The organism is Cupriavidus sp. YAF13 (assembly GCF_052113425.1).
Lineage (GTDB): Bacteria > Pseudomonadota > Gammaproteobacteria > Burkholderiales > Burkholderiaceae > Cupriavidus.
Map to the genome: position 1 here is coordinate 1 of NZ_JBFRDD010000036.1, position 57198 is coordinate 57198.

Genomic DNA, 57198 nt, shown 5'->3' on the forward strand with positions numbered 1-57198 from the left:
GAACAGGACCGTGAAACGACTCCACGCCGATGATAGTGCGGATACCCGTGTGAAAGTAGGTAATCGCCAGGCTCTCCCTTGAAACCCCCCAGTACGAAAGTACTGGGGGGTTTTGCTTTTGCGGCTGCGGTTTGCGGCTGCGAAAAGTGATGGCAGCAAGCATAATTGCTGCTCCGGCCACCTTGTCGCCCCCTCTTTAGCTCATTTCGAATGCCAGCCGACGGCGAAGCCCCGTGGTTTCTTTACCTGCTCGAATGTGAGGGCAATACGATCTACACCGGGATTACCACGGACGTGGAGCGGCGCTTCGCCCAGCATCTGGCAGGAACGGGCGCTAAATATACGCGATCGCGCAAGCCCATCAGGATCCTGGGCTGGCAGCGCTTCGACAACCGCTCGCAAGCCTCAAAGGCTGAGGCGGCGGCGAAGCGGTTGACTTCCGCGCAGAAGCGGAGTTTTTGCGCGCAATTGACGACAGAGACGCACGATGCTCCAGCCGTCGATCCTGCTTGAGCATTACCCTCGTACCTTGAATGCCCCCGCATCGGTGACACCCTTCTTGATCCCGGCAGTGCCTTCTACGCTTCCTTAAGCCTGGTTTAAGGATCGGCCTTTAGGATGGTCCTGTCGCGTCCAGATAGCCCGGACGCCCGAGGTAACCAAGAAAGGAAAACGCCATGATTCGCCAGACGCTTGCACGCTCCGCCATTGGCATTGCTGCCCTGGCCGCTCTTGCCGGGGGCTATGCCTATCTGCAGAAGGAAGTGATCACGCCGGGATATGCCGCTCAGGCGCCCGTGACCGCCTCGGCCCAGCCGCTGGCCGTGGCCGCGCCCACAGACTTTTCGAGCATCGTGGACCAATACGGTCCGGCGGTGGTCAATATCAGTGTTACGGCGCGCGCCCAGCACGCTTCGGCGCAGGTGCCGCAGGGCATGGACCCGGATGATCCCCTGTTCCAGTTCTTCAAGCGCTTCGGCCCGCAATTCCAGGGACCGCAGAACGGCCAGCAGCAACTAGTGCGTGGCCTTGGCTCGGGCTTTATCGTCAGCCCCGACGGCCTGATCCTGACCAATGCGCACGTGGTGGACGGCGCCCAGGAGGTGACGGTCAAACTGACCGACCGCCGCGAATTCAAGGCCAAGGTGCTGGGCGCGGATGCGCAAACAGACGTCGCGGTGATCAAGATCGACGCCAAGAATCTGCCGACCGTGCGCCTGGGCGACCCCTCGCGCGTACGCGTGGGTGAGCCGGTGCTGGCCATCGGCTCGCCTTACGGTTTCGAGAATACGGTCACCGGCGGCATCGTCAGCGCGAAATCGCGCTCCTTGCCCGATGACACCTATGTACCGTTCATCCAGACCGATGTCGCCGTCAATCCCGGCAACTCGGGCGGCCCGCTGTTCAACCTGCGGGGCGAAGTGATCGGCATCAATTCGCAGATCTACAGCCAGACCGGCGGTTACCAGGGGTTGTCGTTCTCGATTCCCATCGACGTCGCCACCAAGGTGCAGGCGCAACTGGTGGCGCATGGCAAGGTCACGCGCGGCCGCCTCGGCATCGGCGTGCAGGAGATCAACCAAGCCCTGGCGCAATCGTTCGGGCTGCCAAAGCCTAGCGGGGCGCTGGTCAACTCGGTGGAGCCGGACAGCCCGGCCGCCAAGGCTGGCCTCAAGCCGGGCGACGTGATCGTGCAGCTTGGCAACGACGTGATCGACCATTCGGGCGACTTGCCAGAGCATGTGGCCGACATCGCGCCGGGCACGCAGACTTCGCTGAAGGTGATCCGCAAGGGCGAGCCCCTGACCCTGACGGTGAAGGTCGGCACGGCCAAGGATGTGGCAGTCGCTGGCAAGTCCCCCGCCAACGACGCCGGCGGCAAGCTTGGCCTGGCGGTTCGCCCGCTGAGCCCGACCGAGAAGCGCGACAGCGGGATTGAGGGCGGGCTGGTGGTCGAAGATGTCGCAGGCCCGGCGGCCAAGGTTGGCATCCAGCCGGGTGACRTCATCTTGTCCATCAACGGCACGCCAATTAGCTCGGCGGAGCAGTTGCGGGCCCTGGTAGCGAAGTCCGGCAAGCAGGTTGCACTGCTGGTGCAACGCGACGATGCCCGTATCTTTATCCCTCTGGACCTGGGTTAACGGCAAAGTCAGCCACGGAGATAGCCAGGGAGTTAACCGCGAAGTTAACCCCCGAGTTAACCTCGGCATAAATGGCGGGCGGGCCGGTGCGAAGGTATGCGTGTCGGCCCGCCAAGCCTTAGTGGACGCCGAATTCCGGTGCAATAGGGCTGCCAGAACGCGCGGTAACAGGTATCATCTCGACTGCGAAGCAGGACACGCAGCAATGGCCTTGACCATCCCGGGCCATTAATGCGAAATTGTCCTGCAGACTCGATGACACAAGGAAGTCTATGCAGTTGGATTTCACCCGCGCGTCCGCGACCACGGGTACCGAGAGAGCGCGGCGCCTGCCGCAAGCCTCGCCCACCCCGCGCCGACGCAAGAAAGCCGAAGCCCCGCACTGGGAGCGTGGCTACCGTTCGCATTTCTACCGCAATGAGCGCGGCGAGAAACTGGGCGAAGTTCGCCTGTCCGATCGCGGCGACATGCCGGTGGTCTATCACTGGGCCGCAGGCAATTACTCCGGTGCGGAGGGCTCGCTCGCTCACGCCCGCATGCGCGTGGAAGAAACCATCGGCTTTGGCATGCGCCAGCTAGCACTGTTCTGACTAGAGCCGATTCATTAGCCGACCCGACGCTTTCTCGGAAAGCGACCGCCGCGCGCGCCCCGCGCCGCGACTCCCCGGAGCGATCCGCTCCGGCAAGCCAGCCAGATTCAGCCAGATTTAGCAGATCCAACGCGCTGCTCAGCCCCTCGGGCCGACACTGCGTAGCCTGTGCGGCAGACAGATCTGCCCGCGCCCGGCATCCAACTCCCAGTCTTGCAGCAAGCGCACGTCAATCGAGACGGCGTTGCGCCAGCATAAAGACAGCAGCCGTCAGGGCAAGCGCCGCGATCAGCCGATACAGATCCTCGCAGGCAATCAACCTGGCCTGCGTATCCAGCAGGCCGGCAAGCTGCGCCAGCGCGGCCTGATAGGCATGGCCAGGATCCAGCCCGCGCGCGCTCAAGGCTGCCTGAGCCGCCGCCATCCACTGCTGCGTCTGCGCCGTGTGCTGGCCAAGGGCGCCGGTCAGGCTCGTGTGCACCGCGAACTGCCGGTTCTGCAAAAGCACGGCGCCGAGCGCAGACGCGAAGGACGCGGCGATCTGGCGCAGCAGGTTCTTGCTGCGGTAGCCGTGGGCGAAATCGTCGCCGGCCAGCGAACGGAAGGTGAGGCCGGCAATCGGGATGATGACCATCACGCCAAACAGGCCCTTGCCCACCAGCCCCCACGCCAGCGCCGGCGGGCCGGCGTTGGGCGGCATCGACGAAAACCACCACGCGGCCCCGGCCATCAGCAGCAGGCCGCTTGCCATCAGCGGCTTCTTGTGCGGCAGATTTGGCGCCACGCGCAGGTAGACGAAGATCCCGGCCAGGCTGACCGTGGCGGCGAAGGTGTTGAGCCAGCCGGTGGTCGCCAGCGGCAGCCCGAGTGCTTGCTCGGCGTAGATCGGGAACACGTAGCCGCTCAGGTTGCTGATCAGGTAGTAAACAAAATACATGGCCAGCCCGGTCAGGTAGACCGGATTGCGCAGCGCGCGCAGATGGAGCACCGGCGTGCTGTGATGCCATTGCTGCCAGAGAAATCCCATCAGCAGTCCGACACCCGCCACACAGATCAGCGCCAGCCGCAGCGGGTGCGAGAAGATATCGAAGCGCGCCTCCGTCATGGCGGCCTGCAGGGTCACCACCGCCGCGCCGAACAGCAGCAGCGGGCCCAGCGCTGGGCCGGGATCGTCCTCGCGCGGTTCGGCATCCGGCAGTAGCAGCCACGCCCCCAGCGTTGCCAGCGCGGCGAAGGGCAGCACGCCGTAGAACAGGTCCTGCCACACGCCGCGCTCGATCAACTCAGCTGCCATGGCGGGCGCCAGCGCGGAGGCGGCAAAGATCCCCAGCATGAAGATGCGCGAAGCGCGCGGCCGGTCGGCCGGCGCGAACATCACATTGACCAGGATGCGGCAGCTGGTAAACAGCGCCCCGCCGCCCACGCCCTGCACAAAGCGCGCGCCCACCAGTTGCGGCAGCGAATGGCTGGTGGCCGCCGCCAGCGTGCCCGCCATGAAGATCAGCAGCGCGCCGGTGAGGTAGTAGCGATAGCCAAAGCGCTGCGCCAGCCATTGCTGCTTGAGGATCATCAACATGCTGCCCACCGCGTACGCGGCCTGGACCAGGGCGAAGCTGCGCGGATCGGCATCGACGCCGCCAACGATATGGCTCGATGCGAACACGAACATGATGTTCTCAAGGAACTCCACCGAGGTGGCCAGCGCGAGCAACAGCATCACCAGGGTCTGGCGCTGCCGGCGGCTGAGCAGGCGCAGCCACCGCAGCCCGAGCCGCAGTGGCCGTAAGGCAGACACGGTTTTCATGGTTCCAGCGTCAGCAGGTTCTGATGCATCCGGTTGAGCGCGCGCGTGGATGCGGCCAGGCCGCTTTCGCCTACCGGCCCCCAGGCCTCGGCGTAGGCCGCATGCACGGCCGGGGCGGTACGCTCCAGCATGCGGTGGCCGGCGGCGGTCAGTACCAGCTCGGTGCTGCGGCGGTCCTGCGCCGAGGCGTGCCGGCGCACCAGGCCGCGCGCTTCGAGGCCGTCCATCAGCCGGGTCATCTGCGTGCGCGTGGCGTCGAGCGTGATGCCGAGCTCGGACGGCAGGCTGGGCTGGTTGTCGTCGGTGGCGAGCAGGCTGATGGCGAGGTATTGCTGAAGGTCCAGCTCGAAAGGCGCTAGCGCGCGATCGATGTGGCTGCGCAGCAGGCGTGCGGTGCGCATGAGCAGCCGGGAAGCCAGGATCAGGTCGCGCGGCGCTTCCGGATGGCCCGCGCAGAAGCGGTCAATGCGGTCTTCGAAGGACATGGCGGGGAGTCAGGTGATGCCGGGGCAACTGGTCCGATCCGGCAATATAATTACAAACGTAATTATATCATCTGAAACAAACCAAGGCGCCGATGCCCTCCGGTGCCCGTTGCATTCAGCGCGCAAGGTGACGGCAAAGCCGCCGCAGCGCTTGGCGCAGCCCGGCAAGCTCGGCCGAGCGCTGCGCCGGCGCCAAGCGGCCGTAGCGCAGCCTGGTGTAGCGATCGCTGAAGTCCTGCACTGCCAGCGCGGCAGCCGGGAGGGCGCGGGCGGCCCGCGCTGCAAAATCTTGCGGCCCTTCGGACGGCGCGCGCACGCAACCGCGGTGTGCCAGCTGGCGGCAGAAGCGTGCGTAGGCGGCTTGCACCGGATCGATCCGGCGGCGCTTGAGCACGAGCGGCAGGAGCGCCAGCAGGCTCAGCGCCGCCAGTCCGCCCAGCAGGACTTGCGGCACGCTGTCACCGATGCCGAGCTGCCGCATCAGCCGCGCCTGCTGGCCGCGATCGTATTGCAATACCCAGCGCTGCCAGGTGTAGACCATGCCGTCCATGCCCCAGCGCAGGTTCCGCAGCCAGCCCGGGTCTCGCATCGCGCGCAGCGCTTCGATCTCGCTGGCCTCCAGCGCGGCGTCGATGCCGCGCTCGACCCGGCTTGGCGCCACCGCGCTGGTGGGATCGACGCGCACCCAGCCGCGTCCCTCGAGCCAGATTTCCGCCCATGCATGGGCGTCGGCCTGCCGCACGATGTAGTTGCCGCCAATGGGGTTGTACTCGCCGCCGAGATATCCTGTGACCACGCGCGCCGGCACGCCTGCCGCGCGCATCAGGAACACGAAGCTGCTGGCGTAATGCTCGCAAAAGCCGCGTCGCGCGTCGAACAGGAAACTGTCGACCTGCTCGTGGCCAAGCGGCGAAGGCGAGAGCGTGTAGCTGAACGGCGCAGCGGCAAACAGCCGCAGCGCGGCCTGCACCCGCTGGGCGGGATCCGGGTATTGCTCGGCCCACGCGGTGGCGAGCGCCCGCGTGCGCGGGTTGCCCGGTGGCAGCGCCAGCGCCAGCTCTCGCGTCGCCAGATCGAGCGGCTGCGCCGCGGCCGGAGCCGAACGCGCGCGGTAGCGCAAGCGCCGGTCCACCGGGTCGCGCGTAAAAAACTCACCGTCGGCATTGATCACCGCGCCGGCGCCGGGGGCAATCGCCTGGCCACGGTCGAGCAGGAACAGCCACGCGTGCTGGTTAGGCTCCAGCGTGACGCTGTAGTTGACGATCCCGTTGGCCGAGGCGTTGCCAGCCGCCTCGCCGGCCCCGGCATCCGCAGTCGTGTCGTCGGCCGCCGGCAAGCCCGGCGCCGGCTGCGCGCGCCGCTGCCGCAGGGGCGATGGCCGCCAGGTCTGTCCATCGAACTGCCACAGCACCAGCGCGCGCCAGTACAGGGCGCTGGCCGGCAACGGACCGCCTTGCACGTCGGCGCGCAGTGCGACTTCGGTCGACTGGGTGAGCCGGCTCACGCTGCCCGGGCTCATGGTGTCGCTGATGCCGGTAGTGGCCACGGCCTCGGCTTGCGGCAGCCGCCACAGTGGATGATCCAGGCGCGGGAACAAGACAAAGAGCAGCAGCGCCCAGGGCAGCCCGATCAGGGTCAGGCGGCCGAGCAACGGCCACACGGCAAGATAGCCGCGTGCCTCGGGATGCCCCAGGAAGAGCCAGTTGCGCAGCAGCCAGGCGGCAATGGCAAGGCTGTACAAGGCCAGCCAGAACGGCTGGTCGAACAGGTACAGGCTCAGCAGCAGGTAAAAACACAGCTGGGTAACCAGTGTGGCATCGGCCAGCACCCGGCACTCCAGCAATTTGAGCACGACGAAGGCGCCCAGCAGCGCCACCGACAGGTCGCGCCCCATGTTGCCGCCGGCCTGCCAGACCAGTGCGGCGGCCACCAGCATCACCAGCCCCGCGATGATCCCGAGCATCAGGCGCGAGGGCAGCGGCGCGCGCTGGTGCCACAACAGCCAGCGCCACGCCAGCAGCAAGACCAGCAAGACGCTGATGGTCACCGGCAGGCTGCGCGCCTGCGGCGCGAGCACCAGTGCCAGCTGGCCCAGCAGCAGGCCATGCTCTTCGTGCGCAAGGGGGCGCGGTGGCAGCTTCACGGTGTGCTTTCCGGCGGGGCTTGACCGGCGCGTCCCGGCCACAGGGCCAGGGCTTCGAGGCAGGCGCGGCGATGCGCGCCGCCGCGGCCGGGCGGGATCTCGACCCCGGGCAGCCGCAGGCCGGTTTCCATGCTGTCGCCCGCGGCCACCACCCAGGCGCACAGGCGCGATAGCCGCGCCTCGAGGCCGAGCTGTTGCGGCAGGGCCTGCCAGTCCAGCCAGCAGGTCGGCAGGCTGCCGGCCTCGCCGGTGCGGCTCAGCCAGCGGCCGGTACGCGCGCTATGTTTCCAGGCGATGCGGTGCAGCGGATCGCCGCTGCGGTAGCGCCGCAACTGATCCGTGCCATCGTCAGAAGGCAAGGACGCTGCGCCATCGTCGTCGGGCTGCGCGGCAAAAGGCAGCGGCGGCGCGCCAGGTTCCGGCCTTGGGTAGACCAGCGCGGCCAGCGGCAGGTCGGCATAGCTCCACACCCGGAACAGGCCCAGCGGAAAACGGCTCGAGAGCGTGACGCGCGGCAGCGCCAGCCAGCCGCGCTGGCTGGTGGGCATGTGCAAGGTCAGCTGGCCGGTGGCATCCCGTGCCAGGCTCAGGCGGGCAGGCAGCGCGCCGGCCTGGGCCGGCAGGCTCGCCTCCACGCCGATGCGTACTGGCGCGTTGCTGCCTGAAATGCGCAGGCTGAATGCGGCTGGCTCGCCGGCAAAGGCTGGCGCCGCGCTGACAGCGGCCACTGTCATGTCGAGCAGGTTGCGGTATGCCTGCCACATGCAGGCCATGCCGATGCCGCCGAGCAGGAAGGTGAGGGCGAAGCCCAGGCTGATGTTGTAGTTCAGTGCCGTCAGCAGCATGGCCATCAGCAAGACCGCGAAGCCTAGGCCGGCCCGGGTGGGCAGGATATACAGGTGGCGGCGGTCGAGCGTTACCACGCCTTGCCGGGGGGCGCGCCGGCGCTGCAGCCAGGGTGGCGACGCCCATGCCTGCCGCTTGGGGCCAGGCGCGGCCGGAGATGCCGTGCCCGACGAGGAAAACGGCCGGCTGCGCGCCATCGGGCGTCAGGGAATGGCCACATCGGCCAGCAGGCGGGCAAGCCCCTCCTGGCCACCGCCGGCTGGGCCGGATGGCAGCAGCCGGTGGCCCGCCACTGGCATGAAGACCGCTTGCACGTCTTCGGGCAGCACGCTGTCGCGCTGGTGCAGCAGCGCCCAGGCGCGCGCGCAGGCCAGCAGCGCCAGGCCTGCCCGCGGCGACAACCCGGCGGCAAAGGCGGAGTGCGCGCGCGTGGCCTGCACCAGGGCCAGGGCGTAGTCCACCAGCGCCGGGCCGGCATAGACCTGGGCCGCGGCCTGCTGCAGCGCGGCCACCTGCGCTGCATCCATCACCGGGGTGCCGGCCGCGGGGGCTGCCCCGCCGAGGTAGAGCACGCGCTCGAAGGCCGGATCGGGATAACCCAGCGACAGGCGCATGGTGAAGCGGTCGAGCTGGGATTCGGGCAAGGCGTGCGTGCCGATCTGGTCCAGCGGATTCTGCGTGGCGATGACGAAGAACGGGGACGGCAAGGCATGAGTGACGCCGTCGTGGGTGACCTGTCCCTCGGCCATCGCCTCCAGCAAGGCGCTCTGCGTCTTGGGGGTGGCGCGGTTGATCTCGTCGGCAAGCACCACCTGCGCGAACACGGGGCCGCGGTGGAAGCGGAATTCCGCGCTGTCGCGCACGAAGACGGAGACGCCGATCAGGTCGGCGGGCAACAGGTCGCTGGTGAACTGCACGCGCTGGAACTGCAACCCCAACGTGCGCGCCAGCGCGTGGGCGAGCGTGGTCTTGCCCACGCCCGGCAGGTCCTCCAGCAGCAGATGGCCACGTGCCAGCATGCAGGCCAGCGCCAGCCGGATCTGCCGGGGCTTGCCCAGGACGATGCGGCCAAGCTGGGCTTCCGCCTCGGAGAGCGATGCGACGATGCGTGGGCGAGCTGTCACGTGAAGCCTGCGGGTCGGGGGGAGAACCCGGCCATTGTAGCGGCGCGCGCAGGCGCGGGAACAGTCTGTTTGCGCACGCAACGGGCACCCGACACACGCGGGGCGCGCCGATTCGCCCGGCTTCTGGCATTATCGAAGCTGTCGGCCCAGCCAACCCCTCATCCGCTGCAATGAACTCCCCGCTTGCTGTCCCGCCGGGTGCCGCTTCCAAAGTGGCTTCCACGGCTTCCAAGGTTTCCACCGCTTCTGCCACCCCTGCGGCCATCGCCCCGACCGCCGCAGACTTGAACGAACTCAACCGCGCCTTTCACGCAGACGGCTATATCGTGCTGCGCGGCTTTGCCCCGCCCGCGGTCTGCGGCCAACTCGAGCAGGTCGCACGCGCGCAACTGGCCGCGGCCGCGGCGCCGGTCGAATATGAAGCCGAGCTAGGCTATCCCGGCGCGCCCGCAAGCCGCGATGCCGTCGGAGGGGCCACGGTGCGGCGCTTGCGCCAGGCCTATGGGCGCGACGATGCATTCCGTGCATGGGCCGCCGATCCCGCAGTGACGCAGGTGGTCGCGACCTTGCTGGGCGAGCCGGTGCGCCTGACTCTCGCTCACCACAACTGTGTGATGACCAAGCATCCGCACTATGGCAGCCAGACCGGCTGGCACCGTGATACCCGCTACTGGTCATTTGCCCGCCCGGAGCTGGTGACGGTGTGGCTGGCGCTGGGCAGGGAGGATGAGAGCAACGGCGTGCTGCGCGTGATTCCCGGCTCGCACACCGTCGCGCTCGAACCCGGCCAGCTCGATGCGGCCGAATTCCTGATCGAGTCGCATCCGGCCAGCCAGGCCATGCTGCAAGGCGTGCGGCCGCTGGCCCTGGAGCGCGGCGACGTGCTGCTGTTCGACAGCCGGCTGTTTCACAGCGCGGGCCAGAACGTTTCCGAGGCGGTCAAGCTGTCGGTCGCCTTCGCCTACCACGGTGCCAGCAACCATCCGCTGCCGGGCACCCGCTCGGCTGAGTTCGGCAGCGTCGAGCTGCCTGCGCCGGCAACGGCCACACGCTAACCGCGCTGGCGCATCAGCTCCGCAGGCTGATCAGGTTCGAGATTTTCTCGGAGGCGGCCAGCAGCGGCGGCAGGAAGCTGCTGGCCATGTCGTCGGCGCTGGTGCGGTTGGCCTGGCCGCTGATATTGATGGCGGCGATGACCTGGCCGGCACGGTTGCGGATCGGCGCGGCCAGCGAGACCAGCCCTTCTTCCAGTTCCTGGTCGTTTTGGGCCCAGCCGCGCGTGCGGATGCCAGCGATGATGGCCTTGAGCTCGGCGGGGTCGGTGACGGTGCGGCTGGTACGGGCGCGCAGTTCGCTGGCGCCCAGCACCCGGTCGAGCTCCTCAGGCGGCAGGCCGGCCAGCAGCACGCGGCCCATCGACGAGCAATAGGCCGGAAGCCGGCTGCCAATGGACAGGTTGATCGTCATGATCTTGCGCGCCGGCACCCGCAGCACATAGACAATCTCGGTGCCGTCCAGCACGGAGATCGAGCAGCTTTCATGCACCTCCTGCGACAACGCCTCCATGATCGGCTCGGCCAGATTCCAGAACGGCATCGAGGTCAGGTAGGCGAAGCCCAGGTCGAGGATCTTGGGCGTCAGGCGGAACAGGCGGCCATCGGCGCGCACATAGCCCAGGCCGACCAGGGTCAGCAGAATGCGCCGCGCGCCGGCGCGGGTCAGGCCGCTGGCCTGCGCGATCTCGCTCAGCGTCTGGGCGGGGTGCTGCGCGTCAAAGGCACGGATGACCGAGAGCCCGCGTGCAAAGGACTGCACATAGGTATCGCTCGGCTTCTCCGGGCCCGGCGCGGCGGCGGGCGCCACGGAAGCATCCGTGGCCGGGTGGTCGGAATTGTCGGGAGCGGCAGGGCTGGCCATCGGTTGGTTCGGCTGATTGCCGAATACACACGGAAAGGCCGAAAGGGTAGAGGAAATGCGGCGCGCGCGCCAGTGGCGCACCCGCTGCGCGCATAATGTCGCGCGTTTGGGAAACATAGCTTGTAAAGGAAACATCGCCTGGTGAACGAGACAATCCAGTGGAACGATTGGGAAGCCTTCTGCTGCGTGGTGGAGCAAGGCACTTTCACGGCTGCGGCGGAGCAGCTCGACTGCCCCAAGTCCCGGGTCTCGGCGGCGGTGGCGCGGCTCGAGTCGGCCATCGGCTCGAAGCTGCTCCAGCGCACGACCCGGCGCATGCGCCTGACCGATGCCGGCAGCGCGGTGTACCGCGACGTGGCGCCCTTGTTTGCGCGGCTGCGTGAGATCCGGCAGGAAACACTGGCGCGCGAGGAGCGGGTGCAAGGCGTGCTGCGCATCGCCGCGCCGTACGAGTTTGGTGCCCAGCAACTGGGCGGCGTGATCTGCCGCACGCTGGCGGCCCACCCGGCACTGGACGTGAAGGTGGAGATCTCGCAAGGCATGGTCGATCCCATTCGTGACGGATTCGACGTTGCCTTTGTCGCGGTCGATGCCGACCTGCCCGATTCCGGGACCGTGGCGCGGCGCATCTATCACGTGGAGCGCGGCCTGTTCGCGGCGCCGGCGCTGGCCGCCGGCCTGCCGCTGCAACTGCAGCCCGAAGACCTGGCCAACCTGCCGACCCTGACCACGCCTGGTGACGGCATGTGGGAATTTACCCGCGATGGCGAGCGCGTGGCGGTACCGATCCGGCCGCGCATGCAGACCGCCAACGCCGAGCTGCGGCTGCAGGGCGCCCTGGCCGGCCTTGGCATTGCCCGGCTGTCGCTGATCTATTGCGAAGCGGAAGTCGCCCAGGGACGGCTGGTGAAGGTGCTGCCGGATTACCCGCCGCCACCGCTGCGGGTCTTTGCCTTGCTGCCTGATCGCCGGCTGCAACCGCGCAAGGTACGCGTCTTCATGGAGGCGGTGGAAGCCATGATGGCCTCCGAACTGCAGGACCGAAACGACGCAGCCGCGCCCGGCCCGTGAGGGCTGGCGCGGCTGTGGGGGTCATTGCGGCTGGGGTGGGCGGCTGGCAGGCCTGCCCATGTCCGCGCTGACAATGTTGCTCACACCGTGAGCACTTGCTGACTATCTCTGACTATCTAACTCTAACTGTCTCTTCCACACCTGGCGAATGCCAGGTTGCGCTCAGGCGCCGTCGCTGAAGCTGCTGCGCGGCTCGTTCACGCCGCGAGCGCCGTCGGTGTACGGGTCACGCGGGCCGCTGCGGGCGCCATCGGTGAACGGGTCGCGCGGGCCGTTGCGGGCACCGTCGGTGAACGCGTCGACTGTGCGGCCGATGCTGCCATCGAGGCGGGCCAGGTCGGAAACCGGCGTGCTGGCGTGCGCGGAGGCGGCGGCCATCGACAGGCCGATGGCGCAGAGGAGGGAAACGGCGAGGGTGCGGGTTTGTGCGAGGGTCTTCATGATGCTTTTCTTCCTTCAGGCATATCGTGGTGTGTTCCACGTTGGCTGTAATGTATGCCTACATCTGCCCAGGAAAAAGCGTCAATCACCAAAACACTGTTCGTCACTATGGACAATGCCCCGGGCGTGGGCCCGGGGCATTCACAAGCATCCCTTGCCGGCGGGGCCTTCAAAGACCTTCAGATGTCTTCAGGTGCCTTTAGAGGTCTTCAGAGGCCAAATCGCGCGCCGAACAATCCCGCGCCAAGGCGGGCAATGATCATCAGCAGGATCTGCGCGATCACGAAAAGCGCCAGCGGCGAGATATCGAAGCCGCCCAGGCGCGGAATGACCCGGCGGATCGGGCGTAGCAGCGGCTCGGTCAGGTGGTTGATGGCGGGTGTGACGGGTGAGTGCGGGTTGACCCACGACAGAACCGCCATCAGCAGCGTGACCCACATCACCATGCTGATGCCCCACTTCAGCACATTGAGCACGGCGATCAGCAGGACCAGCGGCAGGTAGGTCAGCGGGTCGGCGCCGGAGACCAGCAGCACCAGCAGCAGGAACGCCAGGGCGGTCAGCCAGGCGCCGATCACGGTGGCCCAGTCGATGCCGCCAAGGCCGGGGATGAACCGGCGCAAGGGCCGCACCAGCCAGTCGGTGACCTGGAATACTCCTTGCGAGACGGGATTGCGCGTGGGCAGCCGTGTCCATTGCATCCACAGGCGCAACAGCAGCGCCATGCCGAACAAGCTGAAGACGGTATCGAGCAGGAAAAGGGCGATTTCCGAGAACATCGGTTTCGATTCCGGTGGAAGTGTGATGTCGGCAGTCAGGAGTGTCTGCGAACGCACAGATTCTGCCATACCCGCATCGGCGCAGGTCGAAACCCTGGCCTGGCCCCGGAACCTGGCACTGCCGCACGTCCGCGGAACCGCCTGGGGCAGCCCCTATAATGAGCGTCGAGCCAAGTTCCCCAGCGCCCAGACGCTGCCCCCTATGACCCGCCAGCCTGCCGCATCCAAATCCCCGCTTGCCAAGCAGGATTTCGAGGCATTATCCGATTTTCGCTACCAACTACGGCGTTTCCTGCGGTTTTCAGAAGATGCCGCCCAGGGCGAAGGGCTGACCGTGCAGCAATACCTGCTGATGCTGCATATCCGCGGCTGTGCCGGCAAGGACTGGGCATCGATCGGCGAGCTCGCCGAGCGCTTGCAGGCCAAACAGCACGGCGTGGTCGCGCTGGTCAATCGCTGCGAGGCGGCCGGGCTGGTCAAGCGCAAGGCCAACCCGGACGACCGCCGCATTGTCGAGGTCCACCTGATGGCCAAGGGCGAGCGCTTCCTTAACCGGCTGGCCATGCTGCACCGGAGCGAGCTGGAATCGCTGCGTGGCACCTTTCGCGTGGCACGCCTCACGGCCTTCAACGACGACGGCGCGGAGCGCGCCTGAGCACCCAAGAAGCAATCCTGAAGCGTTCCTGAAGCGTTCCTGAAGCGGGAAATCGGCTTTTTTCAACCCGGCAGGCATTCCCCGTTACAGGCAGTTACCAATCACAAGCCTCGGTGACACCCGAGGCGCTCCTGCGGCTCTAGACTCGCGCGCATTCCCACACGCGTTGCTACCGCAGGAGTTTTCCCGATGCCTTTCCCTTCTTTCCCCCTTCGTACCGCCGCGCTTGCCTTGCTTGCAGCGGGTGCCCTGGCCGGCTGTGTGAGCGCGCCATATGGCGGCGGGTATGGTGGCTACGGGGCCTACGGCAATTCGGGCACGTACGGCAGCAGCACGCAGGCGGGTGGCGCTTACCCCGTGGCCTATCCGCAGCAGGGCTACCAGCAACCCGCTTACCCGCAGGCCGACTACCCGCAATCGGGCTACCCGCAGGCGCCGGTACAGGAGAGCTATCCGCAACAGGGTTACCCGCAAGCTGGCTATCCCCAGCCGAGCCAGCCGCAAGCCGCCTACGGCAACGATGCCTACGGCGTGCGCTATGGCCAGGTTGAATCCATCGAGATGTTGCCGGGACAGCCGGCTAGCGGCGGCGTCGCCGGTACGTTGATCGGCGGCATGGTTGGCGGCCTGCTCGGCCACCAGGTCGGCGGCGGCCGGGGCAATACGGTTGCGACCATCGGCGGCGCGGTGGTCGGCGCGGTGGCCGGCAACGAGGTGGAGAAGCGCACCAACACGGCACCGCCCGCGTACCGCATCCGCGTGCGCACCACCGACAACGGCTACCTCACGGTGACCCAGTCGACGCCGTACAACCTGCGCAACGGCGACCGGGTCAAGGTGCAGAACGGCGTGGCAATGCCTTACTGACGATGGGGTTGCCCGGATCTTCAGCTTCTATTGTCTAAGGGTGTTAGGGCTCCCGGGCGGTGAGGCGGCCGCGCATAGCGCACCGCTTCCTCGCCGGGCGCCGTTCATCCCGCAGCAAGAAGCACAGCATGAAGATCCTGATGGTTCTGGCCTCGCATGACCAGTTGGGCGATATCGGCAAGAAAGCCGGCTTCTGGCTCGAAGCGTTTGCCTCACCCTACCATGTGTTCCGCGATGCCGGGGCAGGCATCACGCTGGCCTCGCGGCCTACAGGCCCGCCCCGAACAAGCCCGCGTAATCCTCGCGCAATTGCCGCTTGAGCAGTTTGCCGGCGGTGTTGCGCGGCAGGTCGGGCACGAACACGATGCGCTTGGGCACCTTGTACGGGGCCAGCGCGGCGCGGGCATGGGCAAGCAGCGCCTCCTCCTCAGCGCGCGTCTCGCGCTTGAGCACCACGCAAGCCGCCACGGCTTCCACCCACTTGGGGTGCGGCAGCGCGAAGACGGCGACTTCCGCCACGGCTTCATGCTGGTACAGGCACTCCTCGACTTCACGGCTGGATACCAGCACGCCGCCGGAATTGATCACGTCCTTGATGCGGTCCACCACATACAGATAGCCGCCCTCGTCCATATAGCCCAGGTCGCCCGAGTGGAACCAGCCGCCGCTGAAAGCCTCGGCGGTCTGCTCCGGTTTGTCCCAGTATTCGGTGAGCAACTGCGGCGAGCGGTGCACGATCTCGCCGAGCTCGCCGGGCCTGGCGTCCTGCATCTTCTCGTCGACGATGCGGGTTTCCACATTCAGCACGGGACGCCCGGCCGAAGCGGGCCGCTCGCGGTGCTCATCGGGGCCGAGCACCGTGGCCAGCGGGCCGATCTCGCTTTGTCCGTAGCAGTTGAAAAAGCCCAGCGCGGGCAGGCGCTCGCGCAATTCCAGCAGCACCGGCAGCGGCATGATCGAGGCGCCGTAATAGGCCTTGGTCAGCGAGACCAGCTGGCGCGGATCGAAGTCCGCGTGGCGCAGCAGCGCAATCCATACGGTGGGTGGTGCAAAGAAGCTGGTGATGCCGGCCTCGCGCACCGTGCGCAGGCAGAAGCCCGGCTCGGGGCTTTGCGCCAGCAGGATGCTGCCGCCCATCAGCAGCAGCGGCATCAGGAAGACATGCATCTGCGCGGAGTGGTAGAGCGGCAGCGCAGCCAGCGCGTCATCCTCCGGCTTGATGTCGCACGTGGCGATGGCGCTCATGTATTCGGCCAGCAAGGCGCGATGCGTCAGCACGGCCCCCTTGGGCGCGGACGTGGTGCCGGAGGTGTAGAGGATCTGCGCCGGCATGGCGTCGTCGAGGGTGGCAAGGATCTCCCCGGCGGGGCCCTTGGCCGCCGTCAGCACGTCGCGCTCGCCGCCGCCATGGAGGCTGCCCAGCAACGGGCAAGGCAGCCCTTCGACGTGCGCGGCCAGCGCCGGGTCGGCGAACAGCGCGCTGGCGCCGGACTGGGCGACGATGTATTCGACCTCCCCGCGCGTCATCGAGAAATTCACCGGCACATGGATCAGCCCGGCACGCAGGCAGCCCAGCCACAGCAGCACGTAGGCATCCGAATTCTTGCCGAACGCCGCCACGCGGTCGCCGGGGCGCAGGCCCCACCGTTGCAGCGCGGCACCCACGCTGGCCGCCGCGGCCTCGAGTTCGCGATAGGTCCAGCTGCGTTCGCCAAAGCGCAGCGCCACCTTGTCGGGGTTGCGCCGTACCGCGCGGGCGAGGGCATCGGGGATAGTGTTGCGCAGGACGCGCTGCTGCTCTGACTGCATGGTGGTCTCCGTTATGGTTTTAGGGTCCAGCAAGTCTTGAGAGCCGATGCCGCAGGGCTTGATCGCGCCATTGCATTCCTGGCGCAAGCACGATGCCGCGACGTTGGCGTTCGAGGGGCCAGCATACGGGCGGGCCGGCGCAGGCGCAAGCCGCCCTGGCGTGGGGAAGGCGGAGACGCCGGGCAGGACGTCCGGCGCAAGGGGAGGATAGAGCGAGGCAGCGCGCCACGGCGGCGCCGTGGCGCGTGTATGCAGCCCGATGGCGGCGGCTTTTGCTGCCGCTGCCGCTGGCTCAGGCGGACAGCGCGCCAGCCAGGAAGGTCAGGGCTCGGCCGTGGGCCAGCGCGGCGGACGGCTGATGATACGAGCCGCGCGCCCAGCAGTTGAAACCGTGATCGGCCTGCGCATAGACGTGGATTTCCGCCTGGCGGTTGCCGGCCACGGCAGCGCGCACTTTCTCGACGGCGTCGGCCGGGATATGCGCATCGAGCGCGCCGTAGTGGAACTGGACCGGCACCTTGATACTGGCGGCTTCCTGCAGGTTGTTCTGGATGCCGCCGCCATAGTAAGGAACCGCCGCATCGACCAGGCCGCGTGCGGCGCTCAGGTAGGCCATCAGGCCACCGAAGCAGTAGCCCACTGCCGCAATCTTCGCGCCCGCGCCGAGCTGGCCGCGCAGCGCCTTGGCGGTGGCGGCGATGTCTTTCACCGCCAGCTCCACATCCACCTTCTGGCGCAACTCCATCGCGCGCGCCATGTCCGCGCCCGCATAGCCCAGTTCCACGCGCGGCGCCAAGCGCCAGAACACGTCCGGCGCCAGCACCACGTAGCCGTCGAGGGCGTACTGGTCCGCTACCGCGCGGATATGTTCATTGACACCGAAGATTTCCTGCACCAGCACGATGCCAGGTGCATTGGCCGCCTTGCCCGTGGGCGGCAGGGCAAGGTAGGCATCGAAGGCGCCACCTTCGGTTTCAACGCGGATCCATTGGCTGTTGCTGTGGTTAGGCATGCTTGCTTGCTCCATTGACACTCAGTGCCGTTGATCGGCAGGACAGAAATCCGGAAAACTGCAAGTGTGCCACTGTCCGGGCAGACGTGCCGCGCGTGCCGCAGCACGCACCGTCACTCAGCCCGTCATGCAGCATGCGGGCGCCCGGTCCATCAGCTTGCCGGCTGAACGCCAGGCAGGAATTCGATGCCGGTGCGCTTGACCAGCTCGCCATAGGAGATCGGCTTGCCCGGCCGGGCGGCGTCGGAGTTCTCGATCCAGTGCGCCCAGGCGCGGTTGGTCGACGGATCGTAGACGAGCTTGTAGAGGTATGTGGGGACCCAGACCTTGCCGCTGCCAATGGTGCGAACGTTGCCATCGAAGACCGGGCCCGTGATGACATAGACATCGCCGGCCGCGCGCATGGCGTACTTGCGTGTGGCCTTTTCGATGGAGGCCCATGCCTTGCGGTTGTTCTGGCTGTATTGCGGCACCACATTGGCGAGCGTGAACGATTGCGACATGGCTTGCGCGGTCGGCTGGTCGGCGGCAGGCGACATATGGCCACGGTCGATGCCTTCATTGCCCTTGTAGTCGTCCAGTTCCGCCCGCTCGGCGCGGGGCAGGCGCGCATCGGAGAAGAAGCGATTTGTTCGCGCCTCGTCCCTGGCATCGATCAGCTGCACGCGCGACAGGCGCTCGGCCACGTACAGCGGGGTCTTGCTGCGGCCCGAGTGCATGACAGCAAAGGCGTCATAGCAAAGCGGGCGCAGCTTGAGCTCGGCCGAGCTCGGTGCCTTGGGGGCCGCGCTTTGCGCGAAGAATTGAGGACATTGGGAAAAGCCGCCGGAAGCGCTGGCCACGCCAGATGCCAGGCACAGCGCCACCGAGAAAAAAAACTTCTTCATGCGAGAAAGGAATCCTTACAGCTTGCAGGTTTGAAGAGACGGCAAAAGCCGGCAAAGGCCCGAATAGGCCCGAATAGGCCCGAATAGGCCCGAATAGGCCCGAATAGGCCCGAAAAAACCGGCGAGAGCCGTCAGAGGACATTGCACCGTTGCGCAGGATGGCGGAGGCCGCGCGCGGGAGCCGGGCATTCTGCCAGACAGAAGCGCGATGCGGAACGGGCGATGCGCAACCTACATAGACCAGGGCGGCAATGAGACAGTTCTCATTCAATGCCGCGGCGGCTCCTATAATCGCGCTTTTGCACAATCACCTACGCACCTGCGTTTTTTCACGGCGCACACCACCATGCTCAACCGGCTGGAAATGCTGAGGATCTTCTGCGCGGCAGCGGAGTCGGCTTCGTTCAAGGCAGCCGCGACGCGGCTGGGCACGTCGCCGCAAACCGTCACCCGCGCGGTCAAGGACCTCGAGGAAGCCGTGGGCGAGCCGCTGTTCCACCGCAACACCCGCCAGATCCGCATCACCGCCGCCGGCGAGCGCCTGGCCGAGCGCGCCCGCGCGGCGCTTGTCGATGTCGACAGCCTGTTTGCGCATCCGGCCAGCCGCTCGGACACGGAGCTCAAGGGCGTCGTGCGCATTACCGCGCCGAGCACGCTTGGGCGGCAGCATCTGCTGGTGGCGCTGCGGGAGGTAGCGCTGGCGCATCCGGGTATCACGCTCGACATCCGGCTTTCGGACCAGGTCGCCGATGTGGTCGACGACGAGATCGACATCGGCCTGCGCCTGGGCATGTTCCGCGACCAGCGGCTGGTGGCGCGCATGACGACGCGGGTGGGCTTTCATATCGTGGGCACGCCGGAGCTGGTGGCGCGCGTGGGCAAGCCGGCCGACCTGGCCCAGCTCGCCGCGCTGCCCACCACAGGCCTGATCGACCGCAGCAGCGGCCGCGCCTGGCCGTGGTATTTCGCCCAGGGCGAGCAGTTCAATCCGCGCGCGCCAGCTTTTCTCACCGACGACCCGGAGACCGAAATGGAAGCGATCCTCTCCGGGCTCGCCTACGGTCAGTTGCCTGACTATCTCGCGCAGCCCCATCTGCGTTCCGGCCGCCTCGTCAGCGTGCTGGAACGCTTCGCGCCCGCGCCGTGGGGTTTGTACATCTACCGCTCGCGCCGTAGCCCGGTGCCGATGCGCATCCGGCTGGTGTTTGACGCGCTGGTGGCTTACTTCGGCGACAAAGACGCAGTGGCGGCGCGCTGAGCGCGCTTCCCGCTTTCCGTCGCCCGCTTCCCGCTGTCTTGACCGAGCGGACGGTAGCGTACCGCTGCCGGGCACGGTTATCCGTTAGCCAATCAATTCCAGAACATGGAATTCTGAAATCAAAACGTTTCCATTTTGATTGATCATCGCCGCCAAGATAATCACTTCCATCCGCAGGCAGCGCGCCTGCAGTTTTCCGGAGTGAACAATGAGCACGAACATCGCAAGCAAGGTTGTAGTCATCACCGGCGCCAGCAGCGGGCTGGGCGAAGCCACCGCGCGTCACCTGGGCGCGGCGGGCGCCTCGCTGGTACTGGCCGCCCGTCGCGGCGACCGCCTGGAAACCCTGGCGGCCGAGATCCGCGCCAAGGGCGGCAAGGCGGAAGTGGTGGTAGCCGACGTGAGCCGGCGCGCCGATGTCGAGGCCTTGGCGCAAAAGGCCGTGGCAAGCTTCGGCCGCATCGATGTCATGATCAACAACGCGGGCCTCATGGCCATCGCCCCCATGAGCGAGGCCAAGGTCGAGGAATGGGAGCGCATGATCGACRTCAACATCAAGGGCGTGCTGTATGGCATCGCTGCCGCGCTGCCCGTGTTCCAGAAGCAGGGCGCGGGGCACTTCATCAATATTGCCTCGGTCGCGGGCGTGAAGGTGTTCAGCCCGGGCGGCACGGTGTACAGCGGCACCAAGTTCGCAGTGCGCGCCATTTCCGAAGGCTTGCGGCATGAAACCGGCGGCGCGATCCGCACCACGGTGATTTCGCCGGGCGCGGTCGACTCGGAACTCAAGCTAGGCAGCTCCCACGCGGAAAGCGCCAAGGTGGTGGGCGAGTTCTATCAGCAAGCCATCCCGGCCGATTCGGTGGCTCGCGCCATCGCCTACGCGATCGAGCAGCCGGCCGACGTGGATATCAACGAGATTGTGCTGCGCCCGACCGTGCAGGAATTCTGAGCATTGCGGGCAACGCGGCCGCGTCCCTGTGGATCAGGCCGCGCGCGGCGTCTTTCGGCTGCGCATGGCCGAGGGGCGCACCTGCTGCAGGGTGCGCAGGCTCTGGATGGCATCTTCGATCGCCTCGATGCCTTGGGTGAGGCGGTCCCGGGCCTGGCCCAGCGCGGTCTGGGTCTCGGCGTCGAAGATCGCCAGGTGATCAAGCGAATCGACCTCGGCCTGCAACTGGCCGACGAGCCGTCGCAACTGCGCGGTGCTGTGTGATGCGGTGGAACGGATTGCCATTGCGGTCTCCGGAAAGGCAGGGCGCACACTCGTAAGGTAGAACGTATGCACCGGAAAGGACAAACTCTTTCTCGGCGTGTTCGATCGTTTTACGCGTTAGGCAACAGTCCGCCAACAGTCCGCCAACAGTTCGCCAACCGTCTGCCAATACTCGCCCAGGACAGCGCAAACAACGGCTAGGCGCGGACACCAAACGCGCCATTGCGATGGCATGATCCTTGCCAGTTTGCCTGGCGTTTTTCGAGGCGTTCTTTAGCGAGCGGGCAGCCTCGCATGGTGCCATGCGAGGCCGATGCCGCTGGATAGCGATCAATCGGCGTGGATGTTCGCTGCTTGGGCGATCTTGCGCAGGCGCGCGATCTCGCCGGTGACGCGCACGCGGTATTCGCCGGCGCTGCCGTACTCGGGCTCGAAGCCGTTGGCAGTCATGCTCTGCTGCAGCGCGGGATCCTTCATCATGCTGGCAATGGCGGTTTCCAGTGTCTGGCGCGCCGGCGCGGGAATGCCCTTGGGCGCGACGATGGCAAACCAGGTGCTGAGCGACACACCGGGATAGCCGCTTTCGATCGCCGTGGGCACCTGGGGCAGCAGCATCGAGCGCGCGGCGCTGGTGACGGCGATGGCCTTGACCTTGCCGCCCTTGATTTGCGGCGCGGCTGCCACCACGGTATCGACCGACAGCGGGATCTGGTTGCCGATCAGGTCGGCCATGGCGGGCGCGCTGCCTTTGTACGGTACGTGCAGCAAGCCCATGCCGGTCGCCGCGTTGATCATCTCGCCCGCGAAGTGCGCAGTGGTGCCCGCGCCATAGGAGCCGTAGGACATGCCGCCTGGCGTGGCCTTGGCCTCGGCCACCAGTTGCTTGAGCGTGTCCGCCTTGACTGCCGGATTGGCCAGCAGCACCAGCGCCGTGGAGCCGACCATGCCGAGCGGCTCGAAGCTCTTGAGCGAGTCGTAGGGCAGGCGTGAGTATGTGACCGGATTCACGGTGAACGTGGTGGCAGCACTGAGCAGCAAGGTATAGCCGTCAGGCGTGGCTTTCGCCACATAGTCGGCGCCGACGATCGTGCCCGCACCGGCCTTGTTCTCTACCACCACGGATTGCCGCAGCACTTCGCCCAGCTTGCGCGCCACCAGGCGGGCAAGCACATCCGTGGAGCCGCCCGGGGGAAACGGCACTACCAGCTTGATCGGCTTGTCCGGGTACGTCTGGGCCAGCGCCGGCCCGGCCACCGCCAGTGCCGCGCAGGCGGCGGCACCGCCAATGATGCATCGGGCCACGCCGCTGGTCATGTTCAGCGTCCATCTTGTCATGTGCGTTGCAAACATCTGTGTTTCCCCTTGTGTTGCGATCAATGTGGTCGATGTTGTCGAAATGGTCAATGTGGCCCGGTGCGCGGACCCTGGCCGGCGCCATGGTGGCGGCTTACAACGCCGGGCGGATGCGCCCGGCGGGATTGGCCTGCTCGAACAGTTGCGCAAACGCCAGCAGCGCGCGCTCGCCGCGATATTTGCCGACGATCTGCAAGCCCACCGGCAAGCCGTCGTCGGTAAAGCCGCAGGGCACCGAGATGGCGGGATGGCCCGTGATGGTGATGCGGTAGCACGAGCGCATCCAGCCAATATAGCTAGGCATCGGCACGCCTTCGATGCGCTGCGGATATTCGGTTTCAACGGCGAACGGCGTCACCTGCGACACCGGCGCGATCAGAAAATCGTAGCGCGCCAGCAGGGCCTGCATGCGCGCAAACATGCGGCTGTGGGCCCGCGCGGCTTCCGCCATCGCGGCGCCGTCCTGGGCCAGGCCCAGGTCGATGTTCCAGAGCACTGTTTCCTTCATCTGTTCGCCATGCTCGGCGCGCGCCGCGCCGTAGTTGGTGGCGAACGCCAGCGCGCGCAGCACCTCGAAGGCGTGGTCGGCCCCGCTGAAATCCGGCTCTGCCTCGTCCACCGTGCAGCCCAGCGCCTGGCACTGGCGAATTCCCTCCTGCAGCATGCGGCTCACCGCCGGCTCGAACGGCAGCCCACCGAGCGTCGGGCTGACCGCCACGCGCAGGCCCTTGCCATCGATCCGGGGCAGGGTGGCGAAATCGCTGGCGTCAGCGGCAATTGCCAGCGGGTCGGCCGGATCGTCGCCGGCCAGCACGCTGAACATCAGCGCCACATCCGCCACCGAGCGGCCCATCGGCCCGCCCACCGTGAGCGTGTTGAATGCATGGTTGGCCGGCGTCATCGGCACCCGTCCGATCGACGCTCGCAAGCCCACCACATTGCAGAAGCTGGCCGGGTTGCGCAGCGAACCGCCCATGTCCGAGCCATCGGCCAGCGCGACCATGCCCGCGGCCAGCGCCGCCGCGCTGCCACCACTGCTGCCACCGGCCGAGACGCCCAGGCGGTAAGGGTTGCGCGTGGCGCCGAACACAGCATTGAAGGTGTGCGAGCCCGCGCCGAACTCCGGCAGGTTGGTCTTGCCCAGCATGATGGCGCCCGCGGCCCGTTGGCGCGCCACCACCGCGCTGTCCTGCGCCGGCACAAAATCCCGGTACACCGCCGAGCCAAAGGTAGTGCGCACCCCCGCGCTCAGGAAGGAATCCTTGTGTGCCACCGGCAGGCCAAACAGCGGCCCGGGCACGGCGCCGCGCGCCAGCGCTGTGTCGGCCGCATCGGCCGCGGCCTGTGCCTCCTCGAAGGTGGTGGTGACGATCGCGTTGATGGCCGGGTTGACGCGCTGGATGCGCGCGATATGCGCGTCAATCACTTCGCGCACGCCGAGTTCGCGGGTGCGGATGGCGCGGGCCATTTCCACGGCGCCAAGGTAGCAGATGTCTTCCATGAGGTTACGGTCTCCTTGCTTCGCTTTGCATTCTGTCAGCGCCCCGCGGCCGCTCGCTGGCTTGCGTGCGTGCGCGGCTGGGGCATGGCGTAACGATAACGGCAGCCGGGCCAGTTCCGGCAAAACGCGTGTCGCAATGCCAACAGCATTTCCGCGCTCTGCCTGCCAGTTCACGCCCGCCAGTGGCGTGGCAGAGCGCACTAGCCGCACCGCGGCGGTGCCGTTTGCGCGAGAAGCTGCCGCTCAGGCCGCGCCGCATGGCATTTCGGCACCATTGGTGCTCCGGCCAGCCAGAAAGCTGCTTTCTAAAATCAGCAAGGCAGGTGCGGGCCAGGCTTATCATTGCGCAAAGGCCGGTGCGCAATGGCAGCACGCTGCCAGTCCCTCTCATGCAAAGACACGCTTGCCGGAAGCACAACCATGAAGTTCACATCGATCCACGCGGTACCGCTGGCCTATTTCCTTGAGGTGGCGGAGCGCGGCTCGCTCAGCGCGGCCTCTGCCTCGTTGCATGTCGCGGTATCGGCCATCAGCCGGCAGGTGGCCCGGCTCGAAGCGGAACTCGGTACGGCGCTCTTCGAGCGCGAGCCGCGCGGCATGCGCCTGACCGAGGCCGGACTGGTGGTGCAGCAGTACGGACGCCGCGCCTTCCTCGACGCGCAGACCCTGCAGGCCGATCTCCAGGGCTTGCTTAGCTTGGCGCACAGCAAAGTCAGGCTGGCCTGCACCGACGGCTTCGCGCGGGACTACATGCCTTACGCGATGGCGCTGTTCCAGCGCCGTTTTCCCGGCGTGAGCTTTTCGCTTGAAGTCTGCGCGCCTGCGATCGCCACACGCATGGTCCGCGAGGGCACGGTGGACCTGGCGCTGACGTTCGCCATCGCGGCCCAGGAAGGCATCGAAGTCGCCTATTCGGAAACCGCGCCGGTCTATGCCTATGTCGCGCGCAAGCATCCGCTGGCCGCGCTCAAGCGCGCCAGCCTGAAGGAGGTGGTGGCGTATCCGCTGGCGCTGCCCAGCGAGACCAACACCATCCGGCAACTGTTCGACCTGGCCTGCGGCGTGGAAGGGCTGCGCCCGCGCATATTGCTTAGCAGCAATTCGCTGAGCGCGCTGGTGGGCTACCAGACGTACGCGGACGCGGTGTACCTGACGGGTTCCCTGGCGGTGCGCAACAACCTGCGCGCGGAGCGGCGCGTGCTGGTGCCGATCGCCAGCCGCGCCATGCAGCAGCGCGCGCTGCAGGTGCAGACCATGGCGGGGCGCCACTTGCCGCCGGCAGTGCGCGCCTTCGTCGAATGGCTTGCCGAGGACATCGCCGGGCGGCGCCGCGCCGTGCAGGACCAGCCGGCACGCCGGCGCGCCGGCCAGGTTCAGGCATGAACCGCCGGCACGGGGCCAGTGCTTAACACGTCAGCAATCTTGTCGGCGAGTAACCGCACTTTGGATTTGCCGTGCCCGCTGCCTATGATGGAGAAACGTATCCGGAGCACCAAGCTGGCGGGTGCGTATCGTAGCCAGCGGCCATCGCGCCAAGGAGGGCGGACATGTCAAACCACACCTACAAACTGGTTGAGATCGTGGGCTCGTCGCCGGACGGCTGCGACGCGGCGATCCGTAGCGCCATCGACAAGGCGAGCGAGACCATCAAGCATATCGACTGGTTCGAAGTGGTTGAGACACGCGGGCACATCACGGACGGCAAGGTCGCGCACTTCCAGGTCACGCTGAAGATTGGGTTTCGCGTGAGCTGAGTTGCGCCGCATCGTCCGCGTGCCTATACAACTGGTTCAGCGCTGCGTCGGGCGCGTCGCGCAGGAAGGCGAGCATCTTCTCGATGAAGGGCGCATTGGCGGTGCGCGGCACTTGCCGCACCCAGCGGATGGCCTCGTGTTCCTGGCCGCATAGCGCCAGCGCGCGGGCGTAGTTGAACTGGCCGCGAAAATCGCCGCCTTCGGCCGCGCGGCGGTAGTAGTCCATTGCCACGGCCGCGTTGCGTTCCACTTCCCAGCCGTCCTCGTAGAAGCCGCCTACGATATTGAGCGACTTGGCGTGCCCCATATCGGCGGCCCGCAGATACCAGTCGAGCGCCTGCGGGCGGCTGGCGGCAATGCCGCGGCCCAGCACCAGCGCCGTTGCCAGGTTGTACATGCCCCAGTCGGAGCCGCGCTGCGCCGCGAGCGTGTACCACTGCGCTGCCGCGTGATCGTCCTGCAGCGTGCCCCAGGCGTTTTCGTAGCAGCGGCCAGTCATGTTTGAGGCCCCGGCATGACCGGCGTGTGCGGCGTACTTGAACCACACGAAGGCGCGGGCTGCGTCGCGCTCGACGCCGTGGCCTGCGAGAAACCACTGGCCGAGAATCATCTGCGCTTCGAGGTTGCCTTGCACGGCGGCGCCGCCCAGCCAGGGCAGCGCCAGGTGTGGCGGCTCGCGCAGCTTGTCGGCCAGGCCGTTGGCGCCAAGCTGGTCAAGCTCTCCGGGAGAGACGATGCGGAAGGGGAGTGTGGCCAGTGTGTCCAGTGTTTCCATACGGGGCGGAGAAAGTAAAAACGGCACACCGTGCCGCAAGGGTGGTGTGCCGTGTGCGGGCTGGCCGGTCTGCAAGACCGGCCGGCAGCGCAGGGTTTGCCGAGCGCTTGCCGCGGCTCAATAGCGCACGTTGAGGCTCAGGACGCCGGAGCGTCCGGGAGCGATCGATGCATAGTGGCTGGCGTAGGCCTGGTTGTAATAGACCTTGTCGGCCAGGTTGAACACATTGAGCTGCACCGCCACGTTCTTGTTGATGCGATACGAAGCCATCGCATCAAAGCGCCAGTACGAGGGCACCCATTTGTTGGTGGCTTCGCTGCCCCACACCTTGGAGACGTAGTACGCACCGCCGCCTACCGTGAGGTTGGGGATGATCTGATACGTGCTCCACACGCTGAAGCTGTCCGCCGGCGTGTTGGGGAAGGACTGGCCGTTGGTGGCGCCGAAGGCCGCACCCGAGCCGCCGTTGTTGCGCAGTTCGCTCTTCAGGTGCGTGTAGCCGCCGAACACGGCCCACTTGTCGGTGACGTTGCCCGAGAAGCCCAGTTCTACACCGTCCACGCGCTTGTTGCCGGCCATGGCGGCGGTGCCGTCCTGCTGCGTGATGCGCGCATTGGTGGTTTCCACGCGGAAGATCGCGGCCGTCAAAGCGAGGCGCTTGCGCAGCACGTCCCACTTGGTGCCGATTTCGAAGGCGCGGTTCTTTTCCGGGGCGAGCTGGTCGCCCCGGTTGCCGGCGCGGTCGGGCGCCAGTGCGTTGCCGTCACTGCCCTGGGCCAGGAAGGAGCCGGCAGGGGTCGACGAGGTGCCGTAGGAAACGTAGAAGCTCGCGTTGTCCACCGGCTTGTAGACCACGCCCAACTGGTAATTGAACAGGTTGTCGTCACGCGAGTACTCGGCGCGGGTGCCRTTGGCGGCGCGGGCGGCCTGGAACTCGGTGCTGTAGCGGTCAAAGCGCACGCCGGCATTGAGCAGCCACTGCTTGTTCAGCTCGATCGAGTCGAAGGCGTAGACCGAGCTGGTGTTGGTCTTCGAGTTGGTCGGGTTGTTCACGCGGCTGATGGCGCCCGCCCATGGGTCGTTGGGGTTCGGGTTGTACAGCGTGGTGCAGTTGTAGCCGCCGGCGGCGCCCGGGCCGCTCGGGCAGCGGTTGCTGCCGGTCGCCACGTTGTAGCTGTCGTTCTCGCTCTTCTCTTGCGCGAACTCCACGCCGAAGGCGTACTTGTGCTTGATCGTGCCGGTGGCGAACTCACCCGACAGGTCGGTCTGGTTGGCAATGGTATTGGCGGTGGCCACACGCGTATTGGTGCGGCGCCAGATCATGCCGTAGTACAGATTGCCCTGGCTGTCGTCCGGCTGGGTCCAGATGAAGTCCTGGCTGGTCTTGGCAATACGGGTCTGGTTGCGGAACTTGAGCGCTGGGCTGAAATCGTGCTCGAAGCGGATGGTGCCCATGTCGGCCTTATCCTTGCGGAAGTCGCGATCGGACAAGCCGTAATAGGTGTTGCGCGGCACGTTCACCGGCGAGCCGTCGCCGGCGACGCTCAGGCGCGGGCGGCCGTCGGTGCGGCGATTGAAGGTGGGGTTGTTGTACGGGATGCCGGTGTCGGGGATATCGTCCGACTGCATATGGTAGTAGGACAGCGTCAGGCGCGTGTCGGTACCCAGGCCGAAGGCCACGGAGGGTGCAAAGCCCCAGCGACTCTGGTGCGTGGTATCGCGCCCGGCGACGCCGGCATCGTGATACATGGCGTTCAGGCGGAAGGCCGYGTGGTCGGCGAACTTCCAGTTGCCGTCGACCGTGGCGCGCTTGTAGTCCGCATTGCCGACGCCAATGTTGCCTTCGGCGAAGCTGGTCAGCTTGGGCGCCTTGCTGACGATATTGATGCTGCCGCCGGCCGAGCCGCGGCCGTCGTAGGCGCCGGCCGGGCCCTTGGTGACCTCGACGGATTCGACGTTGAACAACTCGCGGCTTTGCGAGCCGATATCGCGGAAGCCATCCAGGAAGGTGCTGGCCTGCGCATCGTAGCCACGGATAAAGGGCCGGTCGCCAACCGGGTTGCCGCCTTCGCCGGCGCCGAAGGAGATGCCGGGTACCGTACGCAGCACATCGCTCAGGCTGGTCGAGCCGGTGCTCTGGATCACTTCCTGCGGAATAACGGTGATCGACTTGGGCGTATCGAGCAGGGCGGCGGGCGTCTTGATCGACGATGCGGTGTCCGCCTTGAAGCCGCTTTCGTTGGCGCCACTGACGGTTACCGCGGGCAATTCGACGGCAGCAACGGTCGTGCCGGCCGATTGGGCAGCTACCGGTGCAGCTGCGACCGCCATGCCAACGGCGCCCGAAAGGCGCGGTATGACGTTATGTTTCTTGTTCTTCCGGACGACAAAAGCGGTCTGCACGAATTTCCCCGATTGCTTGAATAATGTTGAGAATGAGAAGAATTATCATTTGTATTTCATATGTCAGTCAAGACATACATCCATCGTGTCTGTAGCGAAAACGTTACATTTTCGAATTCGCGGTACGGGAATAGATGCCGTGGCACGTGCGGCTCCCGCGTGCCACGACGAGGACCAACCTCGGCTCAGTACCGCAGGTTGACGTTGAAAACGGCGGCGCGCCCGGGCGCAATCGATGCGTAGTGCGCCGGGTAGGCCTGGTTGTAATAGACCTTGTCGGCGAGGTTCATCACGTTGAGCTGCAGCGTCACGTTTTTGTTGATCTGGTAGGCCGCCATGGCGTCAAAGCGCCAGTAGGACGGCACCCAGTTGTTGCGGGCCTCGCTGCCCCACACCTTGGAGACGTAGTAAGCGCCGCCGCCCACCGTGAGATTCGGGAGGAACCGGTAGGTGCTCCACAGGCTGAAGCTATCCGACGGCGTGTTGGGGAAGGAGTGGCCGTTGGATGCGCCGAAGGCCGCGCCGGATCCGCCGTTGTTGCGCAGTTCGCTCTTCAGGTGGGTGTAGCCGCCGAAGACAGCCCACTGGTCGGTCACGTTCCCGGAGAAGCCGAGCTCGATGCCGTCCACGCGCTTGTTGCCCGCCATGGCCGCGAGGCCGTCTTCCAGGATGATGCGCGCATTGGTGGTTTCCACGCGGAAGATGGCGGCCGTCAAGGCCAGGCGCTTGCGCAGCACGTCCCACTTGGTGCCGAGTTCGATGCTGCGGTTTTTTTCCGGAGACAACGCGGAGCCCGCGCTGGTCGGCGCGAGCCCGCTCGGCTCGCTGCCCTGGCCGACCACGGCGCCGGCTGGCGTGGACGAGGTGCCGTAGGACAAGTAGACACTGGCGTTTTCCACTGGCTTGTAGACCACGCCTACCTGATAGTTGAAGAGGTTGTCGTCACGCGTATGCGTGCTGCGCGGGCCGGCGCCGCCGTTGGCGCGGGCGGTCTGTACTTCGCCGCGGTAGCGGTCGAAGCGCAATCCCGCATTCAACATCCACTGCTTGCTGAGCTCGATCGAGTCGAAGACATAGACCGATGCGGTCGTGGCCGTGTGATTGGTCGGGTTGTAGTTGCGGGCGATCCGGCCGCTCCACGGGTCATGCGGGTCGGGGTTGTACAACGTGGTGCAGTTGTAGCCGCTGGCCGCGCCCGGGCCGCTTGGGCAGCGGCTGTTGCCCGTGGCGACCGTGTAGCCGTCGTTCTCGCTTTTCTCGCGAGAGAATTCCACGCCGAACGCGTACTTGTGCTTGATGGCCCCGGTGAGGAACTCGCCCGACAGGTCGGTCTGGTTGGCCTGCGTAGTGGAGATGCCGTGGCGCTGGTTGGTCCGGCGCCAGACCATGTCGTAGTAGATGTTGCCATTGAAGCTGCCGTCCGGGCGCGTCCACAGGTAGTCCTGCTTGGTGCGCCCGACGCGCGTCTGGTTGCGGAACTTGAGTGCCGGGCTGAAATCGTGTTCGAAGCGGACGGTGGCGACGTCGGCGCTGTCTTTGCGGAAATCGCGGTCGACCAGGCCGTAGTAGGTATTGCGCGGCAACTTGAGCGGTGAGCCGTCGCCGGGCAGCCGTGTACGCGGCCGGCCATCGGTGCGCGGGACGAAGTTCGGGTTGTTGTAGGGCATGCCGGTGTCGGGCAGCCCATTCGTCTCCATGTGGTAGTAGGACAGCGTCAGCCGGGTTGGGCCACCAAGGCCAAGGGCGACGGACGGGGCAAAGCCCCAGCGCTCTTGATGCGTGCTGTCGCGGCCGGGCACGCCCGCATCCTGGAACATGGCGTTGACACGCGCCGCGGCGTGGCCGCTGAACTGCCAGTTGGCGTCGGCGGTGCCGCGCTTGTAGCTGGCATTGCCCACGCCGAGATTGCCTTCGGCGAAGCTGCCCAGCTTGGGCGACTTGCTGACAATGTTGATGCTGCCGCCCGCCGAGCCCCGTCCGTCGTAGGCGCCGGCCGGCCCTTTGGTGACCTCGACCGACTCGATGTTGAACATCTCGCGCGATTGCGCGCCGATGTCGCGCATGCCATCCAGGAAGGTGCTGGCCTGCGCATCGTAGCCACGGATAAACGGACGGTCGCCAACCGGGTTGCCGCCTTCGCCCGCGCCAAATGCAATGCCGGGCACGGTGCGCAGCGCCTCGGTGAGGCTGGTGGAGGCGGTGCTCTGGATCAGTTCCTGCGGGATCACCATGATGGACCTGGGCGTATCCAGCAACGCGCCAGGCGTCTTGACCGAGGAGGTGCTGTCGGTCTTGAACTGGTTAGGGGCCGAGCCGCTGACAATGACCGCAGGCAGCTCCGCCGCCACCACCTTGGTGCTTCCTGCGGTCTGGGCAGCCGTTGGCGCGGCCGCGATGGCCATGCCAACCGCGCCTGTCAGGCGCGGGATGGCGTTGAGTTTCTTCTTGGTCCTGGTGACGAGGGCGCTTTGCATGATTCTCCGACTGCTGCGGTTGACAATGAATGCAAACAAGTATCATTTGCATCTACGCCGCAAGAATTCGGAAAAATCTGCAAGGCTAAGTGGAAAATTCCCAAAGACGCTTCGTCCTTGCTGTCCATTCGCTAGCTACTCGCCACCTACTCGCCACCACGCGTCACCTATTCAAACTGATAAGAGTATGTCGCGTTCAGGCGCGGCGACCGGCGCGAGGCATTGGTCGGCTTGTCGCCAACCGGCTGCGCCACCGAGACATCCAGCGTGTAGTAACGCCGGTCCGAGAAGCGCAGGCCGATGGCCACCGACTGCAGCGTGCGGTGTACCAGCGACAAGCTGTTCGAGTACACGCGCGCCATGTCGGTCAGCACGTAAGGCTGCACGGTCTTCAGGTAGGTCAGGCCAGGCGTGAAGAGGCGGTTGATCTCAGCCGACGCGCCCCAGCCCTTGTCGCCCGCCACCTCGCCCGCCGGATAGCCGAGCCCGAAGAAGCGGCCGCCAAAGCTGATCTGCTCGCTCGACGCCAGGCGCTGCCCGCTGTACTGGCCGGCGGCGGACACCGCCACGCCAAAGCCCCAGGGCAAGTCGGTGGCCTGCGACACCACCAGCCGGCTGCGCACGAAGTCCAGGTCGTTGACGTTGTTCTCACGGCTCGCGCCGAGCGCGTTCATGCCTTTGTAGACGCCCAGCGTGGCGCTGCGGGTCTGGCCCTCCTGCCGCTGCACGTAGGCGAGTTCCGCGCTCAGCACGCGCACATGCGTGGTCAGCGCGATCTGCCTGCCCGTGCCCGACTGCGTATAGCGCTCGAACTGGTCGTTGGCATAGAGGCCGCCGGTAGCCGTGAGCGAGTGCGCGTTGTTGAGGATCACCGGATAGCTGAGCGTGCCGCCGAGGCGCTTGGTGTCGTTCACGTAACGCGTATCGAAGCCGATTTGCGCCAGCGTGCCGTTTTGAGGCACGCCACGGTAATGCGAGGCGCTCAGGCGGGCCATCATGCCCTCGGTGCCGATCGGCTGGCCATAGCTGGCGACGTAGTATTCCTCGTGGTCCGGGCCCCGGGGCGCTAGCGCGGAGACCGATATCTGTTCTCCCAGCGGCGTCAGGCTGTTGGTGGTGGCGGTGAAGATGCCACGCACGCTCGGATCCTTGTAATCCAGGCCCATGCCAAACGTAAAGGGCTTGCGCTTGACCTCGAGCACCATCTCGCAGGCGCCGTCCGTGGTCTGCGGCGGCTGCACGGTAGCGGCCACCTGCATGCCGGGCTGCAGCGCCAGCACGTTGACGTAATGCTCGAAGGTCTCGCGGCGCAGCGGCTCGTCTTGCATCAATTGCTCTGCAATGGCGCGCAGGCGGCCTTCGGCCGGGCCCGCTTCGCCGCGGATCGTGATGGTGGCAACATGGCCTTCCACCACCGTGACCAGCACATTGCCATTTTCGAAGCTCTGCGTCGGGACAAAGGCGAAGGACAGCGGAAAGCCGCGTTGCTGGTACATCTGGGTGACTTCATTCGCCACCGCCAGCAGCTGGCCCACCGTGATTTCCTTGCCGGCCAGCGGTGCAAACCTGGCTGCGATCTCCGCGAATGGGATCGCCTTCACGCCTTCGATCTGGAATCGCTGCGGCGTGAGCTTGCTGGTAAGCAGGTTTTGCAGCGCGGAGTCCGGCCGCTCCACCTGCACGGTGACGTTGCTCTGTGGCGGGCGCGCAGGTGCGATGCTAGGCAAGGTTTGCGTGGGATCGCCAAGGATCGGGCTGCGTGGCTCCGCAAGGACACTGTTGCAGGCGCCGATGCCGAGCAGCAACGTGGCAACACGCAGGCGTGTGTGCGTCATGGTAATACCCCTGGATCCGTAAAAATCAGCATGCGGCTTTAACGCGCTGTGCCAATGACGCCAGGGGTGCCGCTACCCTTGGCGCTATTGCGTGGCCAATCGCGTTCTCTTTTAAAAGGGGCACGTCGAACGCGCCCCTTTTTTAATTCTTACATGCAGGCGCACGAAGCGCGAAGCATGCATTGCCTGCTTGATACTTAGCGTTTGCCGCCGAGGCCGCCCAGCAGGCCACTCACGAGGCCGGTAACCGGCGCCAGTGCGTTGTTGCCCGAGCCGCTGCCACTGCCACTGCCACTGCCGCTGCCGCTGCTTGCGGCATTGCCGCCGGTGATGCCCGCGACGATGCCGGTAACCGGTGCAAGCGCATTGCCTGCGCCGCCACCCGAGGCACCGCCGGCAGCGCCGGCGACCGTGCTCACCACGCCGCTGACCAAGTTGGTGACAGGCGCGAGCGGGCTGCTTGCGCTACCGCTACCCAGGCCGCCGGTGAGCCCACCGGTCAGGCCGCTGACCAGGCTGGTGACAGGCGCGAGCGGGCCGCTTGCGCTGCCGCCGCCCAGGCCGCCGGTGAGCCCACCGGTCAGGCCGCTGACCAGGCTGGCGACAGGCGCCAGCGGGCCGCTTGCGCTGCCACCAGTCAGTCCACCCGTGAGACCGCCCAGCAGGCTCGTGACCGGCGCCAGCGGGTTGCCGCTACCCGTGCCGCCCGGGTTGTAGGCCACGCCGCCAAGCGCGGCCACCGTGCTGCCCGCGCCGGCGACGATGCCGCCCACGCCCGACACCACCGGCGTGTTGGTCTGCCTGATTGTGTTGCCTGCCGTGGCCAGGCCGCCGCCCAGCGTCGCCAGCAGGTTGTTGACCGGAGCACCCAGGCCGGTTGCCGCGCCCAGCGTCTGCGTGCCGCCGGTGAGTTGCGAGGTGAGCGGCACGATAAGCTTGCTGACGCCGCCGGTGAGCTGCTCCACGGGGCCGGTCGAGAGGGCCGCGCCGAGCTGGGCGCCCGCGCCATTGACCGCGGTGCCGATTTGCGAAACCAGTGAGCCCACCGGCGTGGTGACGGCTGCCAGGGGCGACAGCGGACCGCTGCCCAGGCCGCTGACGAGCGAGCCGGCGTTGGTCACGGCATTGCCCACCTGGCTGACCACGCCGCCGGTGCTTGCCACCGTGGTGCCGAGCGGGTTGGTGGCATTTGGGATGTTGCCCAGGCCGTTTTGCACGCCGTTGCCCAGGGTGCTGACCGCGGCGCCGAGCGAGCCGACCACGCCGCCCAGGCCCTCCTTGGATTGGGTCGAGAGAATCGGCAGGTTGGTGTTCTTGATCTGCGTGCCGAGGTCGCTCACCACGTTGCCGGCCGAGGTTACGACGCCACCCGCTTGATCGACGATCTTGCTGGTCGGCGTCAGCGCGGCTGTGTTGCCACCGTTATTGCCGCCATTGTTGCCGCCGTTATTGCCGCCATTGTTTCCGCCGGAATTGCCACCGTTGCTGCCACCGCCCGTGCCTGCGTTGGTGCCGCTGCCGCTGCCGGTGGTGCCGGTGGTGCCTGCGCTGGTACCGCCGCCATTGCTGCTGCCCGCACCGCTGCCGGTATCCATGGACGTCGTGCCGCCACCGCTTGCGCAACCGCCGAGTGCCAACAGCGAGCCGAGCAGTGCCGTGATGAGGATCTGTTGAGTACGCATGACCTTTTCCCTTTTTTCTTCTCGTCGTGAAATCACGGTGCGCGTGGCGCCTGCCGTGGTGTCACTGCATAGCGCAAAGGGTGTGCCAGTGCGTGCCAGCATGCCGCCGGACCGCGCGCGGACACCCGATAAAGACGTGCCAGGCCTTGCCACGCCTGGGTTTGAAGAGGATGAGACATAGCCGGGAAAGGACCAGACATGAGCGCGCTGTGCGGTGTTTCGGTGTTACGCGTTACGTAACGCCGTGGCGCCCATAGGGAACAACGTGGACTTGTTCCCTGCGCCGCGGTCGCATGCCACCGTGTCGGCAGCGTGTGGGCAGACTGTGCGTGCGCAGTTGCGCATCGGGAACATCGAGGGGGGAACACGTTACGTAGCACGTAACACGCCGCGCGGCATGGGGCCGCCTTGTTGTGCAACGCGACGCGTGGCTGGCCCATGTTCGCCATCCCGCGTCAAACAACGGTTTGCACGGCGGCGCCAGGGTTGATGGACTGCATTGCCGGCTGCGTGCCACGCGGGTGGCACGCAGCTTGCGGTATTGGCTCCCGACAAGCGCGGCGCACAGCGCGGCGCGGAGCAAACGCCCTAGTCGTATTGCGGTATTGCGGTATTGCGTTCCGCGCTCAAGGCTTCGCATGCATCGTCCAAGAGCCAATTCGATTGCAGTTCCAAAGGAGAACCTTCCGCGAGGAAGACCAGGAGATCCCATGAAAGCGCATTTCGCCCCGATGTCATCCATGACCCTCGCCTGTGCCGCCGCACTGTTGCTGCTGGCAGGTTGCTCCTCCGGCGGATCCGGTAGCGGCGTGAGCCCCAGCGCCGTCACGCCAACCACGCCTCCTCCGAACAAACCGGCTGCGACGCCCGACACCACGCCCACCGCCAAGGTCACTGAAGGCGCGGGCAATACGGTGGTGGCAACCGGCAACGCGGTGAGCGATATCGGCAAGCAGATCCAGGCTGCGCAAGTGCCGCTGCTTCCTGACGCCACGCGCAACGCGCTCGGCGGCGTAGTGGTAAACGCGGGTAACACGGTCGGCACGCTAGGCGTGGGTGTGCGCGACGGCCTTGGCAATATGGGTGCAGTCACCGATCCGCTTGGCATCACCGTGTCCAGCACGGGCAACGTGGTGCAGAAAGCCGGCGTCACGGTATCGAGCGCGGGTGATCTCGTGAGCAGCCTCGGTACCGGGCAACTGGCGCCGCTAGGTGCGGTGACTACACCCGTGGGCGGCCTGGTCAATCAGGTTGGCGGCGCGGTGACGATGGCTGGCGGCAAGCTCGGCGAGGCGCTCTCGACCGGTCCCGTGGCGCAAGTCACCGGCAGCGTGAGCAAGGTGATCGTGCCGCTGACCACGCAGCTCACCACCGTTACGCAAACGGTTGGCGGCGCCACCGGCCTTGGCGCGCCGCTGGACAAGCTGCTGGCCACCCTTGGCAACTCCGTGGCCAGCGGCGGCAGCCTGCTGACCAATAGCCAGGCCCCGTTGGTCTCCAGCCTCGGCGGTATCGTGACCGAAGCCGGCAAGACCGTCGCCGGGGCCGGTGTGCTGGTGCACGGCAACGGCACCGGCGGCAATCCGCTCGGCGGGTTGCTCGGCAACCTGCCCCTGGGTGGCATCGCGGGCGGTTCCAGCTCGGGCGCAGGCGCAGCAGGCGCACTGGCACCCGTGACCGGCTTGCTTGGCGGCGTGACGGGTGGCGCTTCCGCAGGCACTGGCACTGCCGGCGCGCTGGGACCTCTGGCCGGTTTGCTGGCACCTGTGACGGGTGTGCTTAGCGGCGCGCGCAACACGGCAGCGGGTGCGGCTTCGACGACATCGACCACGCCGAACGCGCCGGGGCTGACCAATCTGCTCGGCGGCCTGGCTCGTTAATCGTTGATCTGAATACGTCGAATACGTCGAATACGCCGAATACGTCTTTACGGTGCGCAGTCGTCCTTACCCCGCGGCTGCGCATCCTTTTACATGACACCGCGCCACATGGCTCACCCGAACGGGTGTGGTATTTGACGCGAGTAGAACTTTTGCTCTTTAAAAAAACACTGTTTTCAAACGGACGTCAGCCATTATGCTGAGACAACTATAACTCCAAGGGGGGTATGGTTGAGACATGGCTTTGATCTATAAATTGTTCACCAGCGTTACCGCTCGGTACTAACCTGGCCACAAGAGCGAGGTGGTATCGAAGGGGTAAGCGGACGCTGGGTGATGTATTAAATCAAAATCGGAGTGACATCATGAAAAACGCTTTGACACGCTTTCTTCGGGACGAACAAGGGGCAACTGCAATCGAGTATGGGTTGATTGCAGGTCTCATTGCTCTGGCTCTTATCACCACGGTCACTCAACTAGGCACCGACGTCAGTGCTCTGTTCACTCGCTTGAGCAGCAGGGTCACGGCCATTCTTCCCGCAGCCGGTGGCTAAGTGTTAGCCCTAATTGCCGCGTTATTCTGCGCGGCAATCATCTGGACCGATTTCGCTTATCGCAAAGTACCAAATGCCGTGCTGGTTGCCACGATCGTGGCAATGAGCCTGGCGCTTGCGTTCGGGCCTGCCCCTGAGCCTGGGCTGATTTCGCGGCTGCTCGGTTTTCTGGTGGGCTTGCTGGTCATGTTGCCGGTATATGCACTCGGCCGCATGGGCGCGGGCGACATCAAGTTCTTCGCCGTCACAGGCTTGTTCACTGGCCCCATGGGGCTGGTGACGGTATGGGTGGTCGGCAGCCTGCTGGCGCTTGCGCATGCCTTGCTGGTGCGCATGCAAGCTGGCGCGGTCTGGGCTGTATGGCGAGACCATTTCGCAAGCTTGCTGCAGCGAGGAGGCGGCATGAGCGTCCCTGGCGCGGCGCGCCATGCCGCGGAGGAACGCGGCATTCCGTACGCCGCGTACCTTGCGATCGGCTTGTTGGTCTGGATGATTTTGGGAAGGTAGCTGCCGCGCGGGCGGGGGTCTGATAGTCAATTGCCAACCGCCTGGCGCCCGCGTCACCGGTTGGCGCAAAAAAAGTAAAAGATAACCGGGTGAAGTATGCCATTGCGGGGAAACCACGCCGTGCGGACGCGCTCGTCCGGAACGGCTGCGCTTGAATTTGCCATTGTGCTGCCGGTTCTTCTGGCTGTCGTGATCGGCATTGTCTATTTCGGCATCGTGCTGGCCCTGCAGCAGACACTGACGCTTGCCGCGGAAGAAGGTGCCCGTGCCGCCCTGCGTTACCCCAGCGGGGCATCAGCCAATAACGCGGCCGCCACGCAAGCCTTGCGGGTGAGCGCGGCTTCGACGACGGCCTTGGCCGTGTTGCCTGCCTCAATCAGCAGCGTCATTCCCACCGCCAATATTGCGCAAGTTGTTGCCTGCGCCAATCCGAGCGGCTCGGTCTGCGTCACGGTGACGCTGAACCTTCCCTCAAGCGCGATCTTGCCGGTCATACCTGGGGTACCCATTCCCACAACGCTGACTGGCAGCGCGACGGTGCAACTGGCACCTGACACATGAGGATCTGCCCACGCCACGAGCGGACACCGTTTGCCAACATGTGCCCAAGCCAGATTCCATTTATCCAAACCAGAGATTTCGCATGACCAGCAAACAGATCCGCGTGCTTGCCATCGTGCTGCTCGTCCTTGCCGCGTTGCTGGCGTTGCTCGCGTGGCGCGTGGCCCGTACACCGGCCAAACCAGCGGAGCCCGTGGTGGGAAGCGCGCAGTCGTATCCGGTGGTGGTCACAGCGAAGCCGATCGAAGCCGGCAAGCCAGTCCCCGTTGACGCGCTCAAGGTAGAGCAATTGCCCATCAATCCGGCGGGGGCTTACACCGAGGTAGCCCGCGTGGCAGGCCAGGTGCCGCTGGTCAGCATTGGCGCGAACGTGCCGGTACTCGAAAGCCAGCTGCTGGCGGGTCTTGCCACCCAGGTGAAAGAGGGCGAGCGCGCGGTAGCGGTCGCGGTTGATGAAGTGATTGGCGTTGGCAACCAGGTGCAGCCGGGCGACTTTGTCGATGTGTTCGCGGTGTTCCGCCGCGATGGACAGGAGATCGCAGGCAGCCAGGCGCGCATGCTGCTCGCGCGCCTGCGCGTGCTGGCCTATGGCGCGGGGACGGTCAATGAAGCCGCCAAGCCTCCGCCCGAGCAAATGATGGCGCGCCGCGAAGGCGCGAAGACCGCCGTGCTGGCAGTGCCGGTGGCCAACGTCGGCAAGCTGGCTATCGCGCAGCAAACCGGGCGCCTGTTGCTGGCCCTGCGCAACCCCGAGGATCCGGACGTTCCCACCGAAGGCTTGTTCGAGGATCCCGCACCGGTATTGCAGGCGAAGGCGCAGGCAAAAGGCGGGGCGCCTGCCGCAGCGCTGGCGCCATCCGACCGCGCAATGGCAGGCGTTGCGCTGGCAGGGATCGCGGGTGGGGCGCGGGGTGAGGCGCTTCCTGTCAAGGCAGCGCCACCGCCTGTGCCGGCGCCCGCAGCCATTGCGCAGCGCGCACATGGCGCGAGCGCGAGCAGCGTCGCGCAAAACAGTGTTGAGATGATCCGCGGCGGCAAGCGCGAGATCGAATGAAGCCAGGCACGCCGTTGTGGTCGAAGCCTGCCTCGTGCAGGCCCGCCGGATTGCTCTTGGATTGGTGTTTTCAGTGTTATTTCTGGATAGTCGATTGATGAAATCCATTCTTGCCGGGGCCGCCACCATCCTGACGGTCTGCTGCACCGTCCCCGCGGCATGGGCGCAGCAGGCCGATGGCGGTGCGCGTGATCTGAAGCTGGTGGTGGGTAGCCAGCGTGAGCTACGACTGAACAAGCCGCTTGAACGCGTGGCGATCGGCAATCCCGCCGTGGCGGATGCGTTGCTGCTAAAGAGCGGCCCGGGTGCCAACGGCGTGCTGGTGGTGGCCAAGAAGCCCGGCGCAACCGAGCTCATGGTTTGGGCGCGTGGCGAAGCCGCGCAAACCTACCGGGTGCAGGTGGATGCGACGCGAGGCGAGCCCGGTGGCCCCGACGTAGCTGTATCTGGCGGGGGCGCACTGATCAGCGGCGAGGCGCGCGATGCGCAGGCATCGCTGCGCGCGCAACTGGTGGCGCGCGCAGCCACTGCCACGGCTGAGGGCAAGGGCGGCGTGGTGATCGATCGTTCCACGATTCCAGTCAGCAGCACGGTACAGGTCGACGTGAAGGTGGTCGAGGTCAGCAAGACTGTACTTAAGGAGGTGGGGTTCAATTTCTACCGGAACAACGGCGGCTTTGCCTTCGGTACGTTCTCTCCGTCGTCGCTGAACAAGTTCACTTTCACACCGCGAACAGACTCCACGCCGGGTTCGTTCAGTGCCGACATCAGCTCGCCGATGAGCAGTGCCTTCAATCTTGTCGCGGCGTCATTCTCGCGCGGGATCTTCGCCAATCTGAGCCTGCTTGAGAGCAATGGCATGGCGCGGGTGCTGGCCGAGCCTAGCCTGGTGGCGCTGTCAGGGCAGAGCGCGAGCTTTCTTGCCGGCGGGGAGATCCCGATTCCGGTGCCGCAGGCACTCGGCACGACCACCATCCAGTTCAAGCCCTTCGGCATTGGCCTGACCGTGACACCCACCGTGCTAGCCAAGGATCGCATTGCTTTGAAGGTGGCGCCTGAAGCCAGCGATCTCGATCCGTCACGCGGCATATCGATCAACGGTGCCATGGTGCCTGCCATCGTGACCCGCCGCGCCGACACCACGGTGGAACTCGGCGACGGCGAGAGCTTCGTGATTGGCGGGCTGGTCAGCCGTACCACGGTCAGCAACGTCAACAAGGTGCCCTTCCTTGGCGACCTGCCGATCATCGGCACCTTCTTTCGCAACCTGAACTTCAACCAGGAAGACCGCGAGCTGATGATCGTGGTCACGCCGCGCCTGGTGCGCCCGCTCGCCAAGGGCGCGGCGGCCGTGGCCGCGGTCAGCGAGGATGGGCGCACCAGCGGCAATCCCAATGTGTGGGGCCGGTACGTGCTTGGCGAATACGTCGATCCGACGCTGCCAGGGTTTTCAAAATGACATTGGGCAAGCAGGACGACGGCGCAAGGCAGGGTCAGATGGACTTTTTCCTGTTCAACACCGCACAGCTGGAGCCGCGCCAATGGCTGGCCAATGCGCTCGGCAACCTGGGCCGGCTGGTCGTCGAGGCTGGCCCGCAGGATGCCTTCGTGGAGCAGATCGCCACGGTCAATCCCGGCATGGTCTTCCTGCATTTCTCGCGGGAGCAGGCGCTGGCATCAAGCCGGCTGGCCGAGCACGTGACGAAGCTGTACCCGGGGCTGCCGCTGGTGGCGGTGGGCAACGCGGGAGAGCCGGACATCATGCTGGCCGCGCTGCGGGCCGGCGCCAAGGACTTCATCGACATGACCGCGCCGCCGGCTGGCGCGATCGAGATCGTGCGCAGGCTGCTGGCGGTGCGGGTCCAGGCGGAGCCGGCACGCCGGGGCAAGGTCGTGGCGGTGCTTGGCGCGCGCGTGGGCGTGGGTGCCACAACGCTGGCTACCAACCTCGCGGCGACGGTGCGCAAGCGCAGCCATGGCGAAGTGCTGTTGATGGACCTGGGGCTGCCATCGCGCGACGGCTCGTTGTACATGAACATCAGCCCCGGCTTTCACTTTGTCGAAGGCGTACGCAACCTGCGGCGCTTCGACCAGGTTTTCGTGCAGACCGCGCTGGCGCGCCACGGCAATGGCGTGGCCGTGTTGCCGCTGCCGGCCACCCTGGCGGAGATGCGGGATATCTCGTTCATGGAGGCGCTTGGGCTACTGAATCGCCTGCGCGCTTTTTTTGACCTGCAGGTGGTGGACCTGGGCGGCTTTAGCAATGTCGACTTCATGGCGCACCTGGTCAAGGCCGCCGATATGGTGGTGTTGGTGGTGGACCAGAGCGTCGGCGCCATCGTCTCGGCCGCGGAGTTGCTCCAGGAGTTGAAGAAGCGCGAGGTGGAGCGCGAGGACCTGCACTTGCTGGTCTCACGTTTCGAGGCGCGCCTGGGCGTGGATGCCCAGCAGATTGCGCAGCGCCTGGAGGCGCCATCGGTCGGCACCTTGCCCGACCGGCGCGAGGCGCTGGTGCTGGCGCTCAACCGTGGCGTGGTGCTGGCCGATGACAGCCCCGCCGATCCCTATGTCCGTGCCATTGGCCAGTTGGTGGATCGGCTGGGATACCGTGCCGGCACTGCAAGCGAAGCTGGCTTGTTGGGCCGGGTAAAAGAAAAACTGCCCGAAGCGCTACGCGCCATGCGCGTGATACGCGCTGAGCGGGCTGGGAACTGACATGTCGCAAGCCATCGAATTCTCCGATAACTCCGCCGCGCCTTTTCCTGCTTCGCAGGAATTCCAAAATATCAAGGAAGCGGCCCATGAGCATCTGCTCACCCGCATTGAGGAGCTGGGCGCGGAGTTCGGCCGCTGGTCGCGCACCGCGATCAACCGCTTTGTCGACCTGGAGCTGGAGAGCTTCACGCGGCTGCGCCGCATTCCCATCAACGAGGCCGAGCTGCATCAGATCGCCGAGGCGCTGACCAAGGAGCTGGCGGGCTTCGGCCCGATCGAGGACTTGCTCAACGACCCGGCGGTGGAAGACATCCTGGTCAACGGGCACCTGGACGTCTATGTGTCCCGGCACGGCGTGCTGGAGCGCATTCCCGTGCGCTTTGCCGATAGCGGGCATCTGCTGCGCATCGTGCGCCGCATCCTGGCGCCGATCGGCCGGCGGCTGGATGAGTCCAATCCCATGGTCGACGCGCGCCTGCCGGATGGCGGGCGCATCAACGTGGTGATTCCCCCGCTGGCACTGGCCGGCCCGGTGGTGTCGATCCGCAAGTTCCGCAAGGACCCGCTGACGCCTGCGGACCTGCAAGGCCTGGGCACCATGAGCCCCGAGGTCAACGAACTGCTCGAGGCTGCCGTAAAGGCCCGCTGCAATATCCTTGTCAGTGGCGGCACCAGCTCGGGCAAGACATCGCTGCTCAACGCGCTGGCCACCTATGTGCCCGACGGCGAGCGCGTGATCACCATCGAGGACACGGCGGAACTGGCGCTCAACCATCCGCACGTGGTGCGGCTGGAGAGCCGCCCCGGCGGCTTCGAAGGCACGGGCGTGGTGTCGATCCGCGATCTGCTGCGCAACAGCCTGCGGATGCGGCCCGACCGCATCATCGTGGGCGAGGTGCGCGGCGGCGAGGTGCTGGAAATGCTGCAGGCCATGAGCACGGGGCACGATGGCTCCATGGGCACCATCCACTCGAGCAGCCCGCGCGAGTGCCTGTACCGCCTGGAGATGCTGGCCGGCTTTGCCGGCTTCCAGGGCAGCGAGGCCAGCCTGCGCCGGCAGATTGCCAATGCCATCGACTTCATCGTGCAGATCGGCCGGCTCTCCAACGGCAAGCGCCGCATCCTCTCGATCACGGAAGTCACCGGCCTTGGCGACAACATCATCTCGACCCAGGAGCTGTTTCGCCACGAGCCGTTCGTCGGCCCCGACGGCAACGAGGTAGACCGCTGGCTCTCGCTTGGCATCTTGCCGCATTCGCCCAAGCTGGCGCGCATGCGCCCGAACAACTTTGGCCTGGACGACCGCTTCGATGTCTAGCGCGGCGCTGGTCGTTGCGGCGGCCGCTCTCGTTTTGCTCGGACTGGGCCTGCTGCTGCTGTCCAGCGCCAAGGCGCGCGCGCAGGAAGAGCGCGCGCGTGCGTTCTTGCAAGCGCAGACCGAGCAGGTCAAGGCACGCTACGCGACTACGCCAGAGCCGCAAGCCGGCAAGAAGCAGCACGATCTGCGGCGCAAGTGGGCGGATTTCCTGCGCCGCGCGGACCTGGCGCCGACGCGGCGCACTTATGCGCTGTGGGGTGGTTCCATCATCGGCTTAGGGCTCGTGGGCGTTGCCATGGGCGGTTGGCTGGCTGCATTGGCCGCGCTGTCCATCGGGCTGGTGATCCTGTATTTCATGCTCTGGAACCGAGCCCGTCGTACCGGGCAGAGGCTTCGCCAGCAGTTGCCGTCGTTTCTCGATGCGGTAGTCCGGATGATGAGCATCGGCAGCAGCGTGCCGTCGGCCTTTCAGGCTGCCATCGGCAATACCGAGGCGCCATTGCGCCAGTGCCTGGTACAGGCCATCCACTTGCAGCGCGCAGGCAAGGAACTGGATCAGGCGGTCTTGCAGGTCGCGCGGATCTACCAGGTTGACGAACTGATGCTGCTGTCTTCCGTGCTCCGTCTCGCGGTGCGCTACGGCGGTCGCGCGGACATTGTCATGGAGCGTACCGCCGCTTTCATGCGAGACCGCCAGCAAGCGCAGCAGGAACTGCATGCGCTGTCGTCCGAGACGCGGTTGTCGGCCTGGGTGCTTGGCTTGCTGCCGATGGTGGTGGCCGGGATGATGTTTGTGATGAACGCCGCCTACATCATGATGATGTGGCGCGACCCGGCCGGCAAGACGCTATTGCTGGTTGCCGTGGTACTGGAGGTGATGGGGGCGGCCATGCTCTATCGCCTGGCCAGGTCGGTATAGGAACAAGGGACCATGGATAGCACTACCTTGATCTCGCTGAGCCTATGCGCGGCGGCCATCGGGCTAGCCGCCCTGGCCTTGCCGCTAGTGGCGCAATGGCGGCAACGTCACCGCGCCGAGCGGACCATCGATGCTGCGCTCTCGCGGCAGGCGGCCGTTGCTGCCGCCGTGCCGGATGCTCCGGCCACGGCTCCGCCCAGCGCCGCCAATGCCGCCAATGCCGCCAATGCCGCCAATGCCGCCGCGGCCCAAAGTGCCGGCGCTCGCATTGGTGCGCGGCTGGGCAGCCAGCTTAGCAAGCGCTTTGACCAGCGTTGGCTTGAATCGCCTTTGGGCAAAGCCGTGGTGACGGCCGAAGAACAGCGCTTGCTTGAGCAGTGTGGCTTTTACGGTGACAAGGCCCGGGCCATATTTGGGGGGCTGCGCCTGTCATTGCCGGTGGCCCTGGCGGCAGGGGTCTTTGCATGGCGTTTGCCCACTTCGCTGATGGGCGCAGCGATGTGGGCCTTCGTCACGTTCGCGGTGTGTTTCCTGGCACCGAAATGGGCGCTGCAACGTCGGGCCAGCAGCCGCAAGCTGCGCCTGGAGGATGAGTTGCCCGTGCTGGTCGACATGCTGCGCCTGCTGCAGGGCGTGGGGCTGTCGATCGATCAGAGCCTGCAGGTGATCGTGGCTGAGTTCGGCGGCATGCTGCGCGTGCTTGGCCCTGAGCTGATGCGTGCCAACCAGCAGTTTGCCTCGGGCCGGTCGCGCGACCAGACGCTCCAGCGCATCGGGAAGCTGTTCGACAGCGAGGACCTGAAAAGCCTGATCACCATGCTTAGCCAGGTGGATCGATTCGGCGGGGCCGTTCAGGAGCCGCTGCGGCAATTCGGCTTGCGCCTGCAGGAATCGCGCAAGGCGCGCATGAAAGAACAGGTGGGGAAGCTGACCGTGAAGATGACTGCAGTCATGGTGGTGACCATGCTGCCCGTATTGCTGATCATCACGGCCGGACCCGGATTTTTGGGCGTGATAAGAATGCTGGCGCATATGTCGGGGGGACCGAAATGAACAAACAAGACAAGCGCTCGGGAAGCAAGACGAGATATCGATCGCTTTGGCCCGTGCGCTCCTTAGCCGGCCTGGCATCGGCGCTGGCCGTGGCCGTGTTATCCGGCTGCGGTACCAGCCTGGCCACCCGCATGAGCGATCAGGCCGATGCCCAGGTGGAGCTGTCCAAGCTGCGCGACAAGCAGGACCGGGCCATCTACGACGATAAATCGGTCTACCTCGGCCTGATCGGCAAGATGCAGGAAGAGGGCCTGTACTTTGCGTCGCTCGCGCATATCGACGTCTACGAGAAGCGCTTCGGCGCGTCGCCGGCGATGACGCTGATGCGCGCGGATGCGTTGCGCGAGACCAATCAGGATGCCGCTGCCGAGCAGGCTTATCGCAGCCTGGCCGGCACTTCGGTGCAGGCGCGCGCCTACCACGGCCTGGGCCTGATCGCCGGTCGCAGGAACGACTTTGCCGCTGCCGCGACAGCGTTTCAATTGGCGGCCGGCGCGGATCCCACCAATGCGCAGGTGGCCAATGACCTGGGCTACGCGCTGATGCGTACGGGTGCGTTGGCCCAGGCGCGCGTGCCGGTGATGCAGGCCCTGCAGCTCGATGGCAAGAACCCGCGCGTGGTGAGCAACGCGGCGGTCTGGCTCGCCGCCGACGGCAAGCGTGACCAGGCGGCGTCGCTGATGCAGCGGGCTGGCCTGCCCGAGGCAACGCGCAAGGCGGTGATGCAGGAGGCGGAGCGGGTCCGGCGCGCGGGCACGCAACGCGAGCGCGTCGCAGCGCAGCAGGCCGTGGCGCAGACCGCTCCACAATCGGCCCGGCTTGCCGCCGCCGGGACATCCGGCCCGAACCATCAGCGCCTGACCGACATCGTCCAGGCCACGCCATGAGAGATCGCTGGATGGCACAACCTCGCAATACCCGATACCCATTGTCCGTGCCGACTGCACCAACCCAGGAGATTGCCATGAACCAGACCGGAACAAGAAGCCTGCGTGGCCATGCCCGCCGCAGCGGACTGGCGCTAGCGTTCGCCGTGCTCGGGTTGGGCGCCTTCCCCGCCGAGGCCCAGACGGACGCACCTGCCACACCGTCGGCGCGACCGGCCCGGCAAGAGATTGGCCCGCATACCCGTGGCATCCTCGAGATCCAGCGCAGTGGCGCGCAGGCCGGCGAGCAGCAGGTGTTGCATGGGGAGCAGGCAGCCCTGTCCTACCAGCGCTATTTGGCGACGTTTACCTATCCGATCCCCGAGTTCTACACGGGCCAGGCGGGGTCGAAAAATGGTGCCGCCGGCGGAGCAGGCCAGGGAGTGGCAGGCCGATGATTCGCTGCTGCTCGCATCTCGTCGCCGGGCGCCGACGCGGGCAGCGCGGTGCCATCGGCGTGCTTGGCGCCCTGCTGCTGGCGACGGTTGCCATCGGTTCGCTGGTGTCGATCGATGTCGGCCATGTGTTCTACCGGCAGCGCCAGTTGCAAAAGATCGCCGACATGGCCGCACTGGCCGGCGCGCAGCAGCTCAAGCAAGCCGCGGCTGCCGCCACCGTGTCGGCCAATGTGCTGAGCGCCACGCAATCGGCTGGCGCGCAGAATGACTACGCCGGTACGGCGAGCGCCAATTGCAGCGCAGCGGGCAGCAGCGACGCCGATGGCATGCGTGTCTGCCTGGGCGTATGGGATCCGGCCTACAGCACTGGGAGCGACACCGTACGGCACTTCAACGCCGGCTACGACACCACCAAGCTATCGGCAAACGCGGTGCAGGTGGTGGTGACCCAGACCGTGCCGATCCTGTTCGTGATTCCCGGCAGCGCATCGCGCCAGTTGCGCGCGGAGGCGATTGCCAATGCGAGCCCGCCGGTGGCGTCGTTCTCGATCGGTAGCGGGTTGCTGGATGTCAACACCGGTAGCAGTGTGCTCAGCAGTTTGCTGGGGACCTCGGTGCAGTTGTCCGCTTTAGACTGGCAAGGCTTGCTCAACGCCAATGTCACACTCGACCAGCTGCGCCTGAAGCTGGGTGTTGGCACCATTGACGACTTGCTGAAGACATCGCTGTCGATCCAGCAATTCTATGCGCTCGTGCTGGGCGCGGCCGGCAAGGATTCGCTGCTGTCCGCCGCGCTGGGCAGTCCGCCCACGCAACTTGGGTTGAGCGGGGTCAAGGCTAACGTGGGACTGGGCCAGTTGCTGAACCTGGGCGTGCTGGCGCCGGCGGCGTCGTCAGCGGCCGACGTGGCGCTGAACGTGGCGCAACTGCTGATGCTCGGGGCGCAGGTCGCAAATGGCAACTCGGCGATCCAGGTGAAGTTGCCTCAGATTAATGTGGCCGGACTGACCAATATCGGTGCGCAGTTATATGTCGCGCAGCCGCCCGTGATGGCCGTAGGGCCGGCGCGCCAGCTTGGTCCCGGAGTCTGGCAAACCACCGCACACACGGCGCAGATGGGGTTGCGACTCGATCTCGGGGTCAATATCAACGTGCTCAGCCTGGTGGGCGTCGGCATAAACCTGCCACTCTACGTCGAAGTCGCGGCGGCCACGGCCTCATTGCAGGGCATTCAGTGTGCGGCCGCAAAGGCGGATTGCCGTGCCACATTGGGGGTGAACACAGGCTTGGTCAAGGCATGCCTTGCCGCGGCCTCCGGCAGTGGTTGCGCGTCCGGACCTGTCACGTTAGTCAATACCGGGATAAGTCTTCTCGGCACGGGTGTGAGCATCATTGCCAGCACCAGTCCGCCGCGAGCTGGTGCGGTCAGCGTCAACAGTTCGACTGTCAACTTGGCGCCTGGCACCACGACCCGGGTGGGGACTCCGCAGCCACTGAGCGGGGTGGTGAAAGATGTCTTGCGTAACCTGAACCTGAATGTTGCCGTCACGGTGGGTTGGTTGGTCTCAGTGGACATCCCATTGCAACTCGGCGACCTGCTCGCCCCATTGTTCGAAGCGCTGGACCCCGTGCTGGTGCCCCTCCTAGGCGCATTAGGCATCCAGCTAGGCTACGCCGACATCTGGATGCAAGGAATCGACTGTAACAACGCCGAGCWGGTGTTCTGAGCCATGCAGCAGGCTAATCGCTATACGGCGGAAGACAGATGAAGACAGATCGCTGGGCTTACGAGAGCCTTGAAGTATATGTATGGGAAGGCAAGTCTGACATTGCCGAGCGCGTGGCGCGTTTCCTGTCGCCGCTTGGCGTGGACGTGATCCGCGCCGGCGCACTGGAGGCATTGCCCGCGGAGCCGCGCCTGAAGCCGTGCGTGGCGGTCATCAGTGTCTCGGTGATCGGCGCGGCGAAGTTCACCGCGCTGGACTGGGAGGCGGCCCACGGCATGCCCGTGGTGTGGGTGGCGGCGCCGGGGCGCGAGACGGATCCGGGGCGCTTTCCCGCGGAGTATGCGCATATCCTGGCCGACGATTTCACGGGGCCTGACCTGCGCAACCAGATCGGCAAGCTGCTGCCGCAGTTGCTGGCGGCGGCCGAGCCCGCGAACGCGGTAGCGGATCTGGTGGCGGAGTCGCCCGCCATGCAGCAGTTCCTGTCGCAGGTGGAGACCTTCGCCGATTTCGGCAGCAACGTGATGCTGTATGGCGAGACCGGCGCGGGCAAGGAGCGGATCGCGCAGCGCTTCCACGAGCGCAACAGCATCTATGGCAAGGGACCGTTCGTTGCCGTGAATTGCGGGGCGATTCCCGATGGCCTGTTCGAGTCGCAGTTCTTCGGCCACGCCAAGGGTGCGTTTACCGGTGCGATGTTCGCGCACCGCGGCTTCTTCGAGCAGGCCAACGGCGGCACGCTGTTCCTGGATGAAATCGGGGACCTGCCGCTGTTCCAGCAGGTCAAGCTGCTGCGCGTGCTGGAGGAGAGCGCGCTGACCCGGCTGGGCTCGACCATGCCGGTCAAGCTGGATTTCCGCCTGGTCGCGGCCACCAACAAGGATCTGCGCGAGGCCGTGTCGCAGGGCCGCTTCCGTGCGGACCTGTATTTCCGGCTGGCGGTGATCGAGCTGCGGCTGCCCAGCCTGGAAGAGCGGGGCGCCGTCGATAAGGTGGCGTTGCTGGTGTCGTTTCTCAAGCAGATGCTTGGGGCCTCAGGCCTGGACGCATTGCCGCCCGTGCCTGACTGGCTCAAGGGTGCGGTGGGCACGGCGTTCTTCACGGGGAATGTGCGCGAGTTGCGCAACCTGGCCGAGCGCATCGGCATTACCGTGCAGCAGACCGGGCATTGGGACGAGGCGCGGATCCGGCCTTTGTTTCGCAGCCTGCGCCCGGGTGCGTTCGACAGCAGCGAGCGCACGGCCGACTGGCGCGGCGAGACCGAGGAGCGCCGCCGCATTGTGGCCGCGCTGGATGCCAATAGCTGGCGGCGCCAGGATACGGCGGCCAGCCTGGGCATCAGCCGCAAGGTGCTGTGGGAGAAGATGCGCAAGTTCCAGATCGCCGACAACGAGGCCGAGCCGGCGTGAATTGCCCCCGTGTCATGGCACGGGGGGCGCTGCGCTTCAGAACGTCTTCTTGCCGCCCTGGTAAGCGCTGACGATGCGGTTCATTTCCGCCAGCAGCGCGGCGGGCTCGCCGTGCAGCGTGCGCGCAATGCCTTGCATGTAGCCGAGCAGTTCCTGCTTGGCGGCTTCGGCAAAGTCCATGGTCACTGCCTGGTCTTCGTACAGCAGCACGTACGAGCGGGCGAAGCCGTACAGCAGGAAGTAGGCCGCGGCGTGCGCGGGGTCGGTGTCGATCAGCTCGCGCGTGGCTTTCTTCACCGTCACGAAAGCGTCGGTGCCGGGGAGCGAATCCTGGAATTGCTGGAGGGTGGTTTCAAGCGTCATGGCGCAATATCGGTTAGTGAAAACGGGTTCGGTAGGTCAAATGAAAATCGCTGGGCGGATCGGGCCCGCTCATACGCTGTTCAACATGCGCCGCAGCAGCGCGGCGCCATCGCGCCCCTTGTAGGCGCGTTGCCATAGGTCATTGACCATGGTGGTGTAGAGCCGTACCGCCTCGGGTGCTGCGGTCACGGTGGCGATGCCAGTGGACACGTTGGGAAACTCGCCAAAACGAAATGGGCTGGTGGCCACATAAGCCTTGCCGGGCCGCTCGAAGACCTGGAAGGTCACGTTGGGCATGCTGCCGTCGACGATGCCGATCTGCAGGCCGATCGGCTGCGCGTCCAGCAGGTCGATCACGCGTTCGATCTCGCGCCGGGCTGCCAGCGAGCGCTCCATGCGCACCGCGGGCGGCAGGTCCAGCCGTCCCACCAACCCAAAATGCACGAAGCGCTCCAGCGAGCGCAGGTCGATCAGGCTGGTGATGGGGGGCACGCTGCGCGCGAACGATTGCTTGCGCTCTTCCAGCAGGTCCAGCAGGGCGTCGATGGTTGCGGCTGGCGCCGGCTGCGGGCTCTCCGCTAGCATCTGGCGCAGGTGGCCGGCGTAATCGGGCGAGGTCAGCAGGTAGGAGATCGGTTCGAAATGGGCCAGGATGCGCGTTGCGCCATGCTCGAGCTGGCGCATGCGTTCGATATACGCCACGGCCGAATAGTAGTACTCGGACTCGACCCCCAGCATGGATGCCAGCGAGGTGCCGAGCAACTGGGCGAGACGGCCAAGGGTCTCGATCTTGACGATGTCGCCCTTCTCCATGCGGTAGATCGCGGCCCGCGATACGCCGAGCTGTTCGGCGATGGCTTCCGCGCGCATTCCCGCGCCAAGACGGTAGGCGCGCAGGCGATTGCCGATTTCAACGAAATCAACCATTGGGCCGGCAGCGAGCGGAGCGTCCATCCTCAGGGAATCTCAAAAAGAAGACAAGACCCATCCTAGCATGGGCCGTGGCCGGATGGCGAGAGAAGCATGGTGTCGAAATGCCATGCCGCCGTGCTTCTCCGCGTTCAAGGCATTCGTGCTTCCGGACGATATAGCCACGACGGCCAGATGATCCGGATCGGCCGCACTTTGTGCATCAATGTGCCTTTGATGCTCGATTGTGGTGCATGAAGACGGCGTCAACGCTCGGATAGTCTCGTAAACGAGACTTGGCTAGTTTTTTGGATGGCATGTATATTGCAATCCGCATCATGAGGCCGGCAATTCGCTGGTTTCCCGCATCACGCTTGCCACACCAAAGGAGCGCTTCAGGCGCCAGAAAAGGAATCCGATGAAGAAGTCCCTCGCCACGGCGCTGTCCGCCGCCATCACGATTGCTACGACCGCCACGCTGACCCTCGCCGTAGCGCCTGCCCAGGCCGCCGGTTATCCGGACCGGCCGATCACCATCGTCGTGCCCTACGCCGCCGGCGGCAGCAACGACCTGGTGGCGCGCGTGCTGAGCCAGCGCCTTGGCCAGGACCTGGGTGTATCGGTGGTGGTGGACAATGCGCCGGGAGCCAGCGGCACCATCGGCGCGCTCAAGACCATCAACGCGCCGGCCGACGGCTATACGTTGCTGCTGGGTTCCAACAGCGAAATCTCGATCGCCAAGCTGACCAACCCGAAGATCAAGTACGACGGCCAGCGGGATCTCGTGCCCTTGCGCATGGTGGGCTCGCAGCCCATGGTGCTGGTGTCCGGCGCGCATTCCGGCATCCAGGGCGTGGCGGGTTTCCTGGCGCTGGCCAAGAGCAAGAAGCCGGTGAACTACGGCACCTCGGGCATCGGCACGCCGCTGCATCTGTCGGGAGAGCTGATCCGCGGCGCCAGCAAGGTCGATATGACCCACGTGCCATACAAGGGCGGCGCGCCGGCCATCGCCGACCTGATGGCAAACCAGATCGAGCTGGGTGTGCTGGTGCTGTCGACAGCGCTGCCGCAGATCAAGTCGGGCAAGCTGCAAGCGATTGGCGTGACCTCGGCCACGCGCTCGCATGCCGCGCCCAATATCCCGGCACTGGCGGAGAACAAGACCCTGGCCAATGTGGATATGCGCTTGTGGTTTGGCTTGTTCGCGCCGGCCAACACGCCCAAGGTGGTGACCGACAAGCTGACCGACGCACTGGCTCGCGCCATCAACGCGCCGGAAGTGAAGAGCAAGCTGTCTGAATCGGGTGTCGACATCGATGCGAAGGACGCCGCCGCCTTTCGCAGCTTTATCGCCAAGGAAACCGAGTCGTACCGCAAGATCGTGAGCGAAGCCAATATCCAGGAATAATCCGGATTCCAGTCTTCCAGACGTCAGTGCGGCGATGCCCGGGCGCCTACGGCCCGGGCATCGCCGTTTTTGCGCTATGCGTTAAAGAATGCGGATCTGCTTGACCTTGAACTTGGAGTCACCGAAGAGCGCCTTGTCGTATTCGCCCAGCAGCTCGACTTTGGTGGTGGCGTCCACAGGTTTCCCGGCAGGCCACAGCTTCTTGTCGATCTTGATCCGGATCTGGCCGGTGCCGTCGTCGAACTGGTAATGCTCGTGGCCCACGCTGCTGATGATCTGCCCGCGCAGCACGGCGTGCTGGTCATCCTTGCCTTGCTCCGTCAACACTTTGACGGTGGTCGTTGGAACCGTGGTTGGGCCCACGTACTGCGCTTGTGCCAAGGCGGCCGTCGCCGTCAGTGCTGCCGCGATCAGGATGCGTTTCATGCTTTCTCTCTCAGGTCTGGTTGAAACATACCGGCTGGGGGCGGCAACCTGGCCAGCCCGTTGTGCCGGAGGCGGTGCTTTTGCACTAGCTCGGCGCCCATTGTGGAGAGTGCTGGCTGAACCGAAGCTGAATGACAGCTGGGCAACGTTATGATGGCGCCTGCCGCCGCGGTCCGCTCCGGTCCGCCCACACACTGCTAGGGATTCACATTGCGTTTTCTTCACACTGCCGACTGGCATCTCGGGCGCGTATTCCATGCGCGCAGCCTGCTTGAAGACCAGGCCTGGGTGCTTGACCAATTCGTTGCGCTGGTGCGCGAGCGCCGGCCGGATGCGGTGCTGATCGCGGGCGACGTGTATGACCGCGCGGTGCCGCCGCCCGAGGCCGTGGCGCTGCTGGACGACGTGCTGGCCCGCATCGTGGTGGATGCCGGCATTCCGGTAGTGATGATCGCGGGCAATCACGACAGCGCCCAGCGGCTTGGTTTCGGCGCACGGCTGCTGACGGCGCAGGGTTTGCACGTGGCCGGTATCACCGTGCGCGATGCCACCTGCGTGACCTTGTCCGATGCCCATGGCGAAGTACGGATCTACGCCTTGCCCTATGCCGAGCCCGCAACCGTGCGCGACGCCTTCGACATGGAGCTGCCCGGGCACGAGGCGGCGTTGGAGGCGCGCCTGGACGCGATCCGCGCCAGCCATCCGGCGCAGGCGCGTTCGGTGGTGGTGGCCCACGCTTTCGTGATCGGTGGCGAGGCCAGCGAATCCGAGCGGCCGCTGTCGGTTGGCGGCAGCGGTGCCGTTGCCGCCAGCGTGTTCGACGGCTTCGACCTGGTCGCGCTTGGCCATCTGCATCGCCCGCAGACCTTCAGCCAGCGCATCCACTACGCCGGCTCCTTGCTGAAGTACTCGCTGTCCGAAGTCACGCATGCCAAGTCGGTCTCGCTGATCGAGCTGGCGGCCGATGGCGCGGTCAGCATCGAGCCGATCGCGCTGTCGCCCCGGCGCGACCTGCGCATCGTTGAAGGGCAACTGGCCGATCTGCTGGCGCAAGGCGCGGCCGACCCGCGGCGCGACGACTACATTCACGCGGTGTTGACCGACAACGGCGCCTTGCTCGATCCGATGGCGCGCTTGCGCCAGGCCTATCCCAATGCGCTCGCCATCGAGCGCGCCGTGCTGGCGCGCACGGGCGAGGCGGGGGCGGCGGGCCAGCGCCTGCGCCAGCTCGATACCGGCGAGCTGTTCGCCAACTTCTTCAAGGAGGTGGCGGACGAAGAGCTGGACGACGACAAGCGCCGCGTGCTCGACCAGGTGCTTGAGGGCATTGCCCGCGCAGACCGGGAGTCCGCATGAGACCGCTGCGCCTGAAACTGCAAGCCTTCGGCCCCTTTGCCGCCAGCGAGGAAATCGACTTCACCCGGCTCGGGGAGCGGGCTTTCTTCCTGATCCACGGCCCCACCGGCGCGGGCAAGACCACCTTGCTCGACGCGATCTGCTTTGCGCTCTACGGCGACACCTCCGGCGGCGAGCGCAGCGCGCAGGACATGCGCAGCGCCAACGCCGATCCGGCCTTGCGCACGGAGGTGACGTTCGAGTTCAGCTTGGGGGGCCAGCGTTACCTGGCCACGCGTTCGCCCGCGCAGGAGCGGCCGAAGCTGCGTGGCGAGGGCACCGTCAAGGAGACGCCCAAGGCCCAGCTCGATGTCATGGGCGACGCGGGCTGGACCAGCAAGGCGAGCCAGCCCAACAAGGTCGATGACTTCGTGCGTAACCTGCTTGGCTTTGACAGCAGCCAGTTCCGCCAGGTGATCGTGCTGCCGCAGGGGCGCTTTCGCGAATTGCTCACGGCGGATTCCAAGAGCCGCCAGGCCATCCTCGAGCGGCTGTTCCGTACCGAGCTGTACCGGCGCGTGGAGGAACTGCTCAAGGGGCAGGCGGCCGGCATTCGCCAGGAAGCCGAGCGCCTGCGCATCGAACAGACGGCATTGCTGCAGCAGTATCAATTGGAGTCCGTGGACGCGCTGCGGGAGCAGGCTGCAGGGTTGCAGGCCCAGCTCGCCGAACTGCAGCAGCGCGATGTGGCCGCGCGCACCTTGCTGGAGGTGGCCACGCTGGCAACCCGGCAAGGCGAGCACACGGATGCCCGCCTGCGGGAGCAGCGCGATACCGAGGCGGCCCATGCTGCGCTGATGGCGCAGCGGCCCGAGATGGAGGCGCAGCGCCAGCGGCTGCAGGCCGCACGCCGTGCCATGCAGGTGCAGCCGTTCGAGCAGCATCTGGGGCAGGCCGTGCAGGAACACCAGCAAGCGCAGCAAGCGCTGGCCGCCGCAAGCGCGCGGTCTGCCGAAGGCGCCGCTGTCTCGGCCACTGCCGCGGCGGGGCTTGCGGCCGAAGTGGCCCGTGCCGGCGAGCGCCAGACGGCGCAAAAACAGGTGACGGAGCTGGAGGCCATGTTGCCGCAGGTGCAGCGGCTCGGCGTGCTGCAGCAGGAGCTGGAGGCTGCCGCACGCCAGCAGGCGCAAGCGGGTGCGGCCCATGCCGGGGCGCTGCAGGCGCAGCAGCAAGTCACCGCCACGTTGCGCCAGGCCGAGGCCAGCCAGGCCCAGGCGCAGGAAGGCGCGCGCGGGCTGGAGACGATCCAGCTCAAGCAGGCCGGCCTGGCGCAGCAGGCAAGCACGCTCGACAGATACGCCGCCACGCTGGCGCAGTGCGAGCAAGCGCGCCGGCAGGCCGACGCCGACCAGCTCGCCGCGCAGCAAGCCGCCACGCAGCAGGCGGCAAGCCTGCTGCGCCTGCGCGAGACGGAGCAGGCCTGGCGGGCCGGGCAAGCCGCGCGGCTGGCTGCCGGCTTGCATGAGGGCCAGGCGTGCGCCGTCTGCGGGAGCACCGCGCACCCGCAACTGGCGCAGCACGTCGATGCACCGGTCTCCGACGAGGCACTGGACCTGGCCCGCGAGGCCGCACGGCTTGCCGACCAGGCGGCGCAGGGCGCGGCCAGCCGTGCGCAAGGTGCGTTGCTGGCCGCCACGCACCGGCAGGAACAACTGGATGAACTGCGCGAAGCGGCGGGAGCGGCGGGCATGCCCGACGGCGCCGCGCAAGACCCGGCGGCGGCCAGGCAGCAGCTTGCCGGCGCCATCCAGGCGCTGCGCCAGCAGCAACAGGCGGCAGAGGCGGCCGCCGGCCGCTGCCAGCCGCTGGCCGCGGAAGTCGAGCGGCAGCAAGCCGCTCTCACGGCAGCCGAGGCGGCCATTCGCGCCGCCGCCGCCGCTGTGCAGGATGCAGGCCAGCGTCACGCCAAGCTCCAGGGCGAATGGCAGGCCGCCAGCACGCAGGTGCCGCCGGACCGGCGCGAGCCGGAGCGGCTGACGGCGGCGCTGGTACAGGCACGCGGGGACCTTGCCGCGCGCGAAGCCGCACTGGCCGCCGCGCAGGCGGCCGACAAGCAGGCCGGCGTGGGGCTGGCGGCAGCCCTGGCCGCGCAAGCCGCCGCGCAAGCGAGCCTCTCCACCCATGCAATGCGGGAGACGCAGGCGGGCGCCGCGTTCGCGAGCGCGCTGGAGCAAGCCGGCTTTGTCACCCGCCAGGCCTATGCCGAGGCGCGCATGCCGGGCGCGCAGATGGAGCAAGCCGACGCCCAGGTCAATCGCTTCGACCTCGACCTGGCCGCTGCTGGCGATCGCCGCGAGCGCGCCGCCATTGCCGCGCGCGACCTTGCCCCGCCCGATCTTGCCGCCCTGCGCCAGGCCCAGGCGGACGCCGCCGGCGCGCTCGAGGCGCTGGTCCGGCAGCAGGCCGACCTGCACCGCAGCCGCGAGAACCTGCTGCAGTGCCAGCAGCGGCTGGATGCGCTGGCCAGCAAGGGCGCGGACATCGAGCGCAGCTACGCGGTGCTCGGCCGCCTGGCCGAAGTGGCCAACGGCAACAATCCGCGCCGCATGACATTTCAGCGCTTCGTGCTGGCCACCTTGCTCGACGAGGTGCTGGAAGCGGCCTCGCTGCGGTTGATGCGCATGAGCCGCAACCGGTATGAGCTGCAGCGCGTGCGCCAGCAGGGCGACCAGCGCACCGCCGGCGGCCTCGACCTGGAGGTGTTCGACCACGACACCGGCATGGCGCGCCCGGCCAATACCCTGTCCGGTGGCGAGGGCTTCCTGGCCTCGCTCTCGCTCGCGCTGGGGCTGGCCGATGTGGTGCAGTCGCGCGCGGGCGGGATCCAGCTCGATACCTTGTTTGTCGACGAAGG

51 protein-coding genes and 1 pseudogene (1 of these 52 only partly in view) are annotated in these 57198 nt (G+C 66.3%); 30 read left to right on the forward strand and 22 right to left on the reverse strand.

Features of this window, described 5'->3' with window-relative positions:
- The first annotated feature begins 210 nt into the window (after positions 1-210).
- The 3 genes from AB4061_RS26210 to AB4061_RS26220 all read left to right on the forward strand — a co-directional run bounded on the left by AB4061_RS26210 (position 211) and on the right by AB4061_RS26220 (position 2731).
- On the forward strand, positions 211-513 hold the full coding sequence (locus AB4061_RS26210; RefSeq protein ID WP_441638995.1) for a GIY-YIG nuclease family protein: 303 nt from the start codon (positions 211-213) through the stop codon (positions 511-513).
- Positions 514-677: 164 nt separating this feature from the next.
- Positions 678-2141 (forward strand): DegQ family serine endoprotease, encoded by a 1464-nt coding sequence (locus tag AB4061_RS26215; protein WP_441638997.1) that lies wholly within the window; start codon positions 678-680, stop codon positions 2139-2141.
- 272 nt (positions 2142-2413) lie between these two features.
- On the forward strand, positions 2414-2731 hold the full coding sequence (locus AB4061_RS26220; protein ID WP_006164639.1) for a hypothetical protein: 318 nt from the start codon (positions 2414-2416) through the stop codon (positions 2729-2731).
- Positions 2732-2960: 229 nt separating this feature from the next.
- On the opposite strand, the gene AB4061_RS26225 is transcribed toward AB4061_RS26220, so the two are convergent.
- The 5 genes from AB4061_RS26225 to AB4061_RS26245 form a co-directional block, all read right to left on the reverse strand.
- Positions 2961-4535, reverse strand: coding sequence for an MFS transporter (locus tag AB4061_RS26225; protein ID WP_441638999.1), 1575 nt, complete (start codon positions 4533-4535; stop codon positions 2961-2963).
- Positions 4532-5020, reverse strand: coding sequence for a MarR family winged helix-turn-helix transcriptional regulator (locus tag AB4061_RS26230; protein ID WP_441639001.1), 489 nt, complete (start codon positions 5018-5020; stop codon positions 4532-4534). The genes AB4061_RS26225 and AB4061_RS26230 overlap by 4 nt, the downstream gene beginning before the upstream one ends.
- Positions 5021-5135: 115 nt before the next feature.
- Positions 5136-7163 carry a transglutaminase TgpA family protein gene (locus tag AB4061_RS26235; protein WP_441639003.1) on the reverse strand — a complete coding sequence of 676 codons (2028 nt, stop codon included), beginning with the start codon at positions 7161-7163 and terminating at the stop codon, positions 5136-5138.
- Positions 7160-8206: a DUF58 domain-containing protein gene (locus AB4061_RS26240; protein ID WP_441639005.1), complete on the reverse strand. Its 1047-nt coding sequence runs from the start codon at positions 8204-8206 to the stop codon at positions 7160-7162. The genes AB4061_RS26235 and AB4061_RS26240 overlap by 4 nt, the downstream gene beginning before the upstream one ends.
- Before the next feature lie 6 nt (positions 8207-8212).
- On the reverse strand, positions 8213-9133 hold the full coding sequence (locus tag AB4061_RS26245; RefSeq protein WP_441639007.1) for an AAA family ATPase: 921 nt from the start codon (positions 9131-9133) through the stop codon (positions 8213-8215).
- A gap of 284 nt (positions 9134-9417) precedes the next feature.
- On the opposite strand from AB4061_RS26245, the gene AB4061_RS26250 reads away from it, so the two are divergent.
- On the forward strand, positions 9418-10188 hold the full coding sequence (locus AB4061_RS26250; RefSeq protein WP_441639009.1) for a phytanoyl-CoA dioxygenase family protein: 771 nt from the start codon (positions 9418-9420) through the stop codon (positions 10186-10188).
- Between the two features lie 13 nt (positions 10189-10201).
- Here AB4061_RS26250 and AB4061_RS26255 read toward each other — a convergent pair whose 3' ends face one another.
- Positions 10202-11050: an IclR family transcriptional regulator gene (locus AB4061_RS26255; protein WP_441639011.1), complete on the reverse strand. Its 849-nt coding sequence runs from the start codon at positions 11048-11050 to the stop codon at positions 10202-10204.
- Between the two features lie 141 nt (positions 11051-11191).
- Between AB4061_RS26255 and AB4061_RS26260 the strand changes: the two genes are divergently transcribed.
- Positions 11192-12121 (forward strand): LysR family transcriptional regulator, encoded by a 930-nt coding sequence (locus tag AB4061_RS26260; RefSeq protein ID WP_150991598.1) that lies wholly within the window; start codon positions 11192-11194, stop codon positions 12119-12121.
- A gap of 162 nt (positions 12122-12283) precedes the next feature.
- Here the strand turns inward: AB4061_RS26260 and AB4061_RS26265 are convergent, their stop codons facing one another.
- Both AB4061_RS26265 and AB4061_RS26270 read right to left on the reverse strand, forming a co-directional pair.
- Positions 12284-12562, reverse strand: a complete 279-nt coding sequence (locus AB4061_RS26265) for a hypothetical protein (RefSeq protein ID WP_253930380.1) — start codon at positions 12560-12562, stop codon at positions 12284-12286.
- Positions 12563-12771: 209 nt separating this feature from the next.
- Positions 12772-13341 carry a YggT family protein gene (locus AB4061_RS26270; protein WP_441639014.1) on the reverse strand — a complete coding sequence of 190 codons (570 nt, stop codon included), beginning with the start codon at positions 13339-13341 and terminating at the stop codon, positions 12772-12774.
- Positions 13342-13543: 202 nt separating this feature from the next.
- Here AB4061_RS26270 and AB4061_RS26275 point away from each other — a divergent pair, with 202 nt between their 5' ends.
- The 3 genes and pseudogenes from AB4061_RS26275 to AB4061_RS26285 all read left to right on the forward strand — a co-directional run.
- Positions 13544-13996, forward strand: coding sequence for a MarR family winged helix-turn-helix transcriptional regulator (locus AB4061_RS26275; protein ID WP_441639016.1), 453 nt, complete (start codon positions 13544-13546; stop codon positions 13994-13996).
- A 189-nt stretch (positions 13997-14185) separates the two neighbouring features.
- Positions 14186-14863, forward strand: a complete 678-nt coding sequence (locus AB4061_RS26280; RefSeq protein ID WP_441639018.1) for a glycine zipper 2TM domain-containing protein — start codon at positions 14186-14188, stop codon at positions 14861-14863.
- Between the two features lie 128 nt (positions 14864-14991).
- Positions 14992-15162: pseudogene (locus tag AB4061_RS26285) on the forward strand (type 1 glutamine amidotransferase domain-containing protein); the annotation flags it as partial.
- On the opposite strand, the gene AB4061_RS26290 reads toward AB4061_RS26285, so the two are convergent.
- The 3 genes from AB4061_RS26290 to AB4061_RS26300 form a co-directional block, all read right to left on the reverse strand.
- Positions 15131-16672 carry a fatty acyl-CoA synthetase gene (locus tag AB4061_RS26290; RefSeq protein WP_441639020.1) on the reverse strand — a complete coding sequence of 514 codons (1542 nt, stop codon included), beginning with the start codon at positions 16670-16672 and terminating at the stop codon, positions 15131-15133. The pseudogene AB4061_RS26285 and the gene AB4061_RS26290 sit on opposite strands and share 32 nt — an antisense overlap.
- 292 nt (positions 16673-16964) lie before the next feature.
- The gene (locus tag AB4061_RS26295) at positions 16965-17684 is read right to left on the reverse strand and encodes a dienelactone hydrolase family protein (RefSeq protein ID WP_043357103.1); all 720 of its coding nucleotides are present in this window, start codon (positions 17682-17684) and stop codon (positions 16965-16967) included.
- Positions 17685-17836: 152 nt separating this feature from the next.
- Positions 17837-18571: a DNA/RNA non-specific endonuclease gene (locus AB4061_RS26300; RefSeq protein ID WP_441639022.1), complete on the reverse strand. Its 735-nt coding sequence runs from the start codon at positions 18569-18571 to the stop codon at positions 17837-17839.
- Positions 18572-18917: 346 nt separating this feature from the next.
- Here AB4061_RS26300 and AB4061_RS26305 point away from each other — a divergent pair, with 346 nt between their 5' ends.
- Both AB4061_RS26305 and AB4061_RS26310 read left to right on the forward strand, forming a co-directional pair.
- Positions 18918-19829, forward strand: a complete 912-nt coding sequence (locus tag AB4061_RS26305) for a LysR family transcriptional regulator (protein WP_441639024.1) — start codon at positions 18918-18920, stop codon at positions 19827-19829.
- A gap of 208 nt (positions 19830-20037) precedes the next feature.
- Positions 20038-20781, forward strand: coding sequence for an SDR family oxidoreductase (locus AB4061_RS26310; protein ID WP_441639026.1), 744 nt, complete (start codon positions 20038-20040; stop codon positions 20779-20781).
- A gap of 33 nt (positions 20782-20814) precedes the next feature.
- On the opposite strand, the gene AB4061_RS26315 is transcribed toward AB4061_RS26310, so the two are convergent.
- The 3 genes from AB4061_RS26315 to AB4061_RS26325 form a co-directional block, all read right to left on the reverse strand.
- Entirely contained in the window at positions 20815-21066 is a 252-nt protein-coding gene (locus tag AB4061_RS26315; RefSeq protein WP_006163098.1) for a hypothetical protein, read from the reverse strand.
- Between the two features lie 309 nt (positions 21067-21375).
- Positions 21376-22380, reverse strand: coding sequence for a Bug family tripartite tricarboxylate transporter substrate binding protein (locus AB4061_RS26320; RefSeq protein WP_441639028.1), 1005 nt, complete (start codon positions 22378-22380; stop codon positions 21376-21378).
- A gap of 112 nt (positions 22381-22492) precedes the next feature.
- Positions 22493-23899, reverse strand: coding sequence for an amidase (locus AB4061_RS26325; RefSeq protein WP_441639030.1), 1407 nt, complete (start codon positions 23897-23899; stop codon positions 22493-22495).
- 420 nt (positions 23900-24319) lie between these two features.
- Between AB4061_RS26325 and AB4061_RS26330 the strand changes: the two genes are divergently transcribed.
- Both AB4061_RS26330 and AB4061_RS26335 read left to right on the forward strand, forming a co-directional pair.
- The gene (locus AB4061_RS26330) at positions 24320-25282 is read left to right on the forward strand and encodes a LysR family transcriptional regulator (protein ID WP_441639032.1); all 963 of its coding nucleotides are present in this window, start codon (positions 24320-24322) and stop codon (positions 25280-25282) included.
- Positions 25283-25446: 164 nt separating this feature from the next.
- Entirely contained in the window at positions 25447-25653 is a 207-nt protein-coding gene (locus tag AB4061_RS26335) for a dodecin (RefSeq protein WP_441639034.1), read from the forward strand.
- Here AB4061_RS26335 and AB4061_RS26340 read toward each other — a convergent pair.
- The 5 genes from AB4061_RS26340 to AB4061_RS26360 all read right to left on the reverse strand — a co-directional run bounded on the left by AB4061_RS26340 (position 25622) and on the right by AB4061_RS26360 (position 34822).
- Positions 25622-26428 (reverse strand): tetratricopeptide repeat protein, encoded by an 807-nt coding sequence (locus AB4061_RS26340; RefSeq protein WP_441639036.1) that lies wholly within the window; start codon positions 26426-26428, stop codon positions 25622-25624. The two genes, AB4061_RS26335 and AB4061_RS26340, sit on opposite strands and share 32 nt — an antisense overlap.
- Before the next feature lie 117 nt (positions 26429-26545).
- A complete protein-coding gene (locus AB4061_RS26345; protein ID WP_441639038.1) occupies positions 26546-28759 on the reverse strand; it encodes a TonB-dependent receptor in 2214 nt (737 codons plus the stop codon).
- Positions 28760-29016: 257 nt separating this feature from the next.
- Positions 29017-31233, reverse strand: coding sequence for a TonB-dependent receptor (locus AB4061_RS26350; RefSeq protein WP_441639121.1), 2217 nt, complete (start codon positions 31231-31233; stop codon positions 29017-29019).
- Positions 31234-31472: 239 nt separating this feature from the next.
- Positions 31473-33140 (reverse strand): ShlB/FhaC/HecB family hemolysin secretion/activation protein, encoded by a 1668-nt coding sequence (locus tag AB4061_RS26355; RefSeq protein ID WP_441639040.1) that lies wholly within the window; start codon positions 33138-33140, stop codon positions 31473-31475.
- Between the two features lie 197 nt (positions 33141-33337).
- The gene (locus AB4061_RS26360) at positions 33338-34822 is read right to left on the reverse strand and encodes a collagen-like triple helix repeat-containing protein (RefSeq protein ID WP_441639042.1); all 1485 of its coding nucleotides are present in this window, start codon (positions 34820-34822) and stop codon (positions 33338-33340) included.
- On the opposite strand from AB4061_RS26360, the gene AB4061_RS26365 reads away from it, so the two are divergent.
- From AB4061_RS26365 to AB4061_RS26435, 15 genes are all read left to right on the forward strand, one after another.
- Entirely contained in the window at positions 34821-35003 is a 183-nt protein-coding gene (locus AB4061_RS26365; RefSeq protein ID WP_441639043.1) for a hypothetical protein, read from the forward strand. The two genes, AB4061_RS26360 and AB4061_RS26365, sit on opposite strands and share 2 nt — an antisense overlap.
- Positions 35004-35532: 529 nt before the next feature.
- Positions 35533-36702: a collagen-like triple helix repeat-containing protein gene (locus AB4061_RS26370; protein ID WP_441639045.1), complete on the forward strand. Its 1170-nt coding sequence runs from the start codon at positions 35533-35535 to the stop codon at positions 36700-36702.
- Positions 36703-37067: 365 nt separating this feature from the next.
- Positions 37068-37256: a Flp family type IVb pilin gene (locus AB4061_RS26375; protein ID WP_441639047.1), complete on the forward strand. Its 189-nt coding sequence runs from the start codon at positions 37068-37070 to the stop codon at positions 37254-37256.
- Entirely contained in the window at positions 37257-37763 is a 507-nt protein-coding gene (locus AB4061_RS26380) for a prepilin peptidase (RefSeq protein ID WP_441639049.1), read from the forward strand.
- 96 nt (positions 37764-37859) lie between these two features.
- Entirely contained in the window at positions 37860-38324 is a 465-nt protein-coding gene (locus tag AB4061_RS26385; protein WP_441639051.1) for a TadE/TadG family type IV pilus assembly protein, read from the forward strand.
- A gap of 82 nt (positions 38325-38406) precedes the next feature.
- Positions 38407-39378, forward strand: a complete 972-nt coding sequence (gene cpaB, locus AB4061_RS26390; protein WP_441639053.1) for a Flp pilus assembly protein CpaB — start codon at positions 38407-38409, stop codon at positions 39376-39378.
- A gap of 97 nt (positions 39379-39475) precedes the next feature.
- Positions 39476-40837 carry a type II and III secretion system protein family protein gene (locus AB4061_RS26395; protein WP_441639055.1) on the forward strand — a complete coding sequence of 454 codons (1362 nt, stop codon included), beginning with the start codon at positions 39476-39478 and terminating at the stop codon, positions 40835-40837.
- A gap of 38 nt (positions 40838-40875) precedes the next feature.
- Positions 40876-42093 carry an AAA family ATPase gene (locus tag AB4061_RS26400; protein WP_441639123.1) on the forward strand — a complete coding sequence of 406 codons (1218 nt, stop codon included), beginning with the start codon at positions 40876-40878 and terminating at the stop codon, positions 42091-42093.
- A 1-nt stretch (position 42094) separates the two neighbouring features.
- Entirely contained in the window at positions 42095-43411 is a 1317-nt protein-coding gene (locus tag AB4061_RS26405) for a CpaF family protein (RefSeq protein ID WP_441639057.1), read from the forward strand.
- Positions 43404-44330: a type II secretion system F family protein gene (locus AB4061_RS26410; protein WP_441639059.1), complete on the forward strand. Its 927-nt coding sequence runs from the start codon at positions 43404-43406 to the stop codon at positions 44328-44330. The genes AB4061_RS26405 and AB4061_RS26410 overlap by 8 nt, the downstream gene beginning before the upstream one ends.
- 12 nt (positions 44331-44342) lie before the next feature.
- Positions 44343-45383: a type II secretion system F family protein gene (locus tag AB4061_RS26415; RefSeq protein WP_441639061.1), complete on the forward strand. Its 1041-nt coding sequence runs from the start codon at positions 44343-44345 to the stop codon at positions 45381-45383.
- A complete protein-coding gene (locus AB4061_RS26420; protein WP_441639063.1) occupies positions 45380-46270 on the forward strand; it encodes a pilus assembly protein TadD in 891 nt (296 codons plus the stop codon). Before AB4061_RS26415 ends, AB4061_RS26420 begins: the two co-directional genes overlap by 4 nt.
- Positions 46271-46347: 77 nt before the next feature.
- Positions 46348-46707 (forward strand): DUF3613 domain-containing protein, encoded by a 360-nt coding sequence (locus AB4061_RS26425; RefSeq protein ID WP_441639065.1) that lies wholly within the window; start codon positions 46348-46350, stop codon positions 46705-46707.
- Positions 46704-48434, forward strand: a complete 1731-nt coding sequence (locus AB4061_RS26430) for a TadG family pilus assembly protein (RefSeq protein ID WP_441639067.1) — start codon at positions 46704-46706, stop codon at positions 48432-48434. The genes AB4061_RS26425 and AB4061_RS26430 overlap by 4 nt, the downstream gene beginning before the upstream one ends.
- 38 nt (positions 48435-48472) lie before the next feature.
- Positions 48473-49843 (forward strand): sigma 54-interacting transcriptional regulator, encoded by a 1371-nt coding sequence (locus tag AB4061_RS26435; protein ID WP_441639069.1) that lies wholly within the window; start codon positions 48473-48475, stop codon positions 49841-49843.
- Between the two features lie 36 nt (positions 49844-49879).
- Here AB4061_RS26435 and AB4061_RS26440 read toward each other — a convergent pair whose 3' ends face one another.
- Both AB4061_RS26440 and AB4061_RS26445 read right to left on the reverse strand, forming a co-directional pair.
- Positions 49880-50206 carry a hypothetical protein gene (locus AB4061_RS26440; protein WP_006165120.1) on the reverse strand — a complete coding sequence of 109 codons (327 nt, stop codon included), beginning with the start codon at positions 50204-50206 and terminating at the stop codon, positions 49880-49882.
- Positions 50207-50275: 69 nt separating this feature from the next.
- Complete coding sequence (locus AB4061_RS26445) at positions 50276-51133, reverse strand: helix-turn-helix domain-containing protein (protein ID WP_309405743.1); 858 nt, start codon at positions 51131-51133, stop codon at positions 50276-50278.
- Between the two features lie 400 nt (positions 51134-51533).
- On the opposite strand from AB4061_RS26445, the gene AB4061_RS26450 reads away from it, so the two are divergent.
- A complete protein-coding gene (locus tag AB4061_RS26450) occupies positions 51534-52523 on the forward strand; it encodes a Bug family tripartite tricarboxylate transporter substrate binding protein (RefSeq protein ID WP_441639072.1) in 990 nt (329 codons plus the stop codon).
- 81 nt (positions 52524-52604) lie between these two features.
- On the opposite strand, the gene AB4061_RS26455 is transcribed toward AB4061_RS26450, so the two are convergent.
- A complete protein-coding gene (locus AB4061_RS26455; RefSeq protein ID WP_441639074.1) occupies positions 52605-52949 on the reverse strand; it encodes a NirD/YgiW/YdeI family stress tolerance protein in 345 nt (114 codons plus the stop codon).
- A 210-nt stretch (positions 52950-53159) separates the two neighbouring features.
- Here AB4061_RS26455 and AB4061_RS26460 point away from each other — a divergent pair, with 210 nt between their 5' ends.
- Both AB4061_RS26460 and AB4061_RS26465 read left to right on the forward strand, forming a co-directional pair.
- A complete protein-coding gene (locus AB4061_RS26460) occupies positions 53160-54305 on the forward strand; it encodes an exonuclease SbcCD subunit D (RefSeq protein WP_441639076.1) in 1146 nt (381 codons plus the stop codon).
- Positions 54302-57198 carry the 5' portion of an AAA family ATPase gene (locus AB4061_RS26465; RefSeq protein WP_441639078.1) on the forward strand. 181 nt of this gene lie beyond the right edge of the window, so 2897 of the gene's 3078 nt are visible here — the first part of the coding sequence; its start codon is at positions 54302-54304; its stop codon lies off the right edge, out of view. Before AB4061_RS26460 ends, AB4061_RS26465 begins: the two co-directional genes overlap by 4 nt.

Bases quoted from the DNA above. Each gene is read 5' to 3' on its own strand.
- AB4061_RS26210 (WP_441638995.1), top strand. From the start codon at position 211: ATGCCAGCCGACGGCGAAGCCCCGTGGTTTCTTTACCTGCTCGAATGT.
- AB4061_RS26220 (WP_006164639.1), top strand. From the start codon at position 2,414: ATGCAGTTGGATTTCACCCGCGCGTCCGCGACCACGGGTACCGAGAGA.
- AB4061_RS26225 (WP_441638999.1), bottom strand. From the start codon at position 4,535: ATGAAAACCGTGTCTGCCTTACGGCCACTGCGGCTCGGGCTGCGGTGG.
- AB4061_RS26230 (WP_441639001.1), bottom strand. From the start codon at position 5,020: ATGTCCTTCGAAGACCGCATTGACCGCTTCTGCGCGGGCCATCCGGAA.
- AB4061_RS26240 (WP_441639005.1), bottom strand. From the start codon at position 8,206: ATGGCGCGCAGCCGGCCGTTTTCCTCGTCGGGCACGGCATCTCCGGCC.
- AB4061_RS26255 (WP_441639011.1), bottom strand. From the start codon at position 11,050: ATGGCCAGCCCTGCCGCTCCCGACAATTCCGACCACCCGGCCACGGAT.
- AB4061_RS26265 (WP_253930380.1), bottom strand. From the start codon at position 12,562: ATGAAGACCCTCGCACAAACCCGCACCCTCGCCGTTTCCCTCCTCTGC.
- AB4061_RS26270 (WP_441639014.1), bottom strand. From the start codon at position 13,341: ATGTTCTCGGAAATCGCCCTTTTCCTGCTCGATACCGTCTTCAGCTTG.
- AB4061_RS26275 (WP_441639016.1), top strand. From the start codon at position 13,544: ATGACCCGCCAGCCTGCCGCATCCAAATCCCCGCTTGCCAAGCAGGAT.
- AB4061_RS26280 (WP_441639018.1), top strand. From the start codon at position 14,186: ATGCCTTTCCCTTCTTTCCCCCTTCGTACCGCCGCGCTTGCCTTGCTT.
- AB4061_RS26290 (WP_441639020.1), bottom strand. From the start codon at position 16,672: ATGCAGTCAGAGCAGCAGCGCGTCCTGCGCAACACTATCCCCGATGCC.
- AB4061_RS26295 (WP_043357103.1), bottom strand. From the start codon at position 17,684: ATGCCTAACCACAGCAACAGCCAATGGATCCGCGTTGAAACCGAAGGT.
- AB4061_RS26300 (WP_441639022.1), bottom strand. From the start codon at position 18,571: ATGAAGAAGTTTTTTTTCTCGGTGGCGCTGTGCCTGGCATCTGGCGTG.
- AB4061_RS26305 (WP_441639024.1), top strand. From the start codon at position 18,918: ATGCTCAACCGGCTGGAAATGCTGAGGATCTTCTGCGCGGCAGCGGAG.
- AB4061_RS26315 (WP_006163098.1), bottom strand. From the start codon at position 21,066: ATGGCAATCCGTTCCACCGCATCACACAGCACCGCGCAGTTGCGACGG.
- AB4061_RS26320 (WP_441639028.1), bottom strand. From the start codon at position 22,380: ATGACAAGATGGACGCTGAACATGACCAGCGGCGTGGCCCGATGCATC.
- AB4061_RS26325 (WP_441639030.1), bottom strand. From the start codon at position 23,899: ATGGAAGACATCTGCTACCTTGGCGCCGTGGAAATGGCCCGCGCCATC.
- AB4061_RS26330 (WP_441639032.1), top strand. From the start codon at position 24,320: ATGAAGTTCACATCGATCCACGCGGTACCGCTGGCCTATTTCCTTGAG.
- AB4061_RS26335 (WP_441639034.1), top strand. From the start codon at position 25,447: ATGTCAAACCACACCTACAAACTGGTTGAGATCGTGGGCTCGTCGCCG.
- AB4061_RS26340 (WP_441639036.1), bottom strand. From the start codon at position 26,428: ATGGAAACACTGGACACACTGGCCACACTCCCCTTCCGCATCGTCTCT.
- AB4061_RS26350 (WP_441639121.1), bottom strand. From the start codon at position 31,233: ATGGCCATCGCGGCCGCGCCAACGGCTGCCCAGACCGCAGGAAGCACC.
- AB4061_RS26355 (WP_441639040.1), bottom strand. From the start codon at position 33,140: ATGACGCACACACGCCTGCGTGTTGCCACGTTGCTGCTCGGCATCGGC.
- AB4061_RS26365 (WP_441639043.1), top strand. From the start codon at position 34,821: ATGACCTTTTCCCTTTTTTCTTCTCGTCGTGAAATCACGGTGCGCGTG.
- AB4061_RS26360 (WP_441639042.1), bottom strand. From the start codon at position 34,822: ATGCGTACTCAACAGATCCTCATCACGGCACTGCTCGGCTCGCTGTTG.
- AB4061_RS26370 (WP_441639045.1), top strand. From the start codon at position 35,533: ATGAAAGCGCATTTCGCCCCGATGTCATCCATGACCCTCGCCTGTGCC.
- AB4061_RS26375 (WP_441639047.1), top strand. From the start codon at position 37,068: ATGAAAAACGCTTTGACACGCTTTCTTCGGGACGAACAAGGGGCAACT.
- AB4061_RS26385 (WP_441639051.1), top strand. From the start codon at position 37,860: ATGCCATTGCGGGGAAACCACGCCGTGCGGACGCGCTCGTCCGGAACG.
- cpaB (WP_441639053.1), top strand. From the start codon at position 38,407: ATGACCAGCAAACAGATCCGCGTGCTTGCCATCGTGCTGCTCGTCCTT.
- AB4061_RS26395 (WP_441639055.1), top strand. From the start codon at position 39,476: ATGAAATCCATTCTTGCCGGGGCCGCCACCATCCTGACGGTCTGCTGC.
- AB4061_RS26400 (WP_441639123.1), top strand. From the start codon at position 40,876: ATGGACTTTTTCCTGTTCAACACCGCACAGCTGGAGCCGCGCCAATGG.
- AB4061_RS26405 (WP_441639057.1), top strand. From the start codon at position 42,095: ATGTCGCAAGCCATCGAATTCTCCGATAACTCCGCCGCGCCTTTTCCT.
- AB4061_RS26410 (WP_441639059.1), top strand. From the start codon at position 43,404: ATGTCTAGCGCGGCGCTGGTCGTTGCGGCGGCCGCTCTCGTTTTGCTC.
- AB4061_RS26415 (WP_441639061.1), top strand. From the start codon at position 44,343: ATGGATAGCACTACCTTGATCTCGCTGAGCCTATGCGCGGCGGCCATC.
- AB4061_RS26420 (WP_441639063.1), top strand. From the start codon at position 45,380: ATGAACAAACAAGACAAGCGCTCGGGAAGCAAGACGAGATATCGATCG.
- AB4061_RS26425 (WP_441639065.1), top strand. From the start codon at position 46,348: ATGAACCAGACCGGAACAAGAAGCCTGCGTGGCCATGCCCGCCGCAGC.
- AB4061_RS26435 (WP_441639069.1), top strand. From the start codon at position 48,473: ATGAAGACAGATCGCTGGGCTTACGAGAGCCTTGAAGTATATGTATGG.
- AB4061_RS26440 (WP_006165120.1), bottom strand. From the start codon at position 50,206: ATGACGCTTGAAACCACCCTCCAGCAATTCCAGGATTCGCTCCCCGGC.
- AB4061_RS26445 (WP_309405743.1), bottom strand. From the start codon at position 51,133: ATGGTTGATTTCGTTGAAATCGGCAATCGCCTGCGCGCCTACCGTCTT.
- AB4061_RS26450 (WP_441639072.1), top strand. From the start codon at position 51,534: ATGAAGAAGTCCCTCGCCACGGCGCTGTCCGCCGCCATCACGATTGCT.
- AB4061_RS26455 (WP_441639074.1), bottom strand. From the start codon at position 52,949: ATGAAACGCATCCTGATCGCGGCAGCACTGACGGCGACGGCCGCCTTG.